Annotated in this window: 54 protein-coding genes (2 of these 54 cut by a window edge); 31 read left to right on the top strand and 23 right to left on the bottom strand. The window is 64.9% G+C overall.

The genetic code is table 11. From position 1 onward, the window contains the following. Positions 1-871, top strand: the end of a protein-coding gene (locus tag QTI68_RS09290; RefSeq protein WP_286521125.1) for an ATP-binding protein. Its footprint begins 2,066 nt before the window's first position; the window shows 871 of its 2,937 coding nt (coding positions 2,067-2,937); its start codon lies beyond the left edge, outside the window; it ends in the stop codon at positions 869-871. Here the strand turns inward: QTI68_RS09290 and QTI68_RS09285 are convergent. The 6 genes from QTI68_RS09285 to QTI68_RS09260 form a co-directional block, all read right to left on the bottom strand. Continuing rightward, positions 862-3,567, bottom strand: a complete 2,706-nt coding sequence (locus QTI68_RS09285; RefSeq protein WP_286521123.1) for an ATP-binding protein — start codon at positions 3,565-3,567, stop codon at positions 862-864. The genes QTI68_RS09290 and QTI68_RS09285 overlap by 10 nt on opposite strands. Continuing rightward, positions 3,560-4,120, bottom strand: a complete 561-nt coding sequence (locus tag QTI68_RS09280) for a response regulator transcription factor (RefSeq protein ID WP_286521121.1) — start codon at positions 4,118-4,120, stop codon at positions 3,560-3,562. The genes QTI68_RS09285 and QTI68_RS09280 overlap by 8 nt, the downstream gene beginning before the upstream one ends. Positions 4,121-4,170: 50 nt before the next feature. After that, entirely contained in the window at positions 4,171-4,791 is a 621-nt protein-coding gene (locus tag QTI68_RS09275; RefSeq protein WP_286521119.1) for a response regulator transcription factor, read from the bottom strand. Positions 4,792-4,871: 80 nt separating this feature from the next. After that, positions 4,872-5,090 carry a hypothetical protein gene (locus QTI68_RS09270; RefSeq protein WP_286521116.1) on the bottom strand — a complete coding sequence of 73 codons (219 nt, stop codon included), beginning with the start codon at positions 5,088-5,090 and terminating at the stop codon, positions 4,872-4,874. Beyond that, positions 5,090-6,052 carry an alpha/beta fold hydrolase gene (locus tag QTI68_RS09265; protein WP_286521114.1) on the bottom strand — a complete coding sequence of 321 codons (963 nt, stop codon included), beginning with the start codon at positions 6,050-6,052 and terminating at the stop codon, positions 5,090-5,092. The genes QTI68_RS09270 and QTI68_RS09265 overlap by 1 nt, the downstream gene beginning before the upstream one ends. Positions 6,053-6,075: 23 nt before the next feature. Continuing rightward, entirely contained in the window at positions 6,076-6,741 is a 666-nt protein-coding gene (locus QTI68_RS09260) for a sensor histidine kinase (RefSeq protein WP_286521112.1), read from the bottom strand. A 574-nt stretch (positions 6,742-7,315) separates the two neighbouring features. Here QTI68_RS09260 and QTI68_RS09255 point away from each other — a divergent pair. The 25 genes from QTI68_RS09255 to QTI68_RS09135 all read left to right on the top strand — a co-directional run bounded on the left by QTI68_RS09255 (position 7,316) and on the right by QTI68_RS09135 (position 30,689). Beyond that, positions 7,316-8,830, top strand: coding sequence for an ATP-binding protein (locus tag QTI68_RS09255; RefSeq protein ID WP_286521110.1), 1,515 nt, complete (start codon positions 7,316-7,318; stop codon positions 8,828-8,830). Positions 8,831-8,922: 92 nt separating this feature from the next. Continuing rightward, entirely contained in the window at positions 8,923-9,966 is a 1,044-nt protein-coding gene (locus tag QTI68_RS09250; protein WP_286521109.1) for a LysR family transcriptional regulator, read from the top strand. A gap of 259 nt (positions 9,967-10,225) precedes the next feature. Continuing rightward, the gene (locus QTI68_RS09245) at positions 10,226-11,053 is read left to right on the top strand and encodes an alpha/beta fold hydrolase (RefSeq protein WP_286521559.1); all 828 of its coding nucleotides are present in this window, start codon (positions 10,226-10,228) and stop codon (positions 11,051-11,053) included. Between the two features lie 36 nt (positions 11,054-11,089). Next, positions 11,090-11,965: a hypothetical protein gene (locus tag QTI68_RS09240; RefSeq protein ID WP_286521107.1), complete on the top strand. Its 876-nt coding sequence runs from the start codon at positions 11,090-11,092 to the stop codon at positions 11,963-11,965. Between the two features lie 9 nt (positions 11,966-11,974). Next, entirely contained in the window at positions 11,975-12,676 is a 702-nt protein-coding gene (locus QTI68_RS09235) for a dienelactone hydrolase family protein (RefSeq protein WP_286521104.1), read from the top strand. A gap of 78 nt (positions 12,677-12,754) precedes the next feature. Further along, positions 12,755-13,378: a glutathione S-transferase family protein gene (locus QTI68_RS09230; protein WP_286521102.1), complete on the top strand. Its 624-nt coding sequence runs from the start codon at positions 12,755-12,757 to the stop codon at positions 13,376-13,378. A 185-nt stretch (positions 13,379-13,563) separates the two neighbouring features. Next, on the top strand, positions 13,564-14,967 hold the full coding sequence (locus QTI68_RS09225) for an amidase (protein WP_286521101.1): 1,404 nt from the start codon (positions 13,564-13,566) through the stop codon (positions 14,965-14,967). After that, entirely contained in the window at positions 14,964-15,866 is a 903-nt protein-coding gene (locus QTI68_RS09220) for a tryptophan 2,3-dioxygenase (RefSeq protein ID WP_286521100.1), read from the top strand. Before QTI68_RS09225 ends, QTI68_RS09220 begins: the two co-directional genes overlap by 4 nt. Before the next feature lie 65 nt (positions 15,867-15,931). Next, positions 15,932-16,612, top strand: coding sequence for a nitroreductase (locus tag QTI68_RS09215; protein ID WP_286521558.1), 681 nt, complete (start codon positions 15,932-15,934; stop codon positions 16,610-16,612). A gap of 30 nt (positions 16,613-16,642) precedes the next feature. Continuing rightward, a complete protein-coding gene (locus tag QTI68_RS09210; RefSeq protein ID WP_286521099.1) occupies positions 16,643-17,593 on the top strand; it encodes a ring-cleaving dioxygenase in 951 nt (316 codons plus the stop codon). 50 nt (positions 17,594-17,643) lie between these two features. Beyond that, the gene (wrbA, locus tag QTI68_RS09205) at positions 17,644-18,273 is read left to right on the top strand and encodes an NAD(P)H:quinone oxidoreductase (protein WP_286521098.1); all 630 of its coding nucleotides are present in this window, start codon (positions 17,644-17,646) and stop codon (positions 18,271-18,273) included. A gap of 90 nt (positions 18,274-18,363) precedes the next feature. Continuing rightward, positions 18,364-19,287: a LysR substrate-binding domain-containing protein gene (locus QTI68_RS09200; protein WP_286521097.1), complete on the top strand. Its 924-nt coding sequence runs from the start codon at positions 18,364-18,366 to the stop codon at positions 19,285-19,287. 134 nt (positions 19,288-19,421) lie between these two features. Further along, positions 19,422-20,540 (top strand): iron-containing alcohol dehydrogenase, encoded by a 1,119-nt coding sequence (locus QTI68_RS09195; protein WP_286521095.1) that lies wholly within the window; start codon positions 19,422-19,424, stop codon positions 20,538-20,540. A 149-nt stretch (positions 20,541-20,689) separates the two neighbouring features. Further along, positions 20,690-21,148, top strand: a complete 459-nt coding sequence (locus tag QTI68_RS09190; protein WP_286521557.1) for a carboxymuconolactone decarboxylase family protein — start codon at positions 20,690-20,692, stop codon at positions 21,146-21,148. Positions 21,149-21,251: 103 nt separating this feature from the next. Beyond that, complete coding sequence (locus tag QTI68_RS09185) at positions 21,252-22,442, top strand: MFS transporter (RefSeq protein ID WP_286521094.1); 1,191 nt, start codon at positions 21,252-21,254, stop codon at positions 22,440-22,442. A 190-nt stretch (positions 22,443-22,632) separates the two neighbouring features. Then, positions 22,633-22,992: a hypothetical protein gene (locus QTI68_RS09180; protein ID WP_286521093.1), complete on the top strand. Its 360-nt coding sequence runs from the start codon at positions 22,633-22,635 to the stop codon at positions 22,990-22,992. 112 nt (positions 22,993-23,104) lie between these two features. After that, positions 23,105-24,298, top strand: a complete 1,194-nt coding sequence (locus QTI68_RS09175; RefSeq protein WP_286521091.1) for a bifunctional alpha/beta hydrolase/OsmC family protein — start codon at positions 23,105-23,107, stop codon at positions 24,296-24,298. A 106-nt stretch (positions 24,299-24,404) separates the two neighbouring features. Further along, on the top strand, positions 24,405-24,824 hold the full coding sequence (locus QTI68_RS09170; RefSeq protein ID WP_286521089.1) for a cupin domain-containing protein: 420 nt from the start codon (positions 24,405-24,407) through the stop codon (positions 24,822-24,824). Between the two features lie 294 nt (positions 24,825-25,118). Further along, complete coding sequence (locus QTI68_RS09165; protein ID WP_286521088.1) at positions 25,119-25,376, top strand: ubiquitin carboxyl-terminal hydrolase 14; 258 nt, start codon at positions 25,119-25,121, stop codon at positions 25,374-25,376. Between the two features lie 67 nt (positions 25,377-25,443). Then, positions 25,444-26,079 (top strand): peroxiredoxin-like family protein, encoded by a 636-nt coding sequence (locus QTI68_RS09160; RefSeq protein WP_286521087.1) that lies wholly within the window; start codon positions 25,444-25,446, stop codon positions 26,077-26,079. Between the two features lie 541 nt (positions 26,080-26,620). Then, positions 26,621-27,100, top strand: coding sequence for a carboxymuconolactone decarboxylase family protein (locus tag QTI68_RS09155; protein WP_286521086.1), 480 nt, complete (start codon positions 26,621-26,623; stop codon positions 27,098-27,100). A gap of 67 nt (positions 27,101-27,167) precedes the next feature. Beyond that, positions 27,168-27,923 carry an SDR family oxidoreductase gene (locus QTI68_RS09150; RefSeq protein ID WP_286521084.1) on the top strand — a complete coding sequence of 252 codons (756 nt, stop codon included), beginning with the start codon at positions 27,168-27,170 and terminating at the stop codon, positions 27,921-27,923. Positions 27,924-28,002: 79 nt separating this feature from the next. Beyond that, positions 28,003-28,584, top strand: coding sequence for a YceI family protein (locus tag QTI68_RS09145; RefSeq protein ID WP_286521082.1), 582 nt, complete (start codon positions 28,003-28,005; stop codon positions 28,582-28,584). 38 nt (positions 28,585-28,622) lie between these two features. Further along, a complete protein-coding gene (locus tag QTI68_RS09140) occupies positions 28,623-29,168 on the top strand; it encodes an Ohr family peroxiredoxin (protein WP_286521081.1) in 546 nt (181 codons plus the stop codon). Positions 29,169-29,231: 63 nt separating this feature from the next. After that, on the top strand, positions 29,232-30,689 hold the full coding sequence (locus tag QTI68_RS09135) for a catalase (protein ID WP_286521080.1): 1,458 nt from the start codon (positions 29,232-29,234) through the stop codon (positions 30,687-30,689). Positions 30,690-30,711: 22 nt separating this feature from the next. On the opposite strand, the gene QTI68_RS09130 is transcribed toward QTI68_RS09135, so the two are convergent. Next, entirely contained in the window at positions 30,712-31,569 is an 858-nt protein-coding gene (locus QTI68_RS09130; RefSeq protein WP_286521556.1) for a LysR family transcriptional regulator, read from the bottom strand. 134 nt (positions 31,570-31,703) lie between these two features. On the opposite strand from QTI68_RS09130, the gene QTI68_RS09125 reads away from it, so the two are divergent. Continuing rightward, positions 31,704-32,453: an SDR family NAD(P)-dependent oxidoreductase gene (locus tag QTI68_RS09125; protein ID WP_286521079.1), complete on the top strand. Its 750-nt coding sequence runs from the start codon at positions 31,704-31,706 to the stop codon at positions 32,451-32,453. Positions 32,454-32,487: 34 nt separating this feature from the next. Here the strand turns inward: QTI68_RS09125 and QTI68_RS09120 are convergent, their stop codons facing one another. The 3 genes from QTI68_RS09120 to QTI68_RS09110 form a co-directional block, all read right to left on the bottom strand. Further along, positions 32,488-32,916: a nuclear transport factor 2 family protein gene (locus QTI68_RS09120; protein ID WP_286521078.1), complete on the bottom strand. Its 429-nt coding sequence runs from the start codon at positions 32,914-32,916 to the stop codon at positions 32,488-32,490. A 152-nt stretch (positions 32,917-33,068) separates the two neighbouring features. Then, positions 33,069-34,064 carry an acyltransferase family protein gene (locus QTI68_RS09115; RefSeq protein ID WP_286521076.1) on the bottom strand — a complete coding sequence of 332 codons (996 nt, stop codon included), beginning with the start codon at positions 34,062-34,064 and terminating at the stop codon, positions 33,069-33,071. A gap of 16 nt (positions 34,065-34,080) precedes the next feature. After that, the gene (locus QTI68_RS09110) at positions 34,081-35,961 is read right to left on the bottom strand and encodes a CocE/NonD family hydrolase (protein ID WP_286521074.1); all 1,881 of its coding nucleotides are present in this window, start codon (positions 35,959-35,961) and stop codon (positions 34,081-34,083) included. A gap of 280 nt (positions 35,962-36,241) precedes the next feature. On the opposite strand from QTI68_RS09110, the gene QTI68_RS09105 reads away from it, so the two are divergent. After that, positions 36,242-37,126 carry an alpha/beta fold hydrolase gene (locus tag QTI68_RS09105; protein WP_286521073.1) on the top strand — a complete coding sequence of 295 codons (885 nt, stop codon included), beginning with the start codon at positions 36,242-36,244 and terminating at the stop codon, positions 37,124-37,126. Positions 37,127-37,592: 466 nt separating this feature from the next. Here the strand turns inward: QTI68_RS09105 and QTI68_RS09100 are convergent, their stop codons facing one another. Next, positions 37,593-38,210, bottom strand: a complete 618-nt coding sequence (locus tag QTI68_RS09100; RefSeq protein WP_286521072.1) for a TetR/AcrR family transcriptional regulator — start codon at positions 38,208-38,210, stop codon at positions 37,593-37,595. Between the two features lie 440 nt (positions 38,211-38,650). On the opposite strand from QTI68_RS09100, the gene QTI68_RS40330 reads away from it, so the two are divergent. After that, on the top strand, positions 38,651-39,004 hold the full coding sequence (locus tag QTI68_RS40330; protein ID WP_503011638.1) for a zinc-binding dehydrogenase: 354 nt from the start codon (positions 38,651-38,653) through the stop codon (positions 39,002-39,004). Between the two features lie 85 nt (positions 39,005-39,089). Here the strand turns inward: QTI68_RS40330 and QTI68_RS09090 are convergent, their stop codons facing one another. The 4 genes from QTI68_RS09090 to QTI68_RS09075 all read right to left on the bottom strand — a co-directional run bounded on the left by QTI68_RS09090 (position 39,090) and on the right by QTI68_RS09075 (position 45,160). Continuing rightward, positions 39,090-39,521 carry a cupin domain-containing protein gene (locus QTI68_RS09090; RefSeq protein WP_286521070.1) on the bottom strand — a complete coding sequence of 144 codons (432 nt, stop codon included), beginning with the start codon at positions 39,519-39,521 and terminating at the stop codon, positions 39,090-39,092. Positions 39,522-40,488: 967 nt separating this feature from the next. After that, a complete protein-coding gene (locus QTI68_RS09085) occupies positions 40,489-40,779 on the bottom strand; it encodes a hypothetical protein (RefSeq protein ID WP_286521069.1) in 291 nt (96 codons plus the stop codon). Between the two features lie 120 nt (positions 40,780-40,899). Next, positions 40,900-43,695, bottom strand: a complete 2,796-nt coding sequence (locus tag QTI68_RS09080) for a P-loop NTPase family protein (protein WP_286521068.1) — start codon at positions 43,693-43,695, stop codon at positions 40,900-40,902. Between the two features lie 304 nt (positions 43,696-43,999). After that, positions 44,000-45,160: a hypothetical protein gene (locus tag QTI68_RS09075; protein WP_286521067.1), complete on the bottom strand. Its 1,161-nt coding sequence runs from the start codon at positions 45,158-45,160 to the stop codon at positions 44,000-44,002. Positions 45,161-45,560: 400 nt separating this feature from the next. Between QTI68_RS09075 and QTI68_RS09070 the strand changes: the two genes are divergently transcribed. Then, a complete protein-coding gene (locus tag QTI68_RS09070; RefSeq protein ID WP_286521066.1) occupies positions 45,561-48,179 on the top strand; it encodes an AAA family ATPase in 2,619 nt (872 codons plus the stop codon). A 556-nt stretch (positions 48,180-48,735) separates the two neighbouring features. On the opposite strand, the gene QTI68_RS09065 is transcribed toward QTI68_RS09070, so the two are convergent. Then, positions 48,736-49,659 (bottom strand): LysR family transcriptional regulator, encoded by a 924-nt coding sequence (locus QTI68_RS09065; RefSeq protein WP_286521065.1) that lies wholly within the window; start codon positions 49,657-49,659, stop codon positions 48,736-48,738. 274 nt (positions 49,660-49,933) lie between these two features. Between QTI68_RS09065 and QTI68_RS09060 the strand changes: the two genes are divergently transcribed. Then, positions 49,934-50,818 carry a LysR family transcriptional regulator gene (locus tag QTI68_RS09060; RefSeq protein WP_286521064.1) on the top strand — a complete coding sequence of 295 codons (885 nt, stop codon included), beginning with the start codon at positions 49,934-49,936 and terminating at the stop codon, positions 50,816-50,818. Here the strand turns inward: QTI68_RS09060 and QTI68_RS09055 are convergent, their stop codons facing one another. The 7 genes from QTI68_RS09055 to QTI68_RS09025 all read right to left on the bottom strand — a co-directional run. Next, positions 50,819-50,971 (bottom strand): hypothetical protein, encoded by a 153-nt coding sequence (locus QTI68_RS09055; RefSeq protein ID WP_286521062.1) that lies wholly within the window; start codon positions 50,969-50,971, stop codon positions 50,819-50,821. A gap of 139 nt (positions 50,972-51,110) precedes the next feature. Next, positions 51,111-51,983: a glutathione-dependent disulfide-bond oxidoreductase gene (gene yghU / locus QTI68_RS09050; protein WP_286521061.1), complete on the bottom strand. Its 873-nt coding sequence runs from the start codon at positions 51,981-51,983 to the stop codon at positions 51,111-51,113. Positions 51,984-52,074: 91 nt separating this feature from the next. Further along, entirely contained in the window at positions 52,075-52,431 is a 357-nt protein-coding gene (locus QTI68_RS09045; RefSeq protein WP_286521060.1) for a hypothetical protein, read from the bottom strand. A gap of 24 nt (positions 52,432-52,455) precedes the next feature. After that, positions 52,456-53,508: an extracellular catalytic domain type 1 short-chain-length polyhydroxyalkanoate depolymerase gene (locus QTI68_RS09040; protein ID WP_286521059.1), complete on the bottom strand. Its 1,053-nt coding sequence runs from the start codon at positions 53,506-53,508 to the stop codon at positions 52,456-52,458. Further along, positions 53,508-53,717, bottom strand: a complete 210-nt coding sequence (locus QTI68_RS09035; protein ID WP_286521058.1) for a hypothetical protein — start codon at positions 53,715-53,717, stop codon at positions 53,508-53,510. The genes QTI68_RS09040 and QTI68_RS09035 overlap by 1 nt, the downstream gene beginning before the upstream one ends. A 98-nt stretch (positions 53,718-53,815) precedes the next feature. After that, complete coding sequence (locus tag QTI68_RS09030) at positions 53,816-56,032, bottom strand: response regulator (protein WP_286521057.1); 2,217 nt, start codon at positions 56,030-56,032, stop codon at positions 53,816-53,818. Beyond that, positions 56,023-56,767, bottom strand: partial view of a HAMP domain-containing protein gene (locus QTI68_RS09025; protein ID WP_503011650.1) — the 3' portion only. The gene runs 5,540 nt beyond the window's last position; the window shows 745 of its 6,285 coding nt (coding positions 5,541-6,285); its start codon lies off the right edge, out of view; its stop codon occupies positions 56,023-56,025. Before QTI68_RS09025 ends, QTI68_RS09030 begins: the two co-directional genes overlap by 10 nt.

Below are 56,767 nucleotides of genomic sequence, written 5' to 3'. Positions count from 1 at the left end.
CCCCGCCGCGCTCAATCTCGCTCACCGCGTAATGGCGATGGCGAACCATTTTTCTGGTCGCTTCGATGTGTCGAGGCAGCACAGCGAAGCATCGGTGCAGATCGGCGGCGGCCTGGGCCATGCCCGGGCGAACATGGTGGGCGTGAACGCCATCGTCGCGGCCAAGGCCATGCTGTGTCGGACTCTCTGGATGCAAGGGGAGACGGAGAAGGCGCTGGAAGAAGCCAGCGACGCAGTCGCGCGTGCGCAAGCGGCCGGAAGGTCTGTGTCCCTGTGCTCTGCGCTGTACGGCGCCTGCCCGGTCGCCCTCTGGGCGGGCGAGTTCGAGCTCGCCGGCAGGTGGGGGCACCTGATGATGGACGAGGCGCAGCGCAGGGGCCTGGTGGGCTGGTTGCGCTATGCCGAATGGTTCTCCCAGGGCCTTCAGCTGCACGTCGCACAGGATCGGAACCCTTTCATCCGCGAAGTGGCCGGCTGCCTTGCGACCTATGACGCACCGCGCAGGGAGATGCTCGCGACCTTCTGCATCGACTGGGTCGACGACGAACTGATCGCCCGTGCCGCGCGCGCGGAAAGCCCTTGGGTCGAAGCGGAGGTCTGGCGCGCTGCCGGTTGGCGCGCCGAATCAAGTGCGAGGACCGACGAAGCGGAGGTCTTCTACCTGAGAGCCGTCGAGACCGCCAGGCGGCAAGGCGCCATCGCCTGGGAACTGCGTGCGGCGCTGAGCCTGGCGAGCATGTGGGCGAAGCTGGGCCAACCGGAGCGGGCCACGAAGCTGTTGGATGAGAGCTGCGCCCGGGCGCCATCCGACGGCAAGAATGCCGTGCTGGCTCAGGCTCGCCGGCTGCGTGAGCAGATCGCTCATCGCTGATCCGCCCCGGCACACAGCCCATCCAGCGCTTCGGCTGCGCGCAGTTCCCAGGCGCGCGCGCCTTGCGCGCCCGCAAGCGCCCGGGCGCGCAGGTAGAACGTCTCGGCCTCGACCGCGTTGCCCTGCTGTTCGAGGCGCCGGCCTGCGGCACGGAAAACTTCGGCGGCACTCCACTGCCCTTCGCCTCGCATCGCGCGGTCCACCAGGTCATCGTCCAACCATGCATCGCAGAACGTGACCATCATCTCTCTGCGGGGTTCGTCCATGCCCAGGACCCTGGGGGCCACGGCATCGATGTGCGCGCCCGGGTCATCGACCTCGACGAGCTTCAATGCATCGTCGTAGCAAAGGGCCCAGGCATGCCAGTAGGCAAAGCCCTTGGACCGGGTTTCTTGCAGCATCACGTCGATCCATGCGCGGGCCGCCGAGCGCTCGCCGGCCCAGACGGCCATGGGACAGATCCAGAACAGCGCCACGCACACGGACAGCGTGTGCCCCAGCGCCTCGGCCTCATCCATGCACCGTATCGCAGTGTCCATGGCAAGTCGGCTGTCGCCCTGGATCCACAGCGTCCTGGCAAGAATCGCCAACGCGGTGGTGCGCGCATCGGGCTGGAACGCGTTGGCATGGTTGTACCGGGTCGCGTCGTCCACGTCCGCCGCGGCTTCGGCGTGCACCCTGGCTTCGGCGAACGCGCCGCAAAAATGACTGGCGAGCGCCAGCATCCGGTGTGACAGATTGCGCGTCACCGCGCTGGTCGAATGCCTTGCGAACTCGCTCAGGATCTCGGCGTGTCCCAACGCCGGTGCATACGCGCCGCGCGTGATGTTCAGCGCGCAAAGGCCCCATCGGGCCTGGAATTCAAGGGTCTTCACCTTGAACTCCAGTGCGCAGGCCAGCGCCCGTTCGCAGGCCTGCGTCATGTCCGGTACCGTGCCGCCGGTGTGCCACAAAGCGTTGTAGAGCGCGATTTCCAGCCTTCCCGCCGTCAGGCGATCGGGCACCTTCTGAGCGTCGACATGGTCCAGCGCAGCGCGTACCCGATCCCGGTATTCGCTGACTTCGGACATGCGGAACCACAGCGGCGCCGACGCGACCGTGAGCGCGCCCGGAATCGTCATGTCCTCGTGATGGTCCATGCAGCTGTCCAGTGCGGCTCGTACGTCGTCCAGATAGCCTCGGTAGCGCTGAGTCCAGGCATCGGCGTCCAGCGCGGCCAGGTCCGCGGTCGCAATGCCCATCAGGTCCAGCATGAAGAGGGCATGGCTTTTCGCGACCGAGTCTCGCTCGCCCGCACGCACGAGCAGCACATGCGCATAGCTGCGGGTGGTGTCGAGCAGGCGATACGGCGAATGCGCCGCCTGATCGGCGTCGTACACGACGAGCGACTTGCTGGCCAGACCCAGCAAGGCGTCGGACGCCACGTCCGGGTCGAGCGCGTTGGCTGCCACGCTCAGTGCCGCCTCGATGTCGAAAAAGGCGCGGAACACGGACAGCCTCCGAAACAGCAGCAGTTCGGGGTCGCTCAGCAGGCCGATGCTCCAGTCCAAGGTCGCGGCGAGCGTGCGGTGTCGCGCAAGCACGGCGCGTCCGGCCGTCGAATGCAGGCGCATGTGGTCATCGAGCCTGAATGCCAAGTCGCTCGCGGGCTGAGCCCCGAGCCGGGCCGCGACCAGCTCGATCGCCAGCGGGATGCCGTCCACTTGGTGGCAGATCCTTGTCAACGGACCGCTGCTGGCGTCGTCGAATGCGCTGGCACCAGCGGCCTCGGCTCTCTCGACCAACAGGCGCACCGCTGGCGAGCGCAACGCATGCGCCAAGGAGCTGGGTCGGTCACTGTGGACCGCCAGAGGCATCAGACGGAAGACATGCTCGCCTCCCACGCGAAGCACTTCGCGGCTGGTCGCAAGGATCTTCAGCCGGGGCAACGCTGCCAGGAATCTGTCCAGGAGGGGGGACAGCCTCTCGATGACGTGCTCGCAGTTGTCCACGAGAAGCAGTGTCGCTTCGCCCTCGAGGCTCTGGACCATGGCCTGTTCGATGTCCGGCATGCCGCCGCGCACACCGATAGCGCGCGCCATCGTTGTCGGCACATGGTCCTGCGAGGTCAGGGGCGCGAGGTCGACGAAGCGGACCTGGGCTCCCCACAAGTCTCGGTAGCGCGCAGCGACACAGATGGCTACGCTGGTCTTCCCCACGCCGCCGGCACCCGCGACCGTGACCAGCCTGCTTGCGGCAAGCATGGCGAGCAGGCGTTCCAGCTCCACGTCCCGTCCCACAAGCCTGGAGAAGCGGGCGGGCAACGCCGCGGAAGTGCCCCCCTGAGAGGCATGGATCGATGGCGCGACGCCGGCGATTTGCACCAACTCTCCATGTACTCGCCCCAAAAAGCGATAGCCGCGCAATGGAATGTTGGCGATCCACTCCAGGCATCCGTCCTGAGCGCCCGGCGAGCCCAAGGCCTTGCGGAGGATCGACATGTGGACACGAACGCTCGCTTCGTCGACCACCACATCCGGCCAGACGGCTGCGAGCAGTTCATCCTTGCCGATGACCTCACCGGCGCGACCCACGAGGGCAATCAACAGGCCAATTGCGCGCGACCCGAGCCGCACCGGCTGCCCGTCGCGCTCCAGCCTTTGATCGCCTTCCCACAGGGCGAAGGTGCCGAAGCGCCAGCGCCGGACCTCAGACACGGACCAACCCGCGCTGCGTCGCCTTGACGGCGACTTGGGCTCTCGAACTGACCTGCAGCTTCTCGTAGATGTTGGAGACGTGTGTCTTGACGGTATTGGCGGAGATGTCCAGCTTGCGCGCGATTCCCTTGTTGCCATCGCCTTTCACCAGGAAGCGCAGCACGTCCTCCTCTCTGGCCGTGAGGTCCATGCGCGGCCTGCCACGACTGACGAGGGTCCGCATACGACTGCACAGATAGAGAGAGCCTCCGCCCACCACGTGGCGGATGGCATCCATCAGTTCAGCCGGATTCGTGTCCTGGCGCAGTAAGCCGTGCGCCCCGCTGTCGATGGCCCGGGCAACCTCGACCTCCTTGTCGCGGTGCGTCACCACGATGATCCGCGGCGGTTCAAGACCGGAGCGCACATTCTGGCGCTCGAATGTCGAGGCCAGAAGACTCAATCCGCATTCGTAATCGGCCACGATCACATCGACGACGCCCTCGCCGGCCTCCTGCCCTGCTCGCACGTCGAACCCAGGTTCCTGCCCGATGATCGACACGAGTCCGGCCATGGCAAGCGGGTCTCCATGACATACGCGGATGCACAAACTGGCGGAACTAGTCACGACGTCGCCTCCAGCAGCAGGCCGCGGCGGGATGCCTCGGCGATCACGGCAGTTCTGGTCGACTCGCCGAGCTTGCGCAGCAGCCCCTTCACGTGCGTCTTGACCGTGCCTTCGCAGATGCCCAGACGGCGGCCGATGTCCTTGTTGGCGAGCCCATGCGCAATGAGTCGGAGCACTTCCAGCTCACGAGCCGTCGGCACAGGCGCCGTCAGATGGTCCAGCAACGGGTCGGCCACCGAATGGGACAGGTACCTGCGCCCCTCGGCGACGCAGCGGACCGCCTCCGACAGCTCTTCGGCCGAGCAGTCGTGCAGAAGGTAGCCTCGCACCCCCGCGTCCACGGCGCGGCGAATTTGCCACCCTGTGCGCTGGTCGGTGACGACGAGGCACAAGTTCAACACCAGGCCCTGGCGGCCGGGCGTGGCGTTCGTTGCCTTGTCAATGCCTGTCGCGTAGTCCGTGACTAGCACGTCGACGCCATGCTCGTCATCGGCGGTGCCCGATCGAACTACAAGGTCGGCGCGAGAGCGCAGCAGCGATGCAATGCCGGCGGACACGTACGGGTCGCGATGCGCGACGACGACACGGATCTGCCTGGCTTGGGTCGGCGCTGTCATGGGCTCGGTCCTTCTGAGAGTCATGGATGAAGTCTGCGCAATCGGCGACCACGCCGCCAGTTAAGTCGTGTCAAGCCTTGTTATCGATCGGGGCGCACCGGGGTCGACGGCGTGGCGTCCTCCGGGGCGGGCGCCATCGTCGGATACGCCGCGTCCCGACAACGACCGACTGCGCCGCAGAGCAAGACGATGGCGCTCCCGGATGTGGGCTGCAGCGCCTCGGCGGCGGCAACCACGGCTCCGGCGCCGAGCGCGATCGTCAAGGCGACGGCGCACGCGACGCGCTTGAGCCACTCCATCAGGGGCGCCCCGCCCGTGCCTCGACCGCGTCTGCGGCCTCGATGATCATTCGGCTCACCAGCTTCGGCCGGGAGGTCATGACCACGTGCGAAGCGCCCTTGACGACGACCGTCTTCACCGACTTCGCTCGCTCGGCCATGAATGCCAGCGCGGCAGGCGGGATGTTCTTGTCACGGTCGCCGTAGATGAACCATGACGGAATGGTCTTCCAGGCAGCTGAAGGCGCCGCTTCGCCCAGCGCGCCCTCGGTGATGGGGCGCTGGGCCACCGCCATCAGCTGGGCGGCCGCCGGTGCCACGTCGTCGGCAAACTGCTTGCCGAACTTGTCCTGCTGGATGTACAGGTCCTTGGCACCGTCCGGCAAGACCACCGGCGCGGCGAGCGTCGGACCGAGCGTGCTGCCGGGAAACTTGCCCGACAGGTCGACGGCCGACTCGCCCACCTCGGGCGCAAACGCGGCAACGAAGACCAGGGCCTTGACGTTGGTCTTTCCAGCCGCCGCGGCAGAAATCACGGAGCCGCCATACGAATGCCCGACCAACACGACCGGTCCCGGGATCGAACCCACGATCGCGGCCACATAGTCTGCATCGGACTTCAAGCCGCGCAGCGGGTTGGCCGCCGCGACGACGGGAAAGCTGCGCGCACGAAGGTCGCGCGCAACCTCGTTCCAGCTGGCTGATTCCGCGAACGCGCCGTGGACCAGCACCACGGTGGGTCGGGTCGCAGGAGCCCCCGATGCGGCCGCGCTTGCTGGCGCCGAAAAATGCAGCGCGATGATGCCGATGGCGGCGAATGCACGTGCAAGGCTGGAGAACTTGTTCATATGGATTTCCTTGGAAAAATGGCCCGAATCAAAACGGACGGCCGGGCCCGGTTCGCGAACATCAAGACACCGTTTGAATCCTAGGTTTCGCATCTCACTGGCGGTAGGCCTGCGGGAGGTATCGCCGTGTTGCATGCGAGGCATCAATGCGCGAGTCGTCAGGCGCGCAGGTGGAGAGGAAGCCACACGCTGAACTCGGCGCCACGGTCCAACCCTGCGGAGGTCGCCTTCACGAAGCCACCGTGGGCGACTGCAAGGCCATGAACCAGCGCGAGGCCTGCGCCCAGGCGACCGCGGAACCCGCCGGCTTCGGTGTCGGCCTGGCTGAACAGGCCGAAGACGTCCGGCAGGAACTCTTGCGCGATGCCGCAGCCGCTGTCCGCCACGGAAAGTCTGGCAAAGCCATTCTCCGAGGACAAGCGCACAAACACCTCCGCCCCAACGGGCGAAGATTTCATGGCGTTGTCCAGCAGATTGCCGACGATCTGCTCCAGCGGGATCCGATCGGCATGGCAGATCAGCGGGTCGGTCGCCTTCCTCTCCGCGCGGATGCGGCCCGAGGCCCAGCGTGCGCTCGACGCAGCGACGAGGTCGAGCACCAGCGCGCCGAGGTCGACCTCGTCGTGGCGCAGCGCCGGTTGGCCGGTACCCACGGGCGAGAGGCCCGACGGATTGGCTCTCATCTGGAGAACATTCGGAGGCTGCCTCACTGTGTGCGACATGACGGCCAACGCCCGGGTCGCACGGCGAAAAATCGTTGCCCAGCGAGTGTCGCTTGGGGTCTCCGGGGCCGATTGCGTGCCCCACATGTGATAAAGCTTCACGAGGAATCCGTGCTTCTTAATGCGGCGGCCCCGGCATCATCGCGTCGGGGCGCCTCGTTGATGAACGACGTCGTTCTTGCGACTGGACCCGATCGTAGGCAGCCGCTCTCCCCATTGGAAGACCGTCGCGGCGACGCACCGTGTTGCCGACCGCACACCAATCCCCATGAGCGGCCGATGGGCGCGTCGTTCGCGATGGCAAGACGCTTCGTTCGCGGGAACGGGGTTCCGAGAAAGCCTCCCATCGCATCCAATGGATCGAGACACCAGCAGCGGTAGCCCCCTCGTGGGGCCAGCCCCCGGACAGGCGACCCGAATTTGCACCTCTGTCACAAGACATCGTGCTGATTCGTCTTGTCTTTGCTGGTACATGTGCCAGCGGCCCATAGGGCTTCACCCCTTTCACTGGATCGTTGAATGAAAACGTCTACTTTCGAGGCACTTCCCATTGCGGGCGGCGTGGCCATCGGCCGCTCCGCGCCTCGCCGGTCCTCGAGGCTGCGCGTGGAAGCTGTCGCGATCGGGCGCCGCCGCGTCGACCTGAATCGAAAGCGAGCACCGCGGAGGCCGGCGAGTGGGTGATGCGGGCGACATCGCGGCTCGCTCTCGTCCGTCGGAAGCGCATGCCGGCACCCTGCAGGGGTCGAGCGAAGTCCGGTGGCGCTTCGGCGCGTTCGTCCTCTGGGAGGCCCAGCGCCGGCTCGAAACCCTCGGGCGAAGGGTGCGCCTGGGCTCCCGCTCGTTCGAACTGCTGCTGCAACTGCTCCGGCGCGCGGGCGAACTCGTGAGCAAGGAGGATCTGCTCGCCACTGTCTGGGCCGGGGTGGTGGTCGGGGAGTCCAGTGTCCGCGTCCACATCTCCACGCTGCGCAAGGCCCTGGGCGAGCCGGCGGAAGCTGACAACTGCAAGGAGTGGATCTCCAACATCCCGCTGCGCGGCTACCGTTTCAACGGGACAGCGTTTCGCGAGGAGGTTGGCATCGAGACCCCCGGCCGCCCGTCGGCCGAGACCCTGCCTTCGCCTTCGTTCACGAAGCTGCCGGAGCGCCTTACCCGGCTCATCGGCCGCGATGCCGACATGGCACGCATGCTGGCGGCGCTTGCCACCCGGCGGCTGGTCACGATCGTCGGTGCCGGCGGCATCGGGAAGACCCGTGCCGCCATCTGGGCGGCGGAGTGCCATGCAGAGCGCACGGGCATCTCGCTCGCCTTCATCGACCTCTCGCCGCTGGTTTCAAAAGCGCATGTCGCGAGCACGATGGTGCGGTCGCTCGGCGCACCGGCTGACACCACCGACACGACGCAGGCCATCCTCCAGCGCCTGGCAGGCCGGGATGTGCTCCTGTTGATCGACAACTGCGAGCACGTGCTGGATTCGCTGACGCCGCTCGTTGCCGAACTGCTCGGCGCCCTGCCCGGCTTGCGCATCCTTGCAACCAGCCGGGAGGCCGTTCGGATCGAGGGAGAGCACGTCGTCCGGCTGGCGCCGCTCGCGTTGCCGGGCGCCGAATGCGCCGGCTTGGCGGAGGCCCTGGCTTCGCCTGCCGTCGAGCTCCTGGTCGAGCGTGCGATGGCAGCTGGGGCGCGCACGTTCGAAGAGTCGGACGGTCCACGGCTCGCCGCAATCGCGCGGCAGGTGGATGGCATCCCGCTGGCCATCGAACTGGTCGCGGCACGACTGGGCGTGCAGTCCATCGCGGACCTTGCGCTCCGGCTGAACGACCACATGCGGCTCTACTCCGCAGGCAGCAGGTCCGTGCTGCCCCGACACCGAACGCTCGCGGCAGCGCTGGACTGGAGCATCGCGTTGCTGGACGATTCGGAGCTGCGGCTCTTTCGCCGGCTCTCGGTCCTCCGGGGCCGCTTCGACGTCGAGTCGGCGCTCAGTGTCACTGGGGCAGACATGGATGCCGAGATCGCCTTCGACGCGTTGATTTCGCTCGCCAACAAATCGCTGGTGTCCTTCGACAACAGCGACGCAGTCGCCCCCTACCGGCTGCTCGACACGACGCGAAGCTACGCCGCCCGCCTGCCTGGCGTCCCCGAAATGGGCGCCGCGCCGGCCATAACAAACCTTGACAGCGCTTAACTGGCCTCGGCATGGCTTTGCGCGCAGAGTGGCCACTTCGCTTTCATGAGGGATTCGGGACGCCCGCATCCCTCCAACCGAGAAGCCGCCAAATGACAACCTCTGCCCTACCCTCACCGCCGGCCGTCCCCCTCGCGCCGCGCGCAGACCCGCTGGCCTCCAGCTTTGCCACCAGCTACGCGGGGGTGGTCGCCTTCATCGCCGTCGTCGCGGAAGGCAGCTTCGCGCGCGCCGCCGATCGCCTGGGCATCGGCCGATCCGCCGTGAGCCGCAGCGTCCAGAAGCTGGAAGACCAGTTGAACGTCCGCCTCTTCCTGCGCACCACGCGGAGCACGACGCTGACGCGCGAAGGCGACCTGTTCTACGCCAATTGCCACACCGGGGTCGACCGCATCGTCCAGGCCGTCGAGGAGATGCGCGATCTCCGGCAAGGCCCACCGCGCGGTCACCTGCGCATCAGCGCCGCGGTTGGGTTCGGCCGCCGGGTCGTCGCTCCCCTGCTGGGCGAATTCCGCGCTACTTACCCGGACGTCACCATCGACCTGCTCCTGAACGACAAGCCGACCGACTTCACGTCGGACCGGGTCGACATCGCGTTTCGCAACGGCCGCATGGAAGACGCCCAGATCATCGCCAAGCAGATCATCCCCATGCAGCTTCTGCTCTGCGCCTCCCCCGCCTACCAACAAGCCCACGGACTGCCCGCCACCGTGGAAGCGCTGGCCGGCCACGAGTGCATCAACTTCCGATTTTCATCCGGTCGAATTTTTGAATGGGAGTTCAAGGTCGCCGGGCAGTTGCGAAAGTTCGTTCCCGCGGCCAAGCTCACCTACAACGACGCGGACCTGGTGCTCCAAGCCGTGCTCGAAGGACATGGCATCGCCCAGTTGCCCGGCTACCTCGCTTGCGAGTCGCTGAGAACGGGCGCGCTGGTCCCGTGCCTGACCCAGTACGCGCCCGACGACAGCGGTCACTACATCTGCTACCTGAGCCGGCAGCACCTGCCCTCGCGCATGCGGGCGTTCATCGACTTCATGACCCTGAAGATCCGGGCCGCCGACCTGGACTGCCTCACCGATCTCGGCCAGGTATCGCAGGCAGACGCCGCCATTGGTGCCGAGGCGACAACAGCGTGAGTCCCTGCGCGGATCTACCCCCGTGCCCTTGGCGAACCTAGCATTTGAACCGTTCCACGGCCCATTCCCAGAGTTCTCGCACCGTGGTCCGACCCTTCACATTCAACCGCAGGAAACCATGAAGACCACACAGAACCCCTCGCGCCGACGCCTGATCGCGACCGGCGCTGCCGTCGCCACAGGAACCCTCGCGTTCGGCATGCAAGAAGCCGCTGGCGCAGCACCCCTCAACCGTTCGACCCAACCTCGGAGCCATTCCATGACAAGCAGCACCATCACCACCCCAGACGGAACGCAGATCTACTACAAGGACTGGGGCGACGGCCCGGTCGTCACCTTCTCCCACGGCTGGCCGCTCAATGCCGACGCATGGGATGGGCAGATGCACTTCCTCGCGCGCAACGGCTTCCGGGTCATCGCACACGACCGGCGCGGCCACGGCCGGTCGACCCAGTCGTCGTCGAACAACGACATGAACGGCTATGCCGACGATCTCGCTGTGCTCTTCAACGCACTCGACCTGAAGAAAGTCACGATGGTCGGCCACTCGACCGGCGGTGGCGAAGTGGCCCGCTACATCGGGCGCCACGGCACCCAGCGCGTGGCGAAGGCCGTGCTCATCGGCGCGGTGCCGCCGATCATGGTGAAGTCCGCGGCGAACCCGGAAGGGCTGCCAATCGACGTGTTCGACGGGCTTCGCGCCGGCGTGGCCAGTGATCGCTCGCAGTTCTACAAGGAATTCGCCCTCCCCTTCTACGGCGTCAACCGCCCGGGCTCGAAAGTGTCGCAGGGCGTGCTCGACCAGTTCTGGCTCTGGAGCATGCAAGTCGGCCAGAAGAACGCCTACGAATGCATCAAGGCCTTCTCCGAAACTGATTTCACCGAAGACTTGAAGAAGATCGACGTGCCGACCCTGATCATGCACGGCGAGGACGACCAAATCGTGCCCATCCACGATTCCGCGAAGAAATCCGTCCAGCTCATCAAGGGGGCCAAGGCGATCTACTACCCCGGCGCGCCGCACGGGCTCACCACCACGCTGCAAGACAAGGTGAATGCCGACCTGCTTGCATTCCTGAAGAGCTGAGCCGCGAACAGGACCGACCGACTTCCATCTTGCACCATGCTGAATCTATTGCTGCAAACCACGATCGAAGGTGATCCGGACGACTGGAACATTGCGCGTTTCAGTCGCCTGGGTTCGTTCCTCTCGCAGCTGCACGACGACGACGGCCGGCCCGCCTTTCGGGTGACGGCGCGCGATCGCACGCCGCGCGCTGCTCCCGACCCCGTGCTTTCGAACCTTGATGAATCGGACTTCGACCAGCTCTGGTTGTTTGCCGTCGATACCGGCGACGGCCTGACGCCGGAGGATTGCGCGAGCATCAGCCGGTTCCGGCGTCGGGGCGGCGGCCTCATGGTGACGCGCGACCACATGGACCTGGGGAGTTCGATCTGCAACCTGAGCGGGGTCGGGGCCGCACATCACTTCCACAGCCGCAACTGCGAGCCCGATGCGGGCCGTCAGTGCGTCGACAACCCGTTCTCCTCGCATATCTCCTGGCCCAACTACCACTCGGGCGCGAACGGCGACTACCAGCGCATCCGCTCGGTCGGCAGCATCCATCCGGTGATGCGGGACAGGCGCTCGGCGACCGGCGTGATCCAGTACCTGCCCGCGCATCCGCACGAAGGCACCGTCAGTGCACCGCCCGGCGACTCGAGCGGTCGCGTCGTCATGGAAGGACAGAGCTCCGTGTCGGGCAGGCGCTACAACATCGCTGTCGCCTTCGAGCACTCCGAGCATGGCGGTAGGGCCATCGCGCAGTCGACCTTTCACCATTTCGCCGACTACAACTGGGATCCTTCGGATGGCTGTCCCTCCTTTGTGACCGAGCCCGCCGGCGATGGGATCGTCCGCTTCTCCGAAGCGTTGCGCTCCACGAAGCAGTACGTGCGCAACATCGCGTTCTGGCTCAACGCAGAACAGATCTCTTGAGGAAGAACCATGCAGGACCCAGTCCGGATCACCACCGCCGGGGGCAGCTTCGCCGCCTATGTCGCCCGCCCGCAGAAGCTCCCGGCACCGGCGATCGTCGTCGTTCACGAAGTCTTCGGCGTCAATGCCGACATTCGCCAGTCCTGCGATGAACTCGCGGCGCAAGGGTACCTGGCCATCTGCCCTGACCTGTTCTGGCGAATCGCACCCGGCGTCGAACTCTCCGACGGCACGGAGGCGGAACGCGCTCAAGGCCAGGCGCTGTACAACGCCTTCGACCTCGATGCCGGCGTGGACGACATCGTCGCCACCCTGCGGGCCGCTCGAGACATGCCGGACGTCACCGGCAAGGTCGGCGTGGTCGGCTACTGCCTCGGTGGCCTCCTTGCCTTTCTCACGGTCGCCCGTGCGGGTTGCGACGCAGCGGTGGCCTACTACCCCGGTAACGCGGACAAATATGCCCGGGAGGCGAGCCGGATCGCCAGTCCACTGATCGTTCATCTAGCGGAAAAAGACGAGTACATCCCGACCGATGCGCAACGGGAGATCGTGGCTGCCCTGGCGGAGCGCCCGCAGGTGCAGGTCTACAACTACCCCGGTCGTGGCCACGCCTTTGCTCGGCATCGCGGCATCAGCTACAACGCCGAAGCGGCGGCCTTGGCCAACGGCAGGACCGCGGCCTTCCTGGCCCTCCATCTGCAGAAACACTGAGGCCCCAAGGGCGCGTCAAGGCTATCTCCAGCGAGAATCGCGGACAGCCCTCGCGGGCCTCTCTGGATGGATTCAACCATGCTGCGTCTCTATGACAGCCTCCTGTCTGGCAACTCCTGGAAGATCCGCATCCTCCTGAGTCAGCTGGGATTAGCGTACGACCGCGTCACGCTGGACCTGCAAAAAGGCGAGACGCGCGAAGCTGCGTTTCGCCGGATCAGCCGGTTCGCACGCGTGCCGGTCCTCGTGCTGGAAGACGGCCGTCCTCTCGTGGAGTCGGGCGCGATCCTGCTCCATCTCGCCGAGGGTACACCCTACCTGCCCGCCGACCCCTACCTGCGAGCAGAAGTCATGGGGTGGCTCTTCTTCGAGCAGGCCGATCTCCAGAAGGCGATTGCTGTCCCGCGCGTCCTGCACCTGCATGGTCTTGCGCAAGAGCGCCAGGATGACATCCGCCGGCTCCACGCCGACGGGTATGCCGGCCTCGAGAAGCTGGACCAGTGGGCGCTTGGCCATGCATGGCTCGTCGGCGAGCACTACACCGTCGCCGACATCGCGCTCTCCGCCTACGTCTCATTGGCCGAGCAGGGCGGCTACGACATGACGCGCTTTACAGGCATTCGCAACTGGCTGGCTCGCGTCCGAGGCCAACGCGGTTGGGTGCCACTGCTTCCCGAAGTCGGCCCAACGGCCAACAGCTGACCGGCGCCCTCAGCACGCAGCGGCCCCCAGTGGTCGCACCTTCGATCGTTCGAGATTCCGGGACCGTGCGTGCAAGGTACGGCGCCTTCTCAAGCATCCACGCGCTGCCTACGATTCGCCTGCCCCAACCCCAAGGGCATCGAACGCAAACCCACGCATTGATTTCAAACACCCGGAGACAACCCTTGAACGCCGTTCGCCAGCCATCCTCCGTGGGCTCACGCGCGCCCGGCCTTCGCCGCGCTCTCGAGGCGCTTGCCGGGCGGCACCTCACGGTGTCCGCCCTGATTGGTCAAGCGCTCGACGCCGCACAGGCCAGCAAGCGCGACGTCGGGGCGTTCGCCGCCATCGACCGGGACGGCGCGCTGAGCGCAGCAGCAGAGAGCGAGAGACGCTACGCGGCAGGGCGGCAACGACCGCTCGAAGGACTTCCCATCGGCGTCAAGGACCTGATCGACACCCAGGGCATCGACACCAGCTACGGCTCGGCCGCCTACCTGGGCCACCGCCCAAGCTCCGACGCCGACATCTTGAGCGCGTTGATCGAGCAGGGCGCCATCCCCATCGGCAAGACCCGCTCGCACGAATTCGCATGGGGCGTGACCACCGCCAGCGCGACCTTCGGCGACACCTTGAACCCGCTGGACCGCACGCGCATCCCCGGCGGTTCCAGCGGCGGAGCAGCCGCAGCCATCGCCTACGGAGCCGTGGCGGCTGGCCTCGGAACGGACACCGGCGGATCGGTCCGGATCCCGGCTGCGCTGTGCGGAGTCGTCGGATTCAAACCGACATTCGGCACATTGTCCACGCGCGGCATCTTTCCGTTGGCGCCCACGCTGGACCACGCCGGATTCCTGGGGCAGACGGTCGAGGACATCATGATTCTTGCGGGCGCATTCTCCATCGAAGCGCCCCAAGGCCTCGCCCCTGCATCCGTGCGCTTCGGCGTCGTGCGAGAGATCGCGCCCATCCCGCCGAGCGCGGAAGTCGCGAAGGCGTTCGACATCGCCCTTGGAAGAATTGCAGAAACCTTCGCTTCCACGACCCTCGCTGCACCCGGTCTGTTCGACGGAGTCTTCGAGGGCTTTGCCCATATCGTCCTCACCGAGGGCGGGGTCGAGCACTTCCGACGCAGCGACGCAGAGCGCATTGCGGCCCACTACGGCAGCGAGACCATCGACAGGCTCGAGCGCGCCAAGACCATGACGCTGGGCGACTACGCACGCGCCCAGCAAACACGACGCGAGTTCGCTGCCAGGCTGCATCGCGCGATGGCGGAAGTCGACTATCTCTTGCTGCCAACCTGCCCCTGCACCGCACCACGGTCGGGCCAGGCATCGATCGACATCGGCCGCTGGTCCGGCACGGTCCGCGAAGCGCTGATGACCTACACCGCGCCCTTCAACGTTGCGGGATTCCCCGCGATCTCGATCCCCCTCGCCGCCGCCGACGGCGGACTCCCCACGGCGCTGCAGGTCGTAGCGAAGCCGGGCAAGGACGGGCCGCTCCTGCGCATCGCACAGCAAATCGAAAGGCTGCTGGGCCCCGACGCGTTGACGCCTCCCCACACAACCGGGAACACGAAGTGAGCGACACCTCAACCCTTCAGACCGCCGAACGTCCCGCGCCCCATGACATGACAGTCGGCCAGACACCGTACAGCGCATGGATGCAGACCGACGCGTTGCACTCGCTGCAACGCACCGTCAGCGACCATCCCGGCGAGCACGCCTGGATCGTCCATGTGCAGGTGTCGGAGCTCTACTGGATGCTCATCATCAAGGAGATGCAGTCGGCTCAGGCCTTCCTGCGCGCCAACGACCTGCCACAGGCGTGGCGCACGCTGCGGCGAGTCGTTGCGCACCATGCGCCGCTGGACGCCATCTGGCGCTCGATCGACTGGATGACGCCGAACGACCTGCTCGCAATCCTTTCGCGCGCCGTCGCCACGCACGGCAAGGACACCGCCCTGCAGGGATGGACGTACCGACAGATGGTCTATCTGCTGGGCATCAAGCAAGCCGAGCACCTCCAGCACTTCGAACCACAACCCCATCGCTGGAAGCAGCTCCAAACGGCACTGGCCGAGCCCAGCCTGTATGACGATGTACTCGCTTTCCTCCAACGCCAGGGAATGGACGTGCCAACCGAACTGCTCGCACGCGACCTGAGCGCGCCCTACAAGCCCAGCAGCGAAGTCGAGGGGGTCTGGCGCCGGGTCTACGCCGACCCCAACGCGAACATCGAACTCCAGCAACTCGGCGAGACCCTGGCCGACATTGCCGAAGGATTCTGCAACTGGAAATTCCGGCACCTGATGGCGACAAGACGAACCTTCGGCGCACGGCCGGCGTACTTCGGCACCGAAGGCGTCGCGTGGCTCGCACCCACGCTGGACGAGATTCCATTCCCCGAACTCTGGTCGGCGCGGACCTGCATCGGAGACCCGCCGCCCATGTGCCCGCACATGGCCAAGCGGGGCGATTGAACGCCCCGATCGTACGAGATCGAGAGACAACCATGTCGGCCAACCTACTGATGGAGATTCTGGAAATGAACGCGGCACCTTTCATCGACAACCTCATCCGCGACCGACGCAGCAAGCGAGGCTTTCTCGACCGCCCCGTTCCACTCGACACGGTGAAGGACATCCTGTCGACCGCGAGCCATGCGCCCAGCTCGAGCAACACGCAACCTTGGCGCTGCTATGTCGTGACAGGGGACGCGCGCGACCGCGTCACCAAGGCTGCGGTTGCAGAGTTCCGCGCCAACCATGCCACGCTGGCGCCGGAGTACCCCTTCTTCCCCCAGCCGCTGCACGATCCGTACGCCACCCGGTTCAACACCTTTCGCGGCCAACTCGGCGATGCGCAGGGTGTGCATCGCAGCGACAAGAGCGGACGCCTGCGCGACGTGGAGCGCCAGTTCCTGTTCTTCGACGCACCGGTGGGCATCATTTTCACGATGGATCGCCGCCTCGAATGGGCCAGCTTTCTCTGCTACGGCTGCTTTCTGCAGAACGTCATGCTGGCCGCCAAGGGCCGGGGCCTGGACACCTGCCCACAGCAGATCTGGTCGCTGCAACACCATGTCTTGCGGGCGGAGCTCGGCATCCCCCCAGGGGAAATCGTGATCGCCGGCATGTCGATGGGCTGGGCCAACAACGGCATGCCGGAGAACTGCATGACGCTCCAGAAACAGTCGGTGGAGCAATTCGCTTCTTTCTCTCACTAGCAACCACCACCTTCCTACAAGAGGACTCACATGTCGATCATCAAGGGCTTTCACCATCTGACCGCTTGCGTCAGCGGCGCACAGGAGGACGTGGATTTCTACGTCACGCTGCTTGGCCAGAGCCTGGTCAAGAAAACCGTGCTGCTGGACGGCGAGGAACCGGTCTACCACCTCTACTATGGCAATGCACAAGGCGATGCCGGCACGCTGGTCACGTCGTTTCCCTTCAAGCAGAAAGGCGTGAAGGGACGCCGCGGTTCCGGTCAGATCAAGGTCATCAACTATTCGGTGCCGGCGGGTTCGCTGGACTTCTGGCGCGAGCGCTTCGACGCCCATGGCGTGACCTTCGAAGAGGCCACCGTCGAGCGCTTCGGCGAGCAACGCCAACGATTCCAGCACCCGTGCGGCATCGAGTTCGACCTGGTGGCCTCCGAGCACGACACGCGTGCGCCATGCATTGCGGCCGACATTCCAGCCAAGTTCGCGATCCGGGGTGTGCACAGCATCACGCTGTCGTTGCGCGAGGTCGATGAGTCCATCATCTTCATGAAGGAGGCGCTGGACTTTCACTATGCCGGCCAGTCCGGGCCGCACCACCGCTTCGAGACCGCCGACGGCAAGCCGGGCACCATCGTCGAGTTCATTCACGAACCGGACCGCCTCCAGGGCTCGTCGATCTACGGCGAGGGAACGATCCATCACGTGGCCTTCGCCGTGGACGGTGTCGAGCAGCAGATGCAGATCAAGGAAAAGCTGATGTCGATGGGTCACATCGACACCTCCGAGTCGGTCAATCGCAACTACTTCCGTTCGATGTATTTCAAGATGCCGGGCGGCGTGATGTTCGAGGCGGCGACCACCGACATCGGCTTTGCCATCGATGAAGAGCCCGGCCACTTCGGTGCCGAGTTCCAGCTGCCGCCATGGCTGCGCGACCGCAAGGACGAACTGCTCGCGCGCCTGGAGCCCATCGCCGTCTGACTGACCGTGCAAGACATCCTCCTTCTCTCTTTCCAAACTCAGGTCAACTCATGTCCAAACCCAAGGTGCTCATCGCTTTCTATTCCCGCCACAGCTCTACCGAACTCCTTGCCAAGTCGGTTGCGCAAGGCGCAATGGCTGAGGGCGCGGAAGTCCGGCTTCGACGCGCGCGCGAGTTCGTCGCGCCGGAAGCCATGCGCCAGGTCCCCGAATGGGCCGAACGGGCCAGCGAAATGAACGCCAAATACGAAGCACCCACCGAGGCGGACGCCGAATGGGCGGACGCGATCATCTTCGGCACACCGACGCGTTTCGGCGCCATCGCCGCCGAGCTGAAGGCCTACATCGATTCGCTCGGCGGCCTCTGGTTCCAGGGCAAGCTCAACGGCAAGGCCGGATCGGTCTTTGGTTCGACTTCTTCCATGCACGGCGGTAACGAGTCGACGTTGCTGTCGATCTACGGTCCGATGGCCCACTTGGGTCTGATCATCGTGCCGCTCGGCTATGCAGATGTGGCAATGTTCGCGGCCGGTACGCCATACGGAGCGACCCACGTCTCCAACAGGGATTCGATGATGCCCGGCGCCGAAGCACTCGCCGTCGCGGCCTTCCAGGGCCGACGCGTCACCTCGGTCGCGAGGTCGCTGCGAGTCGCAGAGCCAGTGGCGCAAGAAGCCTGAGAATGAGCTAGCGAGCTGGAGGTCGCGGCACTATCCTCGGAGAGCGCCGGCGCTGCTGCGTGACCTCTTTGCTCTCTCACTAGGGTTTCGATGCTCGACCTGAAGGATGTCTTCTATTTCGTGCAAGTCGTCGACCGTGGCGGCTTCACGGCTGCGGGCTCGGCCCTTCGCCTGCCCAAGTCGACCCTGAGCCACCGCGTCCAGGAACTCGAGGGGCACCTGGGTGTGCGACTACTCAACAGGACGTCCCGCCAGTTCGGAATGACCGACATTGGCAAGGAGTTCTACCAGTACGCGGTGGCAATGCTGCACAGCGCCGATGTCGCCGAAGAGGCCGTCCGCCAGCGCCTGGCCGAGCCCAGCGGCGTGATCCGCCTGACCACGGCGGTCGAGATTTCACAGTTCGCACTGCGCGACATCCTCCCTGCGTTCCTAAACCGGTACCCGAAGGTGCGTGTCGTCGAAATCGCGACCGACCGCTACGTGGACATTGTGGGCGAAGGCTTCGATCTCGCGATACGGGGGCATACGGCGTCGCTGCAGAACTCCACGCTGGTGCAACGCGCCCTGGCCGATGTTCCCTGGTACCTGTTCGCGAGCCAGGGGTATCTCGCGCGGATGGGCGTGCCCGAGAGCCCGGCGGACCTTGCACGGCACGCGACCATCGCAATGGTGCGCAACGGGCCGCTGCAATGGCAACTAAAGGGGCCGGGCGACGAAGAAATCGTCATGCCCATCGACCCACGATTTCAAAGCAACCACATGGTCGCGCTGAAAGAGGCGGCGTGCGCCAGCCTGGGCATCGCTGCGCTCCCGGGCTACATCTGCAGGGCGGAGCTGAGGGACGGAACCCTGCAGCAGCTGCTGCCCGACTGGTCAGCGGCGGATGCGCGCATCTCGGCGCTGATCCCGTTTCGAACCGGGCTGCTTCCCGCCGTCCGTTCGCTGGTCGATTTCCTCGCCGTGGAAATGCCGGTCGTCACGGCATTCGACCACCCCCGCACCTTCGAGTGATCCACCGCGTTCGGCAAGGCACGCCGACACGGCGTCGTCCACGAACATGAACGCTACGTCTGGCAAAGAGCGGCTTGTGAGCCGTGGGAGAAGGACCTATCTTTTCGACCTTGACTTCCACAAAGCCGATCGACATGAATCACTTGAATTGCCTGCCGCAAGACGGCGTCTTCTGGGGCCAGCACATACTGCAAGGCGCAGTGACAAGGCTGGGCGAGCACGGCATCCATCGGCCGATGACGTTCACCGTCGAACCGCTGTCAAAGCTCTTCCAGGATTGCGTGCAGCCCAACCTGAAGCAGTCCGTGGGGAGCTTCATGGCGTTGCCGGCGCATGTGCCGGACGTGGCGGTGCAGGGCGGCCTCGAAGCCTGCCTGCGCGCCGGCGCAGAGTCCATCGTAGCGCTGGGCGGCGGGTCGGTGCTCGATGCGGCCAAGGCGGTGTCTCACCGGCATCATGAGACGACCGGGCGCTACCTGCCGATCGCGGCGCTGCCGACGACGCTGTCGGGCTCGGAGTTCTCCCACTACTTCGGCATCACGGAGACGGACGGCCCGGAGAAGTTCAAACGCAGCTATGCGGTCCGAGAGACAGTGCCCAAGGTGGTCGTGATCGACCCCGTGCTGCTGGTCGACACGCCGCGCGCGCTGCTGCTGTCCTCCGCCGTGAAGGGAATGGACCACGCGGTTGAGGGCATGCGCAAGGTGACAAGGGAACACCCGCACGCGATCATGGCGGCGAGCGGATTGAACCGATTCCTCAGTATCCTGCAGAAGTGGCCGCAGGCCATGCAGACGCGCGAGGCGCTGGACAAGGGACGGGTGACACCCGATGACCTGCTGCAGCTCCAGCTGGCCGCCTGGCAGTGCTACTTCTCGCCCGCCTCGGTCATCTACGGCCTCAGCCACCGCATCGGACACATCCTGGGTGGAACCTTCGGCCTGCCGCACAGCGCGACCTCCTGCATCACGCTGGCGCCCGTCATTCGCGCCTGCGCGGACTTCTATGGCGACAAGCTCGAGATCTTTGGTGCGCCATCCGGACAAGCAGATGCCGCGACGCCGCTCGCTGACAGGATCGCGGGGGTGGTGATCTCGCTCGGCCTTCCGAATCGCATCGGAGCCTTCGATCTCGACAAGGCGAAGCTGCCGGAAGTCGCCAGGCTCCTGAAACAGAACTACCCCAACGAGGTGGCCGATTTGGGCAGCAACGCGAGCGCCAGGCTCGACGCGTTGCTCGAAAGTCTATGGTGATGCGAGGCCACTTCCGCCCTGCGCGCAGGCTCGGGCTGCGCTAGGCAATGGCCCGAAAGAGAGAGAGCGTGGCTTGACGTGCAGCCGTTGGCACAGCGTCTCGCGAAATGCAGAGTCTCACTGTCCCTCTACCCACCAAAGGAAACACCATGAGCTCCCCTCGCCTCCCCTGGACCCAGCTTGCCCCGAAACCGTACCAGGCGATGGCCGGCGTCGGTGCGGCCATTGCCAAGTCGACGTTGGGCCCCAAACTCACCGAGTTGGTGGTCACGCGCGTCTCGCAGATCAACGGCTGTGCGTTCTGCCTCGACATGCACGCGCGCGAACTGCGTCGGCTCGGCGAAAGCTGGCAGCGCATCAACAGCGTCGCAACCTGGCGCGAAGTGGATTTTTACGACAAGCGCGAGCGTGCCGCGCTGGACTGGGCCGAATCGCTCACGCGCATTTCCCTTCCGCATGGCGATCACGACAGCGCATTCGAGGCACTGAAATCGCAGTTCGACGACCAGGAGATCGTGGAACTGAGCTGGGCCATCGCGAACATCAACGCCTGGAACCGCATGGCGGTCGGCATGAAGGCTCCGCCCTCCGATCAGCCGTTGAACTGAGCAAGTCAGCCGGCCAACCGCTGCTGCGCGAGATAGCGTGCAGGCGGCTGGCCTTTTCCGGTGCGGCTGCCATCAGTGGCATCCCACTTCATCTTGGACCTCCATGCGTTCCTTACAACCGGCGGATACATCGCCCCGCGCCGCGCTCCTCATCGCCGGCATCCTGCTCATCGCGGCCAGCCTTAGGGCACCGATCACCACGCTCGGTCCTTTGCTCGAGCCTGTGCGGGAGAACTTCGCGCTCAACGCCTCGCAGGCCGGCCTACTGACGACCCTTCCGCTCCTCGCGTTCGCGCTGGTGTCCCCGCTTGCGCCGCCTGTCGCACACAGGTTCGGCCTGGAGCGCGTGCTCTTCGCGTCGCTGGTTCTTCTGGTCTTCGGCATCGCCTTGCGCTCGGCGGGCACCGTGTCGGCGCTCTACGTGGGAACCTGTGTAATCGGTGGGGCGATCGCCATCGCCAACGTCCTGTTGCCCAGCTTGCTGAAGAGGGACTTCCCCCATCATGTGGCGAAACTGACGGCCTGCTACGCACTCGCGATGATCTCCGCTGCAGGCATCGCGTCGGCCTTGGCCGTCCCGCTGGACCATGCGCTCGACGCCGGGTGGCCGGCTTCGCTGGCCACCGTAGCCGTGCTGCCCATCTTCGCTGCGCTGCTGTGGCTGCCGCAATTGCGCTTTCGAACGATCACGGCACCTGGCCTTTCAACGGGTGCGTCAAGTTCATCGGTGTGGAGGAAATCGCTGGCCTGGCAGGTCGCAGGCTACCTGGGCCTCACCTGCTTCATCTACTTCGCGGCGATTGCCTGGCTGCCGTCCATCCTGCAGGACGCCGGCCTGTCCAGCGCACGCGCCGGGACGCTGCATGGATGGATGCAACTGGCAGGCACCGTGCCGGCGCTCTTGCTGATGCCGCTGTTGCATCGGATGCCCGACCAACGCTGGATCGCGTTCGCGTCGCCCGCATTGAGTGCCTGCGGCCTGGCGGGCCTCCTGGCCCTGCCAGCATGGGGACCCCTGTGGCTTTTCGCCTTCGGCATGGGAATGGGCTCGGCGTTGATCCTGAGTCTGGCCTTCGTCGGGCTGCGCGCCGGCAGCCAGCAGATCGCCGCGTCGTTGTCCGGTATGTCGCAATGCGTCGGTTACTTGCTGGCAGCCGTCGGCCCCACGCTGGTCGGATTCCTGCACGAAGCCGCAGGGAACTGGACGATGCCTTTGGCAGCCTGCCTGTTGCTGTGCCTCGCGATGTGCGTGCTGGGCCTGTCGGTGGGCCGGGCTGTGCTCATCGGCAAGTGAACTGCCCGTGGACGCGGCGCTCGCCGCCTCGATTGGTGCGGCTGCGACAACACGGTGCGCCGTGGCACAGGCCTACCGCCGCTGCCCTGGGATCCCTAGCATCGAATCGTTCGCAAGCCTCTAAACAAGCGAATCGCCCCTGCCGCAGAAAGCGCAGCGGCTCGATTCAATCCAACGGATACCTCATGCCATGAAACTCTCGCTTGAATCATCTCTCGAAGCGGCCGAACAAGGCTGTGCGACATCGAGCGCCCTTGCCCGCTGGTACGCCGAACAACCCGCCGTTCGGCGCCTTTGGGCCATCCGCCCCACGGACGACTCGATGCTGCGTGTCATCGTGATGCTGGAACCCTCGGTCGACGGCGACGAAATCAGCCCGGCCTGGATGGCAAACGGCAGCCAATGGGCAAGCGACCTCCGCGAACGGTTGGCCGGAGTCGTACAGCTGGAGCGCATCGACGGGCCGCTGCCCGCCGAGTTCGAGATCGACGGAGACGGCGCCGTCCTCTCGGCGCTTTGCTGGCGCGACTCGACCGCGCTCGAGGCTTGATCGCGCCCAGCAAACCCCGCGTGCCCGGGGCCATGCCCCCCGATGCGACCGCCGAGGCTCGTGGCAGGAATCCCTGTCCGTGCGCATCGGATCCAGACACAGGAAGGCAACCGTGCCCACTCGCTCCTTCGATTTTCTCAACCGGGACAACCACCGCCTCTCGGGCAGCCTCGAGATGCCGGAGGGCATCCTGCGGGGTTGGGCACTTTTCGCGCACTGCTTCACATGCGGCAGGAACAACCTCGCGGCCGTGCGCATCGCGCGCACCCTGGCCAGCCTGGGTATCGGGGTGCTGCGCTTCGACTTCACCGGGTTGGGTGACAGCGAGGGCAGCTTCGCCGACGCGACCTTCACTCTGAACGTCCAGGACCTGGAGTCGGCTGCCGAAGCGATGGAAGCGGCCGGGATGCCGCCGCGCTTGCTTATCGGTCACAGTCTGGGCGGCGCGGCCATGCTCGCGGCCGCGGGCCGGATGGCGAGTGCGCGCGCCATCGCCACCATCGCCGCACCGTTCGACGTGGCACAAGTTCTGCACCGGCTGGATCCCGCCGGTCTTGCGCGCCTCGACGCGGAAGGACAGGCCCTGGTCCAGGTGGTCGGGCGGCCGATGGCGGTCGGCAAGGCCTTCGTGGACGATCTGAGAACGCATGACCAGGGCGTGCGCATCGCCGCCCTGCACCGGCCGCTGCTGCTGCTCCACGCGCCGCACGACCGGACGGTGGACATCGAGAACGCCACGCGGATCTTCCTGGCAGCGAGGCATTCCAAGAGCTTCGTCTCGCTCGATGACGCCGACCACCTGCTGTCGCGCCATGAAGACGCGGAGCAGGTCGCCCGCCTCATCGCGACCTGGGCGGCCCGCTACCTGCCCGAGCCGCCCGCCGGCCAACCGACCTCGGCAGACGCCGAGGCCGAGGAAACCGGGCACGGCAAATTCCAGCTGGCGCTGCGCTCAGGCGGCTCGCGCTGGCTCGCGGACGAACCCACGGCGGCAGGCGGGCTCGGTTCGGGCCCGACGCCTTACAACATGTTGTCGTCTGCGCTCGCCGCCTGCACCACCATGACGCTGCGCCACTACGCTGACAGCAAGGGTTGGGCGGTCACACGCATCCTCACGGCGGTAAGTCACCGAAAGGACGGGTCGACCTCCCCGACCGATGTGTTCAGCAGTCGGGTGTCGATCGACGGCGCGATCACACAGGAACAACGTGGACAGTTGCTGGGAGTGGCGCAGCGATGCCCTGTTCACCGCACGCTCGAGTCAGGCGTGCGGTTCGAGCCGGTGGAAAGCGAACCACCAGCATGAGCGCGAGATTGGTGCACCGCGGACAACACCGTGATCCATCGCACAGGCCTACCGCGCTGCACCACCTGATCCTACGATTCATCGATCGCATCAACGAAGGCAGACCATGATCAAGATTTCAAGAAGCATCGGGCTGACGCTGCTGTTCGCCGCAGGCGCGGCGTTGGCACAACACACCGCATCGCACCCCGCACCCAAGGACGCCCAGGTGACCCCGCTCCTGACCCAGGAGATGAAGGACATCCCCGGCAAGGAGGTTCTGATGATCACTGTGGTCTACCCGCCGGGCGCCGCCGATCCGGTGCATCGCCACGATGCCCACAGCTTCGTGTATGTGCTCGAGGGTTCGATCGTGATGGGCGTGAAGGGCGGCAAGGAAGTCACGCTGAAGGCCGGCGACACCTTCTACGAAGGCCCCGATGACATCCATACCGTCGGGCGCAACGCGAGCAAAACGAAGCCTGCCAAGTTCGTCGTCACGCTCGTGAAGAACAAGGGCGCCGAGTTCTTCATTCCCGTGAGGTGACCCACCGTTTGCTTTCCACCCGTCGCTACGAAGATGACGGGTGTCAGATCGCCGAGGCGGCTGTAATGAGGCGTGCACTTTCCGCCCGTTCGTGCATGGGACAGACTCACGTCGGCGCGGTGTCCCCGTGTAAATCCGACCAGCAACACGGCGACGCGACGGGTGGAAGGCATTCCCTGCTTCCGGCTACAGGAAGCCGACTGAAGAAAACGCGATCAACGCCTGCGGGCACCAAGGAGCAATTGCCATGCTGATCTCTGCCTCCATCGCCCGTTCCCAGACGAAGGTGCGCCTATGACCGCCAGCTGCACCCATCTGGACCAGGTCCACCCGATCACGCCGGGCACGGCCGGGTGCGAGGAATGCCTGCGTTCCGGTGGCCGCTGGGTGCACCTGCGCATGTGCCTCAGCTGCGGCCATGTCGGATGCTGCGATTCGTCGCAGGGAAAGCATGCCACCGGACACTTCCACGAAACCGGTCACGCAGTGATGCAGTCCGCGGAGCCCGGCGAGTCCTGGCGATGGTGCTATGTCGACCAGAAGCTGGTCTGAGCGTCGCGTGTGAAGCGGCGGCGCGCCCCCGGAAGATCAACCTTCACCCGCCGTTCGGAGCCCGTCCATGAGTTCGCCACTTTCAGCCTTCGACCACAACGACGCTGCCGATGCGGTGTTCGACGCCACGGGCATCGGCGCACGCGCCAAGCGCGCAGGCGACCTCTCGCCCGACGCCACCTTGCCGGATGCCTCGGGCCGACCCGTTCGCCTGTCAGACGAGTGGCGCAAGGGACCGCTGGTCCTGGTCTTCTACCGCGGCGGATGGTGCAGCTACTGCAGCCTCCAGCTGAGGGCCTGGCGCCAGCAAGCAGGCGAACTGGCACGACTCGGTGCGACTCTCCTGGCGATTTCCCCGCAAACGCCCGGCCATTCGATGCGGACGGCCGAGGACAACGAAATCACGTTCACCGTGCTCAGCGATTCCAACCTCGAAGCCGCCAATGGTTTCGAACTGGCTTTCACGCTTCCGCCCGAACTCGTCAGTTTCTACGGCTCGGTGGGAACCGATATTCCCGTCCTGAATGGCAACGGCCTGTGGGTGCTTCCGGTTCCTGCGACCTATGTGATCGATGAAGACGGCCTCATACGGTTCGCCCACATCGAGGAGGACATCCGGAAGCGCGCCGAGCCGGATGACGTGCTGCGCGTCATCGAAGACTTGGTTCGTACCCGTCGTCTTGCGGCAGAACACCGCAGCTAGCCTGGCAATCGCTTGCGACGAAGTCCGCCATGCAGTGGCAGTCTTCGTCGCATGAGTCTCGAGTGATCCGCAGCTTTCAGTCGGGCGTTCCCTCGGGATTTGCAGCGATTCGACTGGCCGCGTCGCGCGTCTGGTGACGCTTTTCGCCGGCAACGGCGGCCGCATCGGTTCCTATCTCGCCATCCTTCGGCGGTCTAGACCGTGTCGCCCGGGGTCGCGGCGATCTGCCATGCGATTTCGCCGCCACCTGACCTGCGCTCGTACCCGAGGGTTGCTGTCGGTGATGGTTTGGCGCTCCGCCGAGTGCGCGAAGACGCTCGTTGCGACCGCGCTGGTTCTCACTTTCGACGGGTGCCAGTTCGGAAACATGCCGTGTTCCCGAGCGGATTGTTGCGCGATGGGCAACACCGTGGGGCCCCGTGCATGGCTACCGGCGGCGGCCCCCAAAACCTACGCTACGTCCTGTTCACGCGACCTTCGCAAACGGGCGACTCAGCCGCTTCTGAGTCCAGGCATCCGCCATGCAATCCAGGAGTTAGTCATGACCCAACGCATCAACTATGTCGAACAATCGCCCGAGCTTTTCAAGAAGTTCGTCGAGTTCCTCAACGCCATCAAGGAAGGCGCGATCGAAGAGCCGATCCGCAACCTCGTGGCGATCCGAACGTCGCAGCTCAATGGCTGCGCGTTCTGCCTGGACATGCACGTCAAGCAGGCCAAGATCCAGGGCGAGCGTGAGCTGCGCCTGTACCACCTGGCCGCATGGCGCGAATCGACGCTGTTCATTCCGCGCGAGCGTGCGGCGCTGGCCTGGACCGAAGTGCTGACCAAGCTCCCGGAACAGGGAGTCCCCGACGACATCTACGAGCGCGTCCGGACGCAGCTGTCGGAAAAGGAAATCTCCGACCTCACCTTCCTCATCATGTCGACCAATGCATGGAGCCGCCTGAACATTGGTTTCAAGAGCGTGCCTGGCGCCTCCGACAAGGTCTTCGGCCTGGACAAGGCGAAGCTCGCCTGATCCGCGCCGCCAGGAATCTACCCTCGTCATCCATCCGGCCCTTTGCGGGGCCAACAGGAAAATCATCATGAAGATCGTTGTCATCGGCGGCTCGGGCCTCATCGGCTCGAAGGTCGTCATCAAGCTCCGTGAAGCCGGCCATGAGGTCGTGGCCGCATCGCCCGCATCGGGTGTCAACACCATCACCGGCGAAGGCCTGGCCGAGGCCCTCCAGGGCACGCAGGTGGTGCTGGACGTGGCGAACTCGCCTTCGTTCGAGGACAAGGCGGTGCTCGAGTTCTTCGAGACCTCGGGGCGCAACCTGCTTGCCGCGGAAGCCGTGGCCGGTGTGAGGCATCACGTCGCGCTGTCCGTCGTCGGCACGGATCGCCTCTCGGAAAGTGGCTACTTCCGCGGCAAGATCGCGCAGGAAAAGCTGATCCGTGAATCGAAGATTCCCTACACCATCGTCCATTCGACCCAGTTCTTCGAGTTTCTCGGCGGTATTGCGCAATCGGGCACCGACGGTGACACCGTACGTCTCTCGCCGGCTTTCGTGCAGCCGATCGCATCGGATGACGTCGCCGCGGCCGTGGCGGACTACACCCTGGGCGATCCGGTGAATGGCATCGTCGAGATCGCCGGGCCCGAGCGCGTCCGCCTGTCCGATCTCGTCCAGCGCTTTCTCGCCAAGACCAATGATCCGCGCAAGGTCGTTCAGGACGTGCACGCGCGTTACTTCGGTGCGGAACTGAAGGACGAGACGCTGGTGCCTGGCGCCAATCCCCGCATCGGCGCACTCGGCTTCGACGCGTGGTTCGCGTTGCCCAAGCCGGCACGCTGATCCGGAGCCCCCATGGCCGCATCAGGACGCGGCCGTGGGTTCTTGGCCCCAGGCCATCCTCGTCATATCCAGGCAACATATGCCCGACAGCCCCGTGCCTTCTACACTCGCCTCAACAAACCTGGCCGACGTCTGCCGCGGGCGCTACGTCGTTGATCCCGTGCACTCGCATGTGCTGTTCAGCGTGTCGCACTTCGGCATTTCGACCTATTTCGGAGAGTTCTCCGGGCCGGGCGGAACGCTCGACATTCCACTCTCCGAGAACGACAGCGCCACGCGGCTCGCGGTGTCCGTACCGGTAGCCAACGTGAAAACGACCAGCCGTATCCTGGACGACGAACTCAGGAGTCGCGATTGGCTGGATGGCGAGCAGTTTCCATTGATTGCCTTCGACTTCGCGGCGCCACTTTCCCTGGCTGCGAATTCGTTCCAGGTGGCCGGCGCGCTCGCCCTGCACGGCGTGACGCGCGACGTCACGTTCGACGTGAGCTTCGTCGGTGCCGGCATGAACCCGGCGAAGCAGGTCTACACCATCGGCTTCGACATCCGGGGCCGCATCCGCCGCAGCGACTACGGCGTGACTGCTTCGCTGCCGATGATCGGCGACGAGCTCAGTCTCATCATCAGCACTGCTTTCGAACTTGAAGTCCCTGCCGCCTGAGCGCGCCTTTCCCCAACACCACTGAACAGAAGCCAGGAATGCCCACCCAGAAAGATTCGGTCAGCGTCTGCGCGGCAGATGCCGCGCATTCGATGCGGCTGCAGCCGCCCCCTGTCGCGCTGCTCGACAAGTACAAGGGGCAAGATTTCGAGCCGATCTATTCGACCGTGGTCACGGTGAGTGGCGGCGAGGCGGAACACGGACGTGCCTCGGGCGTGGCCCGATCCGACGACGGCAACCTGGACGTGAATCTGAGACTCCCGACCGCGCTCGGCGGTGGCGGCGGCGGAACCAATCCGGAACAGCTGTTCGCAGCGGCTTACGCCGCGTGCTTCCACGGAGCCTTGAACCTGTTGGCGGCGAAGAAGAAGATTCCCGTTCTCGCTGCCACCGTGCAGGTGTCCGTTGCCTTTGGCCGTGATCCTGTCGACGGGCTCTTCATGCTCACCGCCGATGTTCGCATCCACTTGCCTGACGTCGAAAGACGTGTGGCCGAGGAGTTGGTGCGCAGTACGGAAAGATTCTGTCCGTACGCGAAGATGGCCCGAAACGGCATCACCAGCATCGTTGCGCTGGCGACCTAGGAATACACATGCCGGCGCCACGTTCCGTTGGCGCTCCCTTCCCTGCGTTGAGAAAGTCCCTCCATGAGCGATTCATCCGACACCCCGAACACCACTCCGCTGACCACTGCCTTCGGCGCCCCCGTGGTCGACAACCAGAACAGCCTCACCGCCGGCCCCCGCGGCCCGCTGCTGATGCAGGACGTCTGGCTGATCGAGAAGCTGGCCAACCTGAACCGCGAGATCATTCCGGAGCGACGCATGCACGCCAAGGGCTCCGGAGCGTTCGGCACCTTCACCGTCACGCACGACATCACCAGTTTCACCCGCGCCAAGCTCTTCAGCGCCGTGGGCAAGAAGACCGAGATGTTCGCCCGCTTCACCACCGTCGCGGGCGAGCGCGGCGCCGCGGATGCCGAGCGCGACATCCGCGGCTTTGCGCTCAAGTTCTACACGGAGGAAGGCAACTGGGACTTGGTGGGAAACAACACGCCCGTCTTCTTCCTGCGCGATCCACGCAAGTTTCCGGACCTCAACAAGGCCGTGAAGCGCGACCCCAGGACCCACATGCGCAGTGCCACCAACAACTGGGACTTCTGGACGCTGCTGCCCGAAGCGCTGCACCAGGTCACCATCGTGATGAGTGACCGCGGCATCCCGGCGAGCTACCGCCACATGCACGGCTTCGGCTCGCACACCTACAGCTTCGTCAACGCTGGCAACGAGCGGTTCTGGGTCAAGTTCCACTTCAGGACGCAACAGGGCATCAAGAATCTCACGGATGCGCAGGCCGCCGCCACCGTGGGTGCGGACCGCGAGAGCCATCAGCGCGACCTGTACGACGCCATCGAGGGCGGCGACTTTCCCAAATGGACGCTGTACCTGCAGGTGATGCCCGAAGCCGACGCGCAGAAAGTGCCATACCACCCCTTCGACCTGACCAAGATCTGGCCCAAGAAGGACTACCCGCTGATCGAGGTAGGCGTGATGGAACTCAACCGCAACCCCGGGAATTTCTTTGCCGACGTCGAGCAAAGCGCGTTCGCGCCAAACAACCTGGTGCCCGGCATTGGCGTGTCACCCGACAAGGTGCTGCAGGCGCGCCTGTTTGCGTATTCGGACGCGCAGCGCTACCGCCTGGGCGTGAACCATCACCAGATTCCGGTGAACGCCGCGCGCTGCCCGGTGCACAGCAATCACCGCGACGGCGCCATGCGCGTGGACGGCAACTACGGCGGCACGCCGCACTACGAACCCAACAGCTTCGGCCAGTGGCAGGAGCAGCCCGAGCATCGAGAGCCGCCGCTCGGGCTGCGCGGCTATGCGGACTTCTGGAACTTCCGAGAGGACGATTCGGACTACTACAAGCAGCCCGGTGACCTGTTCCGCCTGATGAAGCCTGAACAGCAACAAATGCTGTTCGACAACACGGCACGTGCCATGGGCGATGCGCCGGCGTTCATCAAGCGCCGCCACGTCGACAACTGCACGAAGGCCGATCCGGCCTACGGCGCGGGGGTCGCCAAGGCGCTGGGTCTGTGAGGGCCCTGTTCTGCCCGCAGCATCAGGACAGCTTTTCGAGTTCCGTGGCCAGGAACTCGATAAAGAGCCGCGCACGCGCCGGCGCCTGCCGGCCGAAGGCATGCAAGGCCGAGATCGTCACGAGCGGCAGCCGCTGCAGCGGCAGGACGGGCACCAGTCGGCCCGCGTCGATGTCGTCTTGCACGAACAGGCGCAGGATCTGTATGACGCCAAGATCGCCCAGTGCCGCGATGCGCAGTGCGACGCTGTTGTCCGTATCGAACACACCGGCGGGATTCAGCACGCTGCCATCGGCAAAGCGGATCGGAAACGCCTTGCCGCCCAGCATGTAGCGCACGTGCGCATGACCACGCAAGGCATCGATCGAACTGGGCGTTCCACGAAGTGCCAGGTACTGGGGGGACGCCACCAACACAAGGGGCAGGTCGGCAAGGCGTCGAGCGGTGAGGTCGGTGTCAGCGACCTGCCCCGCCCGAATGGCGATGTCATAGCCCTCGCGGATCAAGTCGACATGCCGGTCGGCGAGGCTCATCTCGAGCTTCAAACCAGGATGCCTCGGATGGAACTTGCCCACCACGGGCGACAGAAGGATGCGCCCGAGGTCGCCGGGGGCCGTGATGCGCAGCACGCCCTGCGCGATGCCGTCGGGTTGCATCACCTCGCTGGCGTCGTCGAGCGCACGCAACAGCGGCGCGATGCGTTCGTAGTAGGCGGCACCTTCTTGCGTGAGGGACAGCGCCCGCGTCGAGCGCTGGAAGAGCCGTACGCCGAAGCGTTGCTCCAGCCGCGCAACGCCTTTGGAGATCGCCGACGGCGATGTGCCTAACGTTCGTGCGGCCGCGCTGAAGGAGCCGGCCTCGACGGAACTCGCGAAGGCCACCAAACCGGGCGCGTGATCTAGAACATTCATTGAGGACTCCTGGGCACAAGTGTTTCCATTCCTTCTTACTACTCAAGTCAGCTTGGCAAACCTAGATTCAAGACTTCTCTCTCAGTCCATCAAGGAAAAACCTCATGCAGAAACTCTCTGGAAAAGTGGCCGTGATCACCGGCGGCAACAGCGGCATCGGCTTGGCATGTGCCCAGATGTTCGCGGCGGAAGGCGCTCGCGTCGTCATCGTGGGACGACGCCAGGACGCGGTGGATGCCGCGCTCGCGCGCCTCGGTGCGGACGCGATGGGCTTCGTGGGTGACGTGGCCGATCTTGCTATGCACGACCGGCTGCTCGCCGCGGTGCAAGCGCGCTTCGGTGCCATCGACATCTATGTGGCGAATGCCGGAACGGCCATTCTCGAGCCGTCCGCCGTCGTCACCGTGGACAACTACGATCTGCAGTTCGCCACCAACACGCGCGCGGTGTTCTTCGGCGTGACCAAGGCACTCGCGTTCATGCGCGATGGCGGTTCGGTCATCCTCACGAGCTCGATCGCCGGCAGCAAGGTGATGGACAACCACGCGGTCTACGCAGGCAGCAAGGCCGCCATCGAGGCCTTCGCGCGCAATTGGGCGCTCGAACTCAAGGACCGCCGCATCCGGGTCAACGTGTTGAGCCCGGGGCCGGTCGACACGCCGATCCTCGCAAAGCTGGGCATCACGGAATCCGCACGGCCGGAGTTCGACAAGAGCATGGCTGCAGCGATCCCGTTGGGTCGGCTGGGCCAGCCGGATGAACTGGCGCACGCAGCGCTTTTCCTGGCGAGCGACGACAGCGTGTTCGTCACGGGCATCAACCTGAAGGTCGATGGCGGCATGGCGCTGACCTAAGGCCACACCGCGCTCGGACCCGTCGCCCTTCCCTTCAGGTCCCAGCCGTCTGACGTGGAGGGAGAAATCCCTTCGCGTTGGCAAGGTCGGGCCACGGGAGCACGGTTTCGCCGGCGACCTTCCACTTGCCGTCCGTCCGCCGGAGCCGCAACTCATAGAGCGCCGGATCGGCGTCCTGGCTCATGCGTCGAAAGAGGATCGCGGTTGCTTCATCGCCCTGCTCCTCGATATGCAGAATGCGCTTTTCCGTCGACAGCGGCTTCTCGCCCGCGTCGCGACGGCTTCTGAACTCGGCCATCATTTCCGACTTCGAGAAGCGGGCCACGTCTCCTTGCGGCGTCAGCACCAGAAAACCGAGGTCCTCGGTATAGAGCGCTTCCATTTCGTCCATCCGATAGTGACTCCCGGCATCGGCGAGCAGGTCGATGAAGGCCAAGATTTCCGGATTGTGAGATTGGGGCATGAGGGTTTCCTTTGGCTGAGCTGCGACAGAGCACCAACGCAACGGCTTGCGATGGAAGCTCGATGGCATCCATCGTAGGATTGGCGCCCAGGCTTCGGTAGTGCCGCCCTAGGACCCGCGCTGATTCCGCTTCGGCACCAATACCGGGTGGCTCATACGGCCGTTTGCGTCTGCGGCCATGCCTTCTGGCGCCATCTCTTGAGGGGCGCATCCACCAGATGAAGGCAGATCGCCGCCATCGTGAACGAAAACGCGACCGTCGCGCTCAGCGTGACCCACCCGGGCTGCGAACTGCGCAGCAGCAGGGCAAAAGGAAAATGCCAGAGATAGATGCCATAGGACAGCCTGCCAACGTAGGCCGCGGGCCGTGACGCGAGGTATTTCATCTTCCCGTGCTCCGCCGCGTAGCAGACAAGCACGAAGGCCGACAGCTCCGCCAGCGTGATGCGCAGAGTGACCGCCTCTATCTGGTCGCTCGTCGGCAGGGAAGGCAGGGTCATGAGGACCGCTAGCGCGATGCACGCCACCGTGAGTGCGTGCCTCGAGACCCTGAACCGGGTGAGCGCCGCGATGGCCCCGAGCAGGATGCCACTCATCCGCGTGTCGAAGCAGAAATACGCTTGCGACCAGGTCCAGTTCATGGCCACGAAGTACCTCCATGCGGTCACGGCAAAGAATGACGACACCAGCCAACCGACTGGATGCCGCGTCCGCAACAACAGCGGCAGCGCGAGGGGCCACAAAAGGTAGAACTTTTCCTCTACGCCCAGCGACCATGTGTGGCCGATGGTGTAGGCGATCTCCCAGAAAGCCAACGCATAGTCGTAGACGTAGAGTGCGGCGAGGACGGCGGACAGCCACCGGTTGTCATCTGGCCAGAGCATGGGAGCCAGCCCCAGGTAGACCGCTACCATGAGCAAGAGGGTCGGATAGAGCCGCAGCGCCCGCCGGGCGTAGAAGCGACCGATTTCGATCCCGCCCTGGCGGTACTCCGCCGAGAGCATTGAGGTGATGAGGTAGCCGGAGAGGACGAAGAAGACGTCCAGTCCGACGAACCCGCCGCGCGCGCCGGGAATGTCGCAGTGAAACAGGAGGACGGCGAGGATGGACAGCGCCCGAAGACCATCGAGCGCCGGGTTGTACTGCATCTGTATCTGCCCTCAGTCAGCGGATCGCCAGCGGATCCGGCCGGCACGGCTGCAGGATAGTCGCGCCACACACCGGGTAGCTTGACGGACCCTTTACGTCCTTCAGCACCCCGAGCCGGAGGACAGAATCGTATCTAACGTTGTGCAGCACGTGGAGGCGCTGCTTTTGCGTGAAGGTGTCGAACACCAGGCCACCGGTTTGAGCCGGCGTGTCGATCCAGATCCGCAGCCGGGAACCGCTGCGGAAGTAGTGCCCCATCTTGTTGATCTCGACGCGCGCGAGGACCGGCTGCCCGGGCAGCAGGGGCATGACGCGCTCGGGCCGCTCGAGGCGCACCGGCAGCAGAGGTGTCGAGCGCGCGGTGTCCAGGGCCCGGTTCGACAGACGCAGCCAGCCGCGCTGGACATAGGTTTCCTGTCCGTCCGGTCGAAGCTCGGTGACGGTAACCTGCAGATCGGCGTCGCCGGCGCTGGCGGTGACCCAGAGATCGACGCTGCCCGGCCCGTAGACCATCATGTCTTCGCCCAGCGGCGGCGATGTGTAAGCGATGCCCGTTGCCTTCCAGTCGCCAGGCAACTCTCCCCAGAAAGAGCTACCTGCAATGTCGTTGACGGCAACACCGGCGCCAGGGTAGTCGAATCCGTCGGCCGCCCCGGAGCCGGGTCCATCGGCGAGAGCCTGGCCGGCACCCAGGTGAAATTCCTTGACCACCAGGTCGGCGCTCCGGATCGGACCTCTTTTCACCACCCAGCGCGCCTTGGGAGACACGCGCCGCTGAAGGGCGCTGCCGCCTTCCTCTTCGGAGGTTTCCATCCACACGGTGGTGCGCGGCGTATCGCGTTCGAATCCGTTGTCCACGCCCTTGACGAAGCGGTCAAGAAAGCGCACGGCCATCTCCTGGAACGCCGAGGCCAGGTACATGTCGTGCCGGCCGTTGGTCTGGACCGACCACAGCTTGGCCGGGTCGAGCCGGGACTGGTAGTAGCCGCTGCGAGGCGTGATGGCCTGATCCTGGAAAGCCTCGAGCGACAGCACAGGGACCTGGACGCGACCGGCATGCAACGCCAGATCGAAGCTCTTCATGTGGTCGTCTCGCAGCGGATGCGACAGCAACAGATGCATCACGGAGTTCGTGTCTTCGGCTGCAAGGTTCTTCGGGATCTGTGCCAGGCACTGCACGTCGCCCTCTTCCTTCGCGGTCTGTGCGACCACCTTCTCCCAATAGGCGCGCATGGAGACCCGCAGGGGCGTGACGAAACCGGGCGCCGGAACGCCACCAGGCATCAGGGCGTCACGGAAGTCTGTCAGCACCATCCCGGGCACGATGGCCCGAAGATGCGGTGGCCGGTTCTGCGCGGTCGCCAGTTGGGCAGACCCGCCGTACGACCAGTTGACCATGCCGACCTTGGCATCAGACCATGTCTGCGACGCCGCGAACTCGACGGCTTCGGCGCCATGCCTTCCGAGTTGGGGCCGCGTGTACTCGAGCGGGCCCGCGGAACATCCGGAGCCTGCGGCGTTGACGCCCATCACCGCGTAGCCGGCCTCGACCAGCCGCTTGTCGAGTTCGACCGACATCGATGTCTTGTACTTCAGATAGGGCGTTCCCCCGATCGCGCCTGCGTCGTACCCATTGATGCTCAAGATCACGGGGAACCTGCCTGATGTCTTCGGCAGGAGCACGCTATAGCGCAGCCTGATCCCATCGGAGGTCGTGAAGTAGCCGGTGAGGCGCTTTGCCCAGAACGGCGCAATCTCTCCCTGCTCGGGGAAATCGAAAGGCTGCGACGCTGGCAGGCCCGTGTCCGGGTCCAGCTTGGCATCCTGCCCGTGTGCGGCCAGCGACGTGGTCATTGCCGTGGCAAATGCGATAGCGGCGGCGATGTTTTTCTTCATGAATCCTGTGCTCAGGTGCTGGCTGGGTCGCCATTTGGGAGGCGATGTTAAGACATCGATGCGGCTTTCGCGATCCCGACAAAGCTTCGGACGTCGCGGTCCAGGCCGTAGAGGTTCTTCCCTCCTTGCTGGCAACTTTGGTGTTTTCGAGGCAACAGGGCGATGCACCCTGGCCATCTACCGGCTGCCTCGTCGCGTCACTAGCATCGACGAATCGGAATCAGCGATCAGCAAGCGCCATCTCGACGCGGCGAATCGCGCCTCAGCAACAAGGAAAGCCATGATCTCCACGCAAGAAACGACAAGCGTCAATGGGGTGCGATTGCACTACACGGTCGCCGGCCAAGGCGACCCCGTGTTGCTCTGGCATGGCTTTCCGGGCACCTCGCAGTCCTGGCACAAGGTCTTGCCCCTTCTCGCCCAAACCCACACAGTGATCGTGCCCGACATGCGCGGGTTCGGTGATTCGGATAAGCCGGCTCAAGGCTATGACGCACGTACGCTGGTCGCGGACTTCCGCGCGCTTTTGCGGCATCTCGGCGTGGGACCCCTCCACATCGTGGCCCATGACATGGGCGCGCCGGCGGCGCTGGTGTGGGCCGGCGAACATCCCGAGGAGGTGCGCACGCTGGCCTACCTGGACGAGCCAATCATCACCGGAGAGTGCCTCGGACGACTGATGCAGTTCACACCTCAAGGCACCGTCAGAGGCGGCCTGTGGTGGTGGCCGCTTGCATTGGCGCCCGGGCTGGCGGAAATGCTGTTTTCCGGGCACGAACGAGAGGTGCTTTCCTGGTTCTATGAAAACTTCTGCGCCAATCCCAGCGCGATCGGGCAGGATGCTTTCGACGAAACCATGCGCACGTTCGCCGCTCCAGGCGGCGTGAGCGGCGTGCTTGGCGTCTACCGCGCGATTTTCGACACACAGTCGCAGACGGAGCCCTTTGTGCGCGACAAGGTGCGTGTCCCAGTGCTCGCCCTGGGAGGCGACAAGAGCTTCGGCGACAAAACCCGCGAGCTGCTCACGACCGTCGTCGAGAACGTCCAGGGCGGTGTGGTTCAGAACTGTGGGCATTTCATCCCCGAGGAACAGCCCGACGAACTGGTCCGCCTTCTGTTGGAATTCTGGTCCGAAACTGCGCCCCAGCCCCTGGCCCGGCGTTGAATGCAACGTCAAGGTACGGGCCAGCCGATACCTTAACAACGCTTGACATCTTCTGATGCGCGGGCTCCGCCTTCTCCATCGCCGAGTGGCTTGCGCAGGCATGGCGACATGCGTGCGCAAGCTGCCGGGGCTAACCTCGAGGTGGCGCCACACACGTGCGATGAGGTCCCTATGGCCGACGATCTCGCTGGCGTGCTCGACGAGCACAATCAGGATGTCGAGTGCGCGGCTGTTGAGTGGGAACGGCACACCGTCCTTCTCGACACGCCGCCCAGCGGAATTCAGACGAAACGGCCCGAACGAGACGCTCGCAACGCGATATTCGGTCGTGGCGATGGCGGAGGTCCCCGTTCGATCGCCCGAAATGGGTGCCCGCGCGTCGCGGGCTGTAGAGAAGGCATTCATGGTTCTTGTTCCTTCATCGAAGCGGCAGGGCGCCTGCTGCATGCGGAGCCTGTCCCAGAAATCACGCTGGGAGGTGGTCCAGCACGCCCTCAAAGACTTGTCGCACCATCTTTTGCGCGTAGGCCGCCGAGAGTTCGCTGTAGGGAATCATCAGCCGGTAGTAGACCGCGCCATAGATGGCGTCCACCAGCACGTCGGAATCGATGTTCGCGGCCAGTTCGCCATTGGCTTGGGCCTCAGCGATGACGGCCATCGCTTCGGACCGGCGGGGTGCGATCCAGTTCTTCAGGAACGCCTGCCGCAACTTCGTATCCGACTGAGCGGCGCCGAGAAGGTGGCGCAGCAGGTCGCCCCGCGCCCCCTCGAGTGAGGCAACCAGTTGCCCGACCGAGTCGGCGAAAGTCTCCTGCACAGAGGACTTTCGGCGATAACGGATCTTGGGACCGACGTCAGCCAGAAAGGCGTCCATCACGATGCTGGCCGCGTTGGGCCATCGACGATAGATCGAAGTTTTCGCGACACCGCTGTGGGCGGCAATGCGCTCGACCGTGACGAACCGGGCGCCCTTCTCGGAGGCCAACGCCAAGGCGGCCGCACGCACCGCTCGCGTGGCTTCGTCGCTGCGCGGGCGACCGACCGACACTTCGGAGCGGCCGGGTGCTCGAGGGGGGGCTGGCATGGCTTTCGGCGAGGACTGACTGCGGCTTGGCATTCGATACGATACGTTCCGTATCTTAACCTGTCAAGCCTGGCCGCCTCGGTAATCGGTTCTCCTTGTAGCGCCCAGCAGAACGCGCGCTCGCCTCGGCGTTTTGCTTGATGGCGCCCTTCCCTTCCCTGGCCAACACGGAGTGTTCGAACGCCGCGTAGGGGTTCGCGCCTGCCCCGGTCCTGCGGCATGTGCAATCGGTGGCGCGATAGGTTTGCTTCTTGCGCACTTGACAGTCGTTGCCGAAAGGCGGCTCAGTAGCGGGGAGCCGTCTTTCGCTTGGCGACGGCCAAAGACTCAGTTCGGCCAGGAACGGAAGTTCAGACGTAGAACAATCCTCGTCGGCAACCAGTCGCTAAGCAGCCATGAGGTGTGCACCTCGTCCGTCGGTTCAGTGCCCATAGCTGACTGTGGGCGCCGACCCGGAAGCGGTCAGCGGGACGGCCTTGGCCTTTTGGCTCGGGACTGTCCTCGTCCGCTCGCTCTTCCCTTTCCCGGTGGACTACCCGCGGCGCCGTGCTGGGCGCCGACGCGCGGTGCTAGACGAGGAAGAGTGCTACAGCAGCAGGAACTTTCGCCGGGCCGGCAACCGTCATTCACGCCAGGGTCTCAGTGCACCGCGGCGCATTAGAAGCGCAACGACCGATGCCGGGATTATTCGGCGAGTTTTGGATCGGGTCCTTCCATTCGAATCGATCAACGAGGCTATGTCTTACGTCGACAAAAGACGTGCAAAAGGCAAGGTCGTCGTCAAGCTGGCATAGCGAGCGCCGGCGGACGAAGCGCGGCGGGAAACCCAAGAGCCCTGGCCCTTGGGCGCTCCGCATTAAACGAGATGGAGCCGAGGTCCTACCGCTTCGGGATGACATCGCCCTTCACATGCTGGTGCACGAACAGAATGCAGTCCTCGGGTCCCGCGCAAGCGTCACCGTGCATTTCCATTCCGGGCTGAAACACATAGGATCCAGGCGGGAGCGTTCGTTCCTCGCCGCCCTCGAAAGAATGACGCCAGGTGCCGATCAAGTTCGTGCCGTGGTAGTCACCTGTATGCGCGTGAATCGGCGCAACAAACCCAGCCGGCATCTTCAGCAGCATCGCGTACTCGCCTTTGTTTCGATCCCCCCAGAGAATGGTAATTTTCATCGGCGAACCGGGTTCGATCTCCTGCCATTGCATTGCATCGGCCGAGACCATGGTTCCTGCCCCTGCGCCCGCTGCCTGCCCAGTAAACGCGGCCATGGGGATGAGCGAAAATCCAACCAACAGAAATTTCTTCCACATGATGTTCTTCTCTTAAAGTGTGGGGGTCAAAATGGCCGAGCGGGGACTGCACCTGCGATTGCGAATGTTTGCGGTGGGCGCTGTCATGATTGTGTTCTCTGGCAAAAAGCGGAATGACTTTCGCCACGAATTCGAAGTGCCAGGGAAACCGTGCCAAAGAAGGACGGGGTCACTTTCTCCAGCAGTTGCATAGTGCAGGCGAATGCCATTGACCTTCGCGCTGTAACGATTGATGCCCACGTTCGTCCGTGCGGGGTGATGCGAGTCCATGAAAGCCTTCAATGTGAGAGTGGACCTCCACAGTAGGGTCGTTCTCCTGCGACCGGTAGGCCCCACGGAGGACTCACACTGTTGTTGGGCCGGCACCAATCAATGGAGAGCACAGTGGTGCCAGACCCGCAAGTTGGCATCGTTTCGCACATCGAAGAGCGCTTCTTCGCCGGATGCGGCTCGAGCACAGAGGCAGCGCATTTGAAGGCACCTGATGGTCCGCCATCGCCCAAGTGAAGGCACACCAGTCTGCAGATGAGCAGGAGTCCTTCGCAGCGAACTGAGCCGCGGGTCTCACCGAATCGGGCTCGATAACAAGCGCGTTATCGCTCGCTCGACGAGCCTTGCAACTGACACCCCGCCCGGAAGGGAACCACAGCAGGGCAGTTACAGCCAGATTCAGCGTGCCAGTGTCCGCCCCATTCGGATTCGGAGGTGAGGTTGCCTAGGACCGCACTGCAGCGAAAGCGGTCGTCCAGCGGTACGGTTTAGGCCGCCCGGTTTGTGCTCCTTTGCGGAAGTAGCAGCAGGAAATCGGAAATTCGAGACGACGATCGGCGTCGGGCCCGAAGGCGGGCCGCGCCTCCGAAAGAAGGAGGCCCAATGCCGTCGATCAGCTGCGTGGTCTTGCTGAATTTGTAGGCAGGAGCCATGAAAGGCTCCATTGCCTATCGACTCAACTGGCTCTGCGCAGCCTTCAGAACATGCCGTTCTTGGCCCACTTGCCCGCCAGTGCCAATACGGCGCCTGTAACCATACCGAGTCCGGCAAAGGCGAAGCCTTCAGGTGTGACTGGGATCGGCACGGGTATCGACGCCAGAATCTGATCCAAGTCGATGACAACACCCGTGCGACGTTGGACACGCTGTGTTCTTCCCGCCAGGCGCCAGCCGAGCAGGAGCATGGTGAACGAGAAGCTGAAGAGCCCGATGCCGGCCTTCTGCCAGCACTTCGGGCACCAGAACAGGATTCGGAGCAATAGATCCATCAAGCAGAGTGTGCTTGATGACTGGAGCTACCAGTCCTCGAAATGGGTTTGGCTGGAAGATCTGGTGCCACTTCCGCGCCAGCGGCCGTCAGGTAGCTGGCGAGAGAAAAGCTGTCTGCGTTATTGCACCGCATTGCCGTCCAAGGCCTGCTGTCTCTTCTTCAGTTCCTGCAAGTACTGTTCATCCTTGCAATGAGCGATAGCTTCCTGTGAATACGACTTGGCCAGAGGCAAGTTCTGCTGCTTCTCAGCGCATTGGCTCAATTGGTCGAAGTAGATGGCCAATCGCTCTGAAGCCTTCGAATCGGCCTTGGCCGATCCCAGCGCAAGCTCTGCGGTCTGGAGCGCGTCGGGATTGCCGAGTAGGAGTTGCGCCTTCGACTTCTGATAAAGAAGCCAGTGGTCGACCTTGTCGGACGCGATCTTCGCAATCCGATCCAGCGCCTTCTGCGGCATACCTGCGGAGTTATAAGCCTTGGCAATCGCTCGCGCTGCAAATGGGGTGACAACGTCGGCCGCGTCAATCGCGTCTGTGAACGTCGCGGCAACTCTATTGATGCGAGCTTCCAGGTCGTCTTTCCCCAGCCGCCCGGCAGCGATCGCTGTATTCGTCAAGGACTCACAGGCGCTCACCCACTGCCGCGGTTCCACAGCGTTAGGGGGCGTGGCGAGAATTTCCGGCAACGCTTCGGCCAGGGCGACACAGACGTGCATGTGATGGTAGCCAAACACAGTCGTGAAGGACAAGTACGCCTCGTAGAACTGGTCCAACCCTTCCAGCGCGGACATCGCAATTACTTCTGCTATCCGTTCCACACGTTCTCTGTCGGCTGACAAGTACTCGGCGACTTCGCGATACGAGCGCAAACGGGTGATTGCGGCGAGGGAGACGCGCAGCGGGACGGAGGAAGCATCGGCAAGCATCTTCTCTACCAGCCACCGCATTGCGTCGCGACCCTCGCTCTTCAGTTGAGCCGAAGCCTCTTTCTGGGTGCCAAGGTGAGCGATCTGACCATAGGTCGCATGCCATCCAGGTCGTATGTTGAGCAGCTCCCAAAAGCTCGCCCGAGCTTCTTCGAGCATGCTGCAACGCCGCAGAGTCTTCCCACGGTGGTGCAATAGTTCAGCGCGGACCTCTTCATTGACGCCGGCTTCGATTGCATGCTGATACTCTGCCGCGCACGCTTTGTAGTACTCTTGCCGAACAGCCTTGTTCTCAATGCCGTATGCGTGCGCCTCTTTGCCATCGATGATGCAGAGCACCTCGGACAGCGAGCTTTCTACGGTTATCGCGCGTGAATGAAGGTCAATCGCCCATTGTTGCTTCGCACCACTGCCGGCCTGCAGGAGCGCGTACTGAAGCCAGTCAGGGGTTCGGGCACCACGCTCAGTGTTCGCGAGCAGCAACTGCTCCAGCGCAAGATGGATTTCGCGAATGACGGTGGGCATCATTTCGCCGGAAAACTTACGCACGTACTCTTCGACGGCGTCGGCGATCACCCTCGATCCGGGTTTGTCGCGGACCGCGTCGCAGATCAGGTCGTGGACCTTAAGAACTCCGGGTGCTGTGGCTGGCTGGAGGATGGCCAACCGTTGGAGATTGACCCTTTCGTTCTGCCCTAGAAAGTGGGCCAGAAATCTAGTGTCGTGGACATTCGAACCTGAATCGGCGATCTTGACCAGCGCCCCCAAAGTGTTCGGCTGCAATCGCTTGAGGAGCGACTTCATAATCGAAGTCCCGTCTCCTTGCGAAAGCGCGTGCGGATCGCCAAGTATTTCTCGATACAGGTCGTCCTTGGCGATGTCTCCCATTGCAGCAATATTGCGAGTCGTCGCCAGAATCAGCGGCGAGAACCTGCATGCTTCAACAAAGGCGGCAGCTGCCAGACTGAGATTGGCAGGGTCTTCTCCCAGCACCTTTGCTGCCGAGTCTGATGACAGGGGCGGTATGGCGACATAGTCCGCGTTCCCGGGGGCGTTGAGCTGGGACGTCACAAGGACAACCCCGCTGCGGCCGAAACCTTGCTGGAGTTCGCTGAACGCCTTCGCATCGATGGTGCGCTCTAGGCTATCGATGACCAGCAGCGTTCGTGCCGAGTTGAAGGTTCCGGCGACATTGAAGGGCACGCCGCCCCGCGAACGTTGAATCGAGCTAAGCGGCGTGTCCTTCTGCCAGTCGTCGCCGGAAATCCACACGTAATTCTCGAAGGCGGCAGCCTCCTTGTGAACAAAGTCGATCGCGGCCTGCGTCTTTCCGGAGCCGCTGAGACCATACAGAACGCACACGTTGCCACCTTTGGCGTAGTGCGAACGCACGGCATTCAAGATCGCGTCTTCGGTGTGATGGTTCTCGCAGATCCCGGGCACGCGCCCGTAGTACTCATAGTTCTGAAGGTTCTGAGCGAACTCGGGAAAGAAGTCGCTGAAGAAGCCCGCCGACTCCGGATTGTCGACAGAAAATTCGTAAATGTGCTTCGCAAGTTCCCTCGCATCCAAGATCTTGACCACATCGGCGTAGGCCTTCCCTCGATCGGTCGAGCGGAATTTTCCTCGGAACGACTCCGGCTCCTCTTGGCTCGCGATCAAGTAGATGCTCTTGGGCGAACCATGGGTTAGCGCATGATCGATGTCACCCTCGATCTTCTTGAACTTAGGAGGATCGCCGGGCTTCGACGAATCTTCGAAGTATCCCTTCTCGGCACTGTATTCGCCCACCGTGGACCCGTCCTGCGAGAAGGTATCAACGGTATAGCCCACCGGGCGGTAGTCCTTATTGAGGCCGTGATGAACCAACTTCTTGGCTTCGAGAAGCTCAATGACGGCGTGCCCTACCAACTCCAGCTCAGTCGCACCCATCGCGACAATTTCATCGATGAGCCCGTTGACGATTCTCTTTTTGACGTGTTCGAAATACATACTCGGACCCTGAAGCGTTGTGATTGGATGCAATCTACTCCAAACCGGCGGGAGGTCCGGTCGGCGCTCTGCGCCCGGGCTTTGCGCAGGTCTCCGGTCCGGGCAGTCGCGCGGTCGGCTGGAGCATCTTGCATCGATGTGGCTGAAGCGCCGCTGCCGTAGGCACGCCGCAGGTCCGGCACGCGTGGACGGCTGTTCGCTCTCAGAAAGGGTAAGGAGACACTCATGTCATCTGGCACCAACTCATTTACTCCGCGCGGAAGTCCAACGAGCTGAATTCCTTTTGGCGCGCCGCCCCTCGTCGTTAGTTCGAGAGACCCCGCGCTCGCAACGGGCCGCGGAAACTTGCATGCCAGAGAGGGCTTCCTTCCTTCAAGAAGAAGTTCGTTGCTCCGCCCGAGTCCGTGCTGCCATCCACAGCAGGAAAAAGGCCGTTTCTACTGCCAAATACAACACCGACGATATGGTCCGGCGCGCGATTGAGGAAGTTGCCGACTCCGAGTCTCAATGCTGTTGGTTGATCGGCCGGGCGACTGTCTTGTTCGTGTAGTGACAGCAACTGGTCTGCATCCATGCCTTGCAACGCAACCCAGAACAACGCGCCGCGATTGTGTGTGAACTGTCGCGCCGCTGAGTCGTCGAGGGTAGCAAACACCTGATCCAGAACGTCGTCCTCAATTGCACTTTGCATCACGAACGCCAGCATGCCTCCCGCAGGGGTCCCGTACACGACTGCTTCGCGATTGACAGTGCCTGTCGCTGCGTCGACCGCCTTTCTCCACTCCTCGCGGCTCTTATTCTTCGCTGCGTCGATCTTGGCAGGATCGAAGGGCTCAATGCGCACCTCCGCGCCCCCACCCAAGGTCGCGCCGCTCCCAACGACGATTCGAGCAACCACTTCTCTCGCGAGTGCCGCCCTTTCCTCTCCGTTTACCGGCAAGCGATTGGGAACGACTAGCACAACCGCAAGCCCCCAGCGCAGGTTCTGTGCGACGCCGGCCACCTCTCCCCACAGTTCGCCCCAGAACTCCAGCGCATCGCGACGATGGATCCGGCGGCCCTTGTTTGACGAGATGGACTTGCACTCGACCTCAAGGCCCCCGGGACCGAGATCCTCGATCAGGAGATCAAAAGAGCCCCCGTTGTTCACCCTATGCCAAGCCACACGTTGCCCTCGACGGGAGAAATGGGTCGCTGCCTGTAGTTCCAAACGCAGACCGTGCATTTCTTCAGAACGGCTGAAGGCGCCTCGGACCCGTTTGACGAACGCTTTGGCCTGTTTGACTGTGCTCCTCTTCAGGACCTCGAGTACCTGTGCAGCGAAGCCCAGGGATGGAAAGATACTTGGATCGTTGCAGGCTTCGTGCGGCACCGTGCCATACGCCGCGACCAGTTTTCGCAGCCGATCCAACTGGTATGCGATAGCGTATTCCGAACGCAGGTAGTCAACGAGAAATCGGTTCAACCGAATCGCCTCTTCCTGTCGCGCAACTGCACCTTGCCAGTGCTCCGCACCAATTGCGCTCGCGAGGCGCCGGTACACCCCAGGTACTTCGGCTGTCGTCATCTCGGTAGCTGGCACGCCGCTTCTTCCTTGCTGTTCGATCAAAAGTCAAGACTACCAAACAGGCAGGCGTTAAAAGTGGACTGGCACGACGGTCAGGTCTTGGCCGAGTCTTTGAGTTCGCCCATCCGCTCCAACGCTAAACTGCAGCGTCGCGCGCCGAACTACCGACTTCACCAAGGGCTGGCGGCCCGGCGTCGCCCGTCATGGGCTCCGGACCCCCATCCCAGACGGCAATCCCGAAGGACACGGCCAAAATGTCGTCCTCGAACAGCGCGCAAAGCGCAGGAAGCGATGGACGATGGCACTGCTTGACGAGATTCTGGCCTGGGCGGCCCATGAGCTCAAACCATGGCAGGGCGACGCGGTGCGGCGCCTGTTCCAGAAGGTCACGCTCGACGATGGCGACTACGACGATCTGCTGCTGATGCTGAAAGCCAGTCGCGGCCTCGTCGGCGACGTCATGCCGACCCCGGTGCCGCTCGCGAAGGCGCATCTACCGACCGCCGGTGCTGCGAATCCCATTGTTTTGGAGGCGCTGCACTCCCTGCGGCACGTCAACCGTCTCGCTGAGGGGCAACTCCTGGAGTTCCTGCCCAAGGGGCTGACGGTCGTGTTCGGAGACAACGGCGCAGGCAAGTCGGGGTACTCCAGAGTCATCAAGAGCGCCTGCAGGGCGCGCGTGAAGAACGAGCCGGTGCTGCCGAACGCGGGGGTAGAGGCACGCCTGCAGCAGACCCCTGAGGCAGTTTTCACCGTGTCATGGGGTGATGGCAAGAGCTTCGATGTCCCCTGGAAGGCCAACGCGACGGCACCTCAAGAGCTGGCGTCCGTAGCCATCCTGGACACCCGCTGCGCCCGGGCCTACACCGACCAGGAAGGCGAGGTCCTCTTCGCGCCGTACGGACTCGACGTTGTCGAGGACCTGGCGCGGGTCGTCTTCCCGAGGCTTGAGCGAGCTATCTTGCAGGAAATCGCCGGCCTCGCCGTATCGGACAAGGCGCTCGTCGACCTGAAGCCGGCCGACACCGCCGTGGGCCAGTTCCTCAGACAACTGTCCGCTTGGACCAAGGACGCTGCCATCGAACAGGCGTTGCAGTTTAGCGAGGAGAACGCCGCGCGGCTGGAGGTCCTGACCGCGGCGCTGGCGGAGAAATCACCGGCAGAGAAGGCCCGCGAATGTGACGAGCTGGCGACCCGAATCGCGGCAACGGCGCAGGCGCTCGAGGACACCCAGAAGGTCGTCACCGACGATGCGATGACGGCGCTGTGGCAGGTCGACGAGGACCTCAGGGTGGCGCTGGAAGCCGAGACCTTGGCCGCCAATCAACTGAGAGGGGACGAGGGGCTGCTTGAAGGCACCGGGCAGGGGCCGTGGCGCCAGCTCTTCACGGCGGCGCAAGCCTTCGTCGAGACGCACCAGCACCCCACCACTCCCGGTGCACCGTGCCCGCTGTGTCAGACCCCACTTGCGGAACAGGCGGCTTCCCGCTTGCAGCGCTTCGCCCAGTTCGTCGTTAACGACGCTAGCGTTCGGGCGGACGGTCAGCGAACTCGCCACCAGCGCACCTTCGAGAGCCTGCGCAGCACGCCACTGCGAGCTCGGCTCGAAGAGACGACGGTGACCTACATCGAGGCCAACTCGGCAGGATGGACGGCGGCCAAGGATGCCTTCGAGGCCACGGTTGAGAGTCGGCGACAATGGGCGCTGGATGCAGGGCTCAGGACACACGACTGGTCGAAGGCGCCCCCGGCCTACACCACTCAGCCCATCGAGGCGGCGCGGCAGTTGGAGGGTTCAGTGCGGGAGCAGGCGCACATCCTGCGCGAGGCCCAGCCCGGTCCCGCGCGGGCCACGCTGCAGAAAGAGGCCGACGAGCTGAAGGCTCGGCAGGCGCTGTCGGCGCGGCGCGATGCCCTCTACGAGCTCGTCCAGGCCAAGCGCCTGCACCACAAGCTGTCGGCCTGCGTGGAAGACCTGAAGACCAAACCGGTGTCGGATAAGGCGGGTCAGCTGGCGGAATCGGCGGTAACGCGGCAGCTGAGCGACGCGCTCAATCAGGAGTTCGAGAAGCTGGGCATCTCCCATCTGCAGACGGCGCTGAAGGCGCGTACCGAACGCGGTCGTCAAAAGCTGAAGCTGGTACTCGACCTGCCCAATTCGACCAAGCCCGAGGACATCCTGAGCGAAGGCGAGCAGCGGGTCATTGCCATCGGCAGCTTCTTCGCTGAGCTGAGCGTCGCCCACCACCGTGGCGCGGCCGTCTTCGACGACCCCGTGTCCTCGCTGGACCACCAGCGGCGCCAGCGCGTCGCTCGTCGGCTCGTGGAGGAGGCGAAGACGCGCCAGGTAGTCGTGTTCACCCATGACACGGTCTTCCTGGCGGAACTCCTGCTCCTGTTGAAGGCCGCGGAGGCGCCGCCCCACGTCTGTCGGTTCCTGACATTCAGCCAGCAATCCACCGGACGGATTCACGACGGGCTGCCCTGGCATCACCTGCCGACGAAGGACCGGCTGGACAAGCTCGAGAAGTTGGCCAGCGCGTTTGCGAAGGACGAGCCGAACCTCGACAACGACCAGGCCGAGGCTCGGGCCCGGGACCTCTACAACTGTCTGCGAGGGGTCGTGGAGAAGGGGGTTGAGGAGGTAGTGTTCTGTGGCACGCTGGAGCGCTACAACGACTACGTGCGGGTCGCCTCCATCAAGCAGACCGTCGGGCTGAAGCTCGAAGAATGTGAGCCGCTGGTCGACTTACATTCGCGCGCCAGCGACATCATCGCGGGCCACGACAAATCGGGTGCGCGAGCGTTCGCCGCGCCGAACGCCAAAGAGGCCCGAGACGACGTCGAGAAGCTCAAGATGGCACTCGACACCATCCGGGTCCGGCGCAAGGCGCCCAAGTCGACCACTCCGCCCTGACGGCTCTTTCGCAGTCCAAGGCTCCCCATGGGGCCAAGCCAGTTCTCCCGCCCCCAGGCCGGCCAGGGGGAGGTGAGCTCATCGTCACTTCGATTCGTACGACGAAGCAGGCAAGGCCGCAAGGGCCGTAAGAAGACCGACTGGGCTGATCCTTTCGGCCCGCAACCGCGAAGGTCTTTAGGGCGGAGAGCGCTGCTCGGCGATGGGCCGCTATGGGTCGGCGGTGCCCATTGGCTCCGCCCCCGACTGACATTCACCACCAGACCACGACCGCGCCGCCTTGAGTACCCGGTCTCAGGGGCGCAGCAGTCTCCCGAGCAGCTGCCCGCCGAAAGTTCGTTGCTGATCGCAGCGTCGATTGGATCGCCGCGCACGAGTGACTCAGATGTGTCTGAAGCAGTCGGCCTATCGGCCTTTCGCGACCTTGTTCCGCAACCTGCCGTGAAGCGGCCCTAGCGCCTAGTTTGGCAGAACGGCTGCAACCAGTCTTGAAGGGACATTGCCGTCCTGACCTACGCAGCTCGCGTTTGTACGCCATAGCCCCTAACACCTGTCGCTAATTCTCCAGCGCCGAAGCAAAGAACAGTTTCTCGCCGCGCGAGCGCAACAGCGCCACAAGCCGCTGGGCCGCGGGCGACAGGTAGCCCTCCTTGCGATAGGTGACCCCGAGGTGGCGCCTTAGCGTCGTCTCCTTCAAGGGCACTTCCCGCAGCGCGTGGCGGGCCCCGCTGGCGTTCAGCGTGTGGCGCGACAGGAAGCTCAGCAGGTGGGTGCGCGCGATCAGCCGCGGCAGCAGCGGAATCGAGTTGGCATCGATCTGCGCCTTCGGGGTCGGCAGGCCGCGCGAGCGGAAGGCCGCGTCGAGCCATTGCCGGCTCACGATGGTGTCCACCGGCAGCACCCAGCGCCAGGCCAGCAGTGACTCCATCGTGATGCGCGGCAGGTCGAACACCGGGTGGTCCGGGCTGGTCGCCACCACCACCACGTCCTCCACGATCGAGTGCGTCACGAAGTCGTCGTCGTGCTCGGGCATCAGGCCGATGAGCAGGTCGATGCCGCCTTCGCGCAGCCGCTCTCGCAGCGCGATGCTCGGCGCGATCGTGATGTCGATGGTGGTTTCGCTGGCCTCGGCCAGCAGCAGGCTGCAGATCTCGGGCAGCACGTGATCGGCGGCGATCGGCCCGCTGCCGATGCGCACGTGGCCGGCGTTGCCCTTGGCGAAGTCGCCGACCTCGCGCAGCGCCTCCTCGGTGGCGCCGCGCAGCAGCCGGGCGCGCGCCAACAGCACCTCGCCCACCGGCGTGAGCCGGATGCCGCGGCCCTGGCGTTCGAACAGCTCGGCACCGAAGGCCTGCTCCAGCCGCTGCACGGCCTTGGTCAAGGCAGGCTGCGTGCGGCCCAGCTTGTCGGCGGCCTGGCCGAGATGGCCCAGCTCAGCCACGGTCTCGAAGTATTTCAGGTCGCGCAGGTGAATGTCCATCGATAGCTTCTAGGAATCGAACAAGGAGCATTATCGAGTATGCGGAATGAAAAAGTTTTTCCGTTTCGCTGCCACCTCCTGCCCAAAGACCAAAATTGAAAACGCCAGAGGAGCATTTGCACACTCTATTTGCAACGCTACGCGGACTAAGCCGCCCAAACCAGTCGTTTTGAGACTCCGAAGCCGACACCCGACGGCGGTTGCATCGGGCCTCCGCGCTCGGGAGCGCGGGATCTGGGCCTTTCACACTCTATTTGGCGACACCATCGAGGCCGTGGCCGACCTGGGCCATGTCGGGCAGGCCGCCGACAAGCTGGGCCGCACCCAGCCGGCCTTGACCAAGGCCGTGCAGCGGCTGGAGGAGGCCTTCGGCGCCGCGCTGTTCGAACGCCGGGGCCGCGGCATCCGGCTCACGCCGGTCGGCGAGGTGCTGCTGGCGCGTGCCCGCGTGCTGCGCGGCGCGACCGAAGAAGCGCTGCGCGAGGTCGGCGATTTCGCCAAGGGCAATGCCGGCCACGTGCGTATCGGCAGCGGGCCGATCGCGGCCGATCACGTGCTGCCGGAGATCTGCAGCCTGCTGCTGGCCGAGGCCAGCGAGACCACCATCGACATCACCATCGCGCCGAGCATCGCGCTGCGCGAGCGGCTGCGCGAAGGCGGCATCGACCTGCTCATCGGCCTGATGCCCGAGCACGACGACGACTTCGTGACGCACTCGATCGTGGAGGACGTGGTGGTGGTCGCGACCAGCCCGGACCACCCGGTGTTCGACCTGCCGCGGATCACGATGGAGTCACTGCTGGCCTGGCGCTGGGTGCTGCCGGTGGACAGCATCGTAAGCCGGCAGTGGCTGGACGCCGCCTTCCGCTCGCGCGGCCTGCCGACCCCGAGGGCGCAGATCGATGCCAACTCGATTCCGCTGCTGCCGCGGCTGATTGCGCGCACCCACCTGCTGAGCTTCCTGTCGCGCCACACACTGAACGCCAGCGGGGCCGCCCACGCGCTGCGGGAGGTGCCCTTGAAGGAGACGACGCTGCGGCGCCACCTCGGGGTCACTTATCGCAGGGAGGGCTACCTGTCGCCGGCGGCCCAGCGGCTGGTGGCCTTGCTGCGCTCGCGCGGCAAGCGGCTCTTCACGTCGGCACTCGGCGACGGCTGATCAACCTTCGATGGCCCGCGTGGAGCGTCGCAGCTGCTGCGCCATCATGCGCTGCATCCGCGTCTGCGGCGTGCGATGCAGCAGGAGGTCGATGGCCCAGCCGGCCACCACCACGACCGCCAGTGCGCCAAGGGTGAGAATTGCTGAGTCCATGATCTGCTCCCGTTTCGACAATGGGGCGACTTTGCGCCTTGGGCCGCCGGCTGTGAACCCTCCAAATGGACTGGGTTGTTTTGTGATCTAGGTCCTTTTTTCCCGCCGCGGCTGTGCTAGCGGGTGCCCCTCGACCCGCCTAGGGCGCGGCGTCCAGCGCGTGCCCTCCGGACTCGAAATCCCCGGCGTCATGACGCTCGGCCAGCTGGCTGTCCAGGTCGCCCCAGACCCGGTTCACCCTGCGCCCGCGCTGCACCGCGGGCCGCTCGGCGATCAGGTCGGTCCAGCGCTGGACATGGGCATAGCTCTCGACCTGCAGGAACTCGCCGGCCCCGTAGACCAGGCCCTTGGCGAGCGCGCCATACCAGGGCCAGACCGCCATGTCGGCGATCGTGTAGTGGTCGCCGGCCAGGTACTGGGTTTCGGCCAGCCGCCGGTCGAGCACGTCGAGCTGGCGCTTGACCTCCATCGCGAAGCGGTCGATCGCGTACTCGATCTTGGTCGGCGCGTAGGCGTAGAAATGGCCGAAGCCGCCGCCCAGGTAGGGGGCGCTGCCCATCTGCCAGAACAGCCAGGACAGGCAGGCCGCCCGATCGGCCGGAACGGTCGGCAGGAAGGCGCCGAACTTCTCGGCCAGGTACAGCAGGATGGCGCCCGATTCGAACACCCGCACCGGCGTCGGCGCGCTGCGGTCCATCAGCGCGGGAATCTTCGAGTTCGGGTTCACCGCAACGAAGCCGCTGCCGAACTGCTCGCCCTCGTTGATCCTGATGAGCCAGGCGTCGTACTCGGCGCCCGCGTGCCCCTGCGCCAGCAACTCCTCCAGCATCACCGTGACCTTGACGCCGTTCGGCGTGGCCAGCGAATAGAGCTGCAGCGGATGGCGGCCCACCGGGAGTTCCTTGTCGTGCGTCGGTCCGGCCACCGGACGATTGATGTTGGCGAATTGCCCGCCGTTGGCCTTGTTCCAGGTCCAGACCTTGGGTGGGGTGTAGTCCGATGTTTCGTCCATGCGTGGCGCTCCGGGTGCGGGTGAAGTAGCGCGGCAGCAAGGTCCGCGCAGCCCGACTTTAGAGCGAATCGGCGCACGAGGGCGCCGGCAGCTAGACGCGGGTTTTCGAAAGCGCCGCCGCTGTGGCCTGCAGCTCGGGCACCAGCGTCAACAGCCGGCGGGTGAGCCAGTACAGGTGGGCGGGATCGATCGGGTCCGGCAGCCTCAGGGTGTCGATCAGCCGTTGGGCCCGCGGCCCCAGGGGCAGTGCGGTCAGCGGCTCGAGCACCATGGCGAGCTCGTCCCGGACCGCCTCGTCGACGAGTTCATGCTCGTCGAGGCTTCGCCAGATGGCCCGCACGGCGCGTTCGCAGAGTTCGGCATCGGACAGCGGCGCAGGCAGCGCGGGATCGGGCGGCACGCCGCGCGTTCCGCTCGACTCACGAGAAAAGCTTCTGCGCAAGCTCATCTGCCGCTCCTTCGGGGAGACAGTCTAGTGCTGCCCCGCAGAGATGTAATGACGCACTGCAGCATGGCGGGCGCCAAACTGCCTGGCGGCGAAAGCCCAGGCCATGCGCGACGCGTCGGGCCCTGCGCCGTCGCTGTAAGGCTGGCCGGCAGCGCCGCCGCTCCAGGCGTGACCGAGCCGGTCGATTTCCACCAGGGTCGCCACCGTGCTGGCCCCCTGCTTGAAGTCGGTCACGGTCGCCGGGTAGCGCTTGCCCCGTTGCAGCGTGCGCTCCTTGCTCGAGGTTGCGCCCATGGCGTCGGCCCAGGCGCGAACCGCGGCGAGCCCATTCGACGCCGCGACCACCCTGTCGCTGCCGCCATGGATCACCATCAACGGCGGCCATCCGGCAACAGCCCTCGCCAGCGGCGCCGCCGCCAGGGGCTTCGTGGAGCGATGACCATGCATGGCGCCGAGCGCGGACAGCGTGGAATGCGCGGTCCCGGGCGGTATGCCCGAGTGCATCACCACGGCGGCGAAACGGTCCGGATGCCTGGCGACGAGCAGCGCCGCCATGCTGGCCCCTGCCGAGAGGCCCGCCACCGCGATGCGCGCGCGGTCTACCGCGTACATCAGGCAGACCTGGTCGATCGCCTTCATGATGAGCGCCGCCTCGCCGTAGGCGCGTCCCGATGATGTGTCGAACCAGTTCCAGCAGCCTTGCGGATTCGACACCCTGTCCTGCTCGGGGTAGAGCACCAGAAAGCGTTCGCGGGCTGCGATCAGGTTCATGCGCGTGCTGGTGGCGAAGGTCTTCGCATCCTGTCCGCACCCGTGCAGCATGACCATCAGCGGCAGGCGCTCGCCGAACTTGATGCCGGGTGGCCGATACAGGCGGAACCGGCGCATGCCCGTCGCACCCATGGCCAGGCCCTGGATCCATTGGCCCGCACCCGCAGGCGGGCGCCGCTTCTCGATCACCGGCTTGACTGTCTGACCGACCGCCCGCGTACCGGCGCGCACGGTGCTGCGCGTGATCGCCTCCATGCCACGGGCGACCACGCCCAGCCAGCCTCCGGACCCTTTGCGTCGCGCCATCAGCGGCGCGACTTCCGCCTGGCGACGGTCGCGCGGGCAGTCTTGCCGCTCCAGAAATCGACGATCTGCCGGGTCGCCTCCGCTTGCGCGGCCCCGACCTGGCGCCGGGCGGCCGCCGCGGACTGACCGCGTGCCGAGCCGACCGCCTTGTTGGCCGCGCTCAGCCACATGCTCATCAAGGGATTCTTCTTCATCCAGGGGTTGCTCATGGAGCCTCCGTCTCGACCGGGGGTCGACAGCAGCGACTGTCGCCGCGTCTCCGATGCCGCAGCGCAGCATTTTTGCCCGATCGAAGGTGGCCGCCGTCCTACGCCCCGAGCGTCGGGGCGGCGGTGCGGGCTCGCCATGCCCGGATGCTCGCCAGCAGGCTGTCCGCTTCGACCGGCTTGACGAAATGACAGTCGAAGCCGGCGTCCAACGCCGCCCGCCGGTCTTCGTATTGCCCATATCCCGTGAGTGCCACCAGCAGCAAGCCGGTGCCCCCACCGGCACGCAGGCGCCGCGCGACCTCATAGCCGTCCAGTCGCGGCAAGCCGATGTCCAGCAGCACGACCGCCGGCTGAAACTGCGCGGCGACCGCCAGGGCCTCTTCGCCATCGCCTGCGGTGCGGATCGCGTGCCCCTCCATCTCCAGCATCGTTGCCAGGGTCTGCGCGGCGTCGACGTTGTCGTCCACCACCAGGATGCGTTCGGGGGGACATTCTCGCGCGGGACCGGCCAAGGACATCGGTGGCGCACTGGCCCGCACCGTCGCCCTGCGGGGCAGCGTCACCCGGAATTCGGACCCGAGGTTGCGGCCGCGGCTGTGCACCTCGATCCGGCCCCCGTGCATCTCGGTCAGCCGCCGGGCCAAGGTCAATCCGACGCCCAGGCCGCCTTGCGAGCGATCCAGGCCACGCTTGCCCTGCGCGAAGAGATCGAAGATGCGCGGCAGCAGCTCTTCATCGATGCCCATGCCTTCGTCCCGCACCGTGATCTCGACGCCTTCGTCTTCGACCACCACCCGCAGGTCGATCGGCGTCGACTCCGGGCTGTACTTCGCGGCGTTGTGAAGAAGGTTGGCAATGACCTGCGTGAGCCTCGCGCCATCGGCATCCATCCAGATCGGGGCTTCCGGCATCGCCACCCCGAGCACCTGGCGCCGGCTCTCCAGCAGCTGATGCACGGTCTCGATGCTGTGCGCCACGACCACCCTCAGGTCGACCGGATCGCACTTGAGCGTGATCTTCCCCTGGCTGATGCGCGTGACGTCCAGCAGCTCCTCCATGAGACGCGTGATCTGGCGCAGCTGGCGACCCGCCAGGTCCAGCGCCCATGTCACCTTGGGATGCTTGTCCGCCACCCGCCGGATGATTTCGATGGCCGTGTGGACCGAGGCCAGCGGATTGCGCAGCTCGTGGGACAGCATGGCGAGGAACTCGTCCTTCCGCTGGCTCGCCTGCTGCAGCTCCTGCTGCGCCGCCTGGCGCTCGACGATCTCGTGCTGGAGGTTGCGATAGAGCCGCGCGTTCTCGAACGCCGCCCCGGCCCGCGTCGCCACCTCGTGCACCAGCGTCAGGTCGGCCTCTCGCATCCAGGCGCCGTCCTCGGGCGACGCCACCAGCAGGACGCCCGGCACGCGCTCTCCGAAGAGCAAGGGGACGGCGGCGACGGAAGCCAGGGCGGCTTCGCCGAGATCGCCGTCGGGATGCCCGAGTGCGCCCGGGCCGAGCGGCATCGCCGCGTCGGCCACCCTGGCCACGCGGCGCGAGGTCGCCGCTTCCTGCAGCGCGGCCATGACCGCATCGGCCGGCGCCAGGTCGACGCCGAACGCGACCGTCGCGGACCCGTCGCCCGCGGTGCGGGCCGCGATCGCGAACGACCCTCGGCCGAGTTCGGGGTCCGCGATCCAGACCAGCGCCGTGGCGGCCCGCTCCGGCACCAGCAGGGCGACCAGCTCCTGCATCGCCACCCGGATGTCCAGGGATCGGTTGAGCGCCTGGCTCGCACCGGCCAGAAAGGCGGAGCGCCGGTCGTTCTCCTCGGCCAGGCGGCGGGCGGCGTCCGAGGCCATCATTGCCGCACGCGCATCGGCCTGCCGCTCGACCTGGCGCTGCATCAGGTAGAGCGACACGAACACGCCGACCTTGCTGCGCAGGATCTCCGGCACGACCGGCGAGAGGATGTAGTCGACCGCACCGAGCGAATAGCCGCGCGCGGTCTGGATCTCGTCCGCGTACGAGGTGATGAAGATGATCGGCGTATGGGCGCTGCGCCGGTGGTTGCGGATCAGCGTGGCGGTCTCGAAGCCATCCATGCCGGGCATGTTGACGTCGAGCATGATCACGGCGAACTCGCGCTGGAGGATCTCGCGCAGCGCATCCGCACCCGAGCGCACCATCACCAGGTTCTGGCCCAGCTCCTCGAGGACCGTCCGGAAGACCAGCAGCTTTTCCGGCAGGTCGTCGACGATCAGGATGTTGGCGCGCTCGCCGCCGGGGGTCTCTCCCTGCGGCGCCGGGCCCTTCTTCGGTGCTAGCTGCACAGCCAGCCTCGAAGGACGACCAGCAGGTGGTTCGTGTCGACCGGCTTCGACAAGTAGTCCCACGCCCCGGCCTCGATGCACTTCTCGCGATCGCCCTTCATGGCCTTGGCGGTCACCGCCACCAGCGGCAGCTGCTTGCCGCGCGGCAGGCGGCGCAGCTCGCGCATGGTCTGCATGCCGTCCATCTCCGGCATCATGATGTCCATCAGGACGATGTCGATGTCCTCGTCCTCCTGCACCAGCCGGATCGCGTCGCGGCCGTTCTCCGCCGTCACGATGGCCATGCCCTGCTGGTCGAGCACGGTGGCCAGCGCGAAGATGTTGCGCATGTCGTCGTCCACGATCAGCACCTTGCGGCCCGCCAGCGAGCAGGCGGCGTCGTTCGCGGCCTCGACGGCACGGCGCTCCGGGTCCGACATCAGCGCGAAGGCGCGATGCAGGAAGAACGCACTGCTGTCGATCAACGCGTCCGTGCTGCTCACGCTGCGCCATGCCGCGCCGTCGAGGCCGCGGGTCCACGCGGCCGACCGCGAGCCGGCGGCGGGCCGGTCGAAGACGATCACCGGAAGCTGATGCACCGGGGCCCTTCCCTCGACCGCCTCGGCCAGGTCCGCCGGGCTGAAGCCCGGCACCGACCCGTCCGTGACGAGGCAGTCCACCGGCCCCTGGGCGATCTCGCGGGCCAGGGCCTCCCTCGATTCGGCCAGCGAGATCGTCACGTCGGAACCGTCGAAG

Origin of the sequence: Variovorax sp. J31P207, from assembly GCF_030316965.1 — a bacterium.
Taxonomy (GTDB): domain Bacteria; phylum Pseudomonadota; class Gammaproteobacteria; order Burkholderiales; family Burkholderiaceae_C; genus Variovorax; species Variovorax ginsengisoli_B.
Note: the sequence above shows the minus strand (reverse complement) of the source record. Positions and strands in the feature narration are given on the sequence as shown.

Excerpts from the sequence above, each read along its gene's own strand:
- QTI68_RS09265 (WP_286521114.1), bottom strand. The coding sequence starts at position 6,052 with ATGCAACACGGCGATACCTCCCGCAGGCCTACCGCCAGTGAGATGCGA.
- QTI68_RS09240 (WP_286521107.1), top strand. The coding sequence starts at position 11,090 with ATGCTGAATCTATTGCTGCAAACCACGATCGAAGGTGATCCGGACGAC.
- QTI68_RS09065 (WP_286521065.1), bottom strand. The coding sequence starts at position 49,659 with ATGGACATTCACCTGCGCGACCTGAAATACTTCGAGACCGTGGCTGAG.
- QTI68_RS09195 (WP_286521095.1), top strand. The coding sequence starts at position 19,422 with ATGAATCACTTGAATTGCCTGCCGCAAGACGGCGTCTTCTGGGGCCAG.
- QTI68_RS09055 (WP_286521062.1), bottom strand. The coding sequence starts at position 50,971 with ATGGACTCAGCAATTCTCACCCTTGGCGCACTGGCGGTCGTGGTGGTG.
- QTI68_RS09145 (WP_286521082.1), top strand. The coding sequence starts at position 28,003 with ATGCCCGACAGCCCCGTGCCTTCTACACTCGCCTCAACAAACCTGGCC.
- QTI68_RS09270 (WP_286521116.1), bottom strand. The coding sequence starts at position 5,090 with ATGGAGTGGCTCAAGCGCGTCGCGTGCGCCGTCGCCTTGACGATCGCG.
- QTI68_RS09125 (WP_286521079.1), top strand. The coding sequence starts at position 31,704 with ATGCAGAAACTCTCTGGAAAAGTGGCCGTGATCACCGGCGGCAACAGC.
- QTI68_RS09190 (WP_286521557.1), top strand. The coding sequence starts at position 20,690 with ATGAGCTCCCCTCGCCTCCCCTGGACCCAGCTTGCCCCGAAACCGTAC.
- QTI68_RS09235 (WP_286521104.1), top strand. The coding sequence starts at position 11,975 with ATGCAGGACCCAGTCCGGATCACCACCGCCGGGGGCAGCTTCGCCGCC.
- QTI68_RS09160 (WP_286521087.1), top strand. The coding sequence starts at position 25,444 with ATGAGTTCGCCACTTTCAGCCTTCGACCACAACGACGCTGCCGATGCG.
- QTI68_RS09180 (WP_286521093.1), top strand. The coding sequence starts at position 22,633 with ATGAAACTCTCGCTTGAATCATCTCTCGAAGCGGCCGAACAAGGCTGT.
- QTI68_RS09115 (WP_286521076.1), bottom strand. The coding sequence starts at position 34,064 with ATGCAGTACAACCCGGCGCTCGATGGTCTTCGGGCGCTGTCCATCCTC.
- QTI68_RS09105 (WP_286521073.1), top strand. The coding sequence starts at position 36,242 with ATGATCTCCACGCAAGAAACGACAAGCGTCAATGGGGTGCGATTGCAC.
- QTI68_RS09165 (WP_286521088.1), top strand. The coding sequence starts at position 25,119 with ATGACCGCCAGCTGCACCCATCTGGACCAGGTCCACCCGATCACGCCG.
- QTI68_RS09045 (WP_286521060.1), bottom strand. The coding sequence starts at position 52,431 with ATGAGCTTGCGCAGAAGCTTTTCTCGTGAGTCGAGCGGAACGCGCGGC.
- QTI68_RS09210 (WP_286521099.1), top strand. The coding sequence starts at position 16,643 with ATGTCGATCATCAAGGGCTTTCACCATCTGACCGCTTGCGTCAGCGGC.
- yghU (WP_286521061.1), bottom strand. The coding sequence starts at position 51,983 with ATGGACGAAACATCGGACTACACCCCACCCAAGGTCTGGACCTGGAAC.
- QTI68_RS09080 (WP_286521068.1), bottom strand. The coding sequence starts at position 43,695 with ATGTATTTCGAACACGTCAAAAAGAGAATCGTCAACGGGCTCATCGAT.
- wrbA (WP_286521098.1), top strand. The coding sequence starts at position 17,644 with ATGTCCAAACCCAAGGTGCTCATCGCTTTCTATTCCCGCCACAGCTCT.
- QTI68_RS09100 (WP_286521072.1), bottom strand. The coding sequence starts at position 38,210 with ATGCCAGCCCCCCCTCGAGCACCCGGCCGCTCCGAAGTGTCGGTCGGT.
- QTI68_RS09140 (WP_286521081.1), top strand. The coding sequence starts at position 28,623 with ATGCCCACCCAGAAAGATTCGGTCAGCGTCTGCGCGGCAGATGCCGCG.
- QTI68_RS09230 (WP_286521102.1), top strand. The coding sequence starts at position 12,755 with ATGCTGCGTCTCTATGACAGCCTCCTGTCTGGCAACTCCTGGAAGATC.
- QTI68_RS09215 (WP_286521558.1), top strand. The coding sequence starts at position 15,932 with ATGAACGCGGCACCTTTCATCGACAACCTCATCCGCGACCGACGCAGC.
- QTI68_RS09040 (WP_286521059.1), bottom strand. The coding sequence starts at position 53,508 with ATGGCGCGACGCAAAGGGTCCGGAGGCTGGCTGGGCGTGGTCGCCCGT.
- QTI68_RS09250 (WP_286521109.1), top strand. The coding sequence starts at position 8,923 with ATGACAACCTCTGCCCTACCCTCACCGCCGGCCGTCCCCCTCGCGCCG.
- QTI68_RS09275 (WP_286521119.1), bottom strand. The coding sequence starts at position 4,791 with ATGACAGCGCCGACCCAAGCCAGGCAGATCCGTGTCGTCGTCGCGCAT.
- QTI68_RS09090 (WP_286521070.1), bottom strand. The coding sequence starts at position 39,521 with ATGTGGAAGAAATTTCTGTTGGTTGGATTTTCGCTCATCCCCATGGCC.
- QTI68_RS09155 (WP_286521086.1), top strand. The coding sequence starts at position 26,621 with ATGACCCAACGCATCAACTATGTCGAACAATCGCCCGAGCTTTTCAAG.
- QTI68_RS09200 (WP_286521097.1), top strand. The coding sequence starts at position 18,364 with ATGCTCGACCTGAAGGATGTCTTCTATTTCGTGCAAGTCGTCGACCGT.
- QTI68_RS09070 (WP_286521066.1), top strand. The coding sequence starts at position 45,561 with ATGGCACTGCTTGACGAGATTCTGGCCTGGGCGGCCCATGAGCTCAAA.
- QTI68_RS09280 (WP_286521121.1), bottom strand. The coding sequence starts at position 4,120 with ATGGCCGGACTCGTGTCGATCATCGGGCAGGAACCTGGGTTCGACGTG.
- QTI68_RS09185 (WP_286521094.1), top strand. The coding sequence starts at position 21,252 with ATGCGTTCCTTACAACCGGCGGATACATCGCCCCGCGCCGCGCTCCTC.
- QTI68_RS09035 (WP_286521058.1), bottom strand. The coding sequence starts at position 53,717 with ATGAGCAACCCCTGGATGAAGAAGAATCCCTTGATGAGCATGTGGCTG.
- QTI68_RS09170 (WP_286521089.1), top strand. The coding sequence starts at position 24,405 with ATGATCAAGATTTCAAGAAGCATCGGGCTGACGCTGCTGTTCGCCGCA.
- QTI68_RS09245 (WP_286521559.1), top strand. The coding sequence starts at position 10,226 with ATGACAAGCAGCACCATCACCACCCCAGACGGAACGCAGATCTACTAC.
- QTI68_RS09120 (WP_286521078.1), bottom strand. The coding sequence starts at position 32,916 with ATGCCCCAATCTCACAATCCGGAAATCTTGGCCTTCATCGACCTGCTC.
- QTI68_RS09150 (WP_286521084.1), top strand. The coding sequence starts at position 27,168 with ATGAAGATCGTTGTCATCGGCGGCTCGGGCCTCATCGGCTCGAAGGTC.
- QTI68_RS09135 (WP_286521080.1), top strand. The coding sequence starts at position 29,232 with ATGAGCGATTCATCCGACACCCCGAACACCACTCCGCTGACCACTGCC.
- QTI68_RS09110 (WP_286521074.1), bottom strand. The coding sequence starts at position 35,961 with ATGAAGAAAAACATCGCCGCCGCTATCGCATTTGCCACGGCAATGACC.
- QTI68_RS09085 (WP_286521069.1), bottom strand. The coding sequence starts at position 40,779 with ATGGATCTATTGCTCCGAATCCTGTTCTGGTGCCCGAAGTGCTGGCAG.